This window comes from Vibrio sp. 10N.222.52.B7 (assembly GCF_041474275.1).
Classification (GTDB): domain Bacteria; phylum Pseudomonadota; class Gammaproteobacteria; order Enterobacterales; family Vibrionaceae; genus Vibrio; species Vibrio crassostreae_C.
Window position 1 is genome coordinate 57,672 of record NZ_JBFRTU010000022.1, and the last position, 40,520, is coordinate 98,191.

A 40,520-nucleotide genomic window follows, 5' to 3' on the forward strand; every position below is an offset into this window, starting at 1 on the left:
AAGGCGAGAACGCACGCCTTGGCTCACTCGCAACCATGGCTTACCTAGTTCAACCGCACATTAAAGATAGCGAACTTCAAGAGCGCTTAATCCAGCTTTCACAAAATAGCCTTGATTGGATCTTGGGCCTCAACCCATACCACATGTGCATGCTCGATGGTCATGGCCATAACAACCCAGACTACCTACCTCTGCTTGGGTTCTTCAATGCGAAAGGCGGTATCTGTAATGGCATCACAGCTGGTTTTGAAGATGAACAAGACATTGCGTTCAATCCACCAGCACAAAAAGATGACATGCTTCAAAACTGGCGCTGGGGTGAGCAATGGATCCCTCATGGTGCGTGGTTCTTATTAGCAACCGCTGCACAGTTCAACTTCTTAGCTCAGCGTAAGGAGCAATAATAATGACTCTTTACTACGTCGGTATTGATGGTGGTGGTACTTCTTGTCGTGCTCGTATTCGTGACGCTCAAGGCAAACTGATTGGTGAAGCGAAAAGTGGCAGTGGCAACATCCTTTTGGGTGTTGATGTTGCGATGAGCTCAATTATTGATGCCATCACAAAAGCGGCACAACAAGGGCAACTCAACTCAGACCATTTTTCAAATATGCATGTTGGCCTAGCGCTGGCTGGCGCTGAGCAAAAATCAGCATGGTTCGACTTCATGGCTCAACCACACCCTTTCGCAAGCATGACACTAAATACCGACGCTTATGGCGCTTGCATTGGTGCTCACAATGGCCAAGACGGCGCAATCATGATCGGTGGTACGGGTTCTTGCGGTATCTTCCTAAAAGACGGTGAGCAATATGTGGTTGGCGGTCGTGAATTTCCGATTTCAGATCAAGGCGGCGGCGCAGTCATGGGCTTACGTTTGATTCAACAAGTCTTGCTTGCAGAAGACGGTATTCGCAACAAAACCCCGCTGACTCTACATGTGATGAATCACTTTAATAATGATGTGGATGCCATTGTCGAATGGTCAAAAGGTGCTATTCCAAAGGATTACGGTCAATTCTCACCAGTTATTTTTCAACTCGCTAACGAAGGTGACGAACTGGCTATCGAGATGCTCAAGCAAACCGCCGCTGATATCGAAATGTTTGTACTAGCACTGCATCACAAAGGTGCGGACAAGGTATGCCTGATGGGAAGTATCGCAGAGCGAATTCTCAACTGGCTATCACCACCAGTACAGCAATGGATCGTTAAACCTCAATTCGACGCTATTGAAGGCGCATTGATGTTTGCCGGAAAACCACAACACAACTTGTATCAACAGGCTTAGCAGGGAAGTTATATGAATTATCGCATCGACTTAGCTGTTCTTTCTGAACAAAAAAATAACTGCCGATTTGGCCTTACGGTACATAACTTAAGTGACCTCGACGTAAAAGATTGGTCTCTGCACTTTGCATTTGATCGTTTCATCCTTCCAGAGAGTTTATCGCAAGGAGAGCTGACTCAAGTTGGCAGCTTTTGCTCATTCACACCAAGTTCGTCAGTGTTAAAGGCCAACAACCATTACTACCTTGAATTCAGTATTCAAAGCGCACCATTCCGCTTCTATTCTGATGGCCTTAACGATGCCTTTATCCAGTCACATAATGATGGAGAAACATCGGTACTGCCTGTCGCGATATCACCCATAGTACTGGCTTCGCCATACCGTGAACGCAATCAAATACCTGAAGTTAACGCTGCTGAGATTGCATTGATTCCTCAGCCTAATCAGATCGAATTTCAGCAAGGTAGTTTCGCGCTAAATAACTTCGCGCTAAATAACGACTGCAGAATTGAGGTTCAATCTCATCTTGCTGATAAGGCAGTCTCTTGGTTCCAGCAAGAGTTGCTCTCGACCTTTGAGCTGTCTCTTTCGACCGCGCTTTCAGCTGAACTTTCAAAAGACGAAAGCGGCAACATTCTATTTCGCAGCAACCCGACGTTAGATGAAGCCGAATACAAACTGACCATCACTGCACAACAGATTATTGCTGAATCAGGCAGCCAGTCGGGCTTTACACACGCTGTGGCAAGCTTGATTCAACTAGTTCAACAACTGGACGCAGAGAACTTCTCTCTACCATGTTGCAAGATAGCCGACCAACCGCGCTTTAAGTACCGCGGCATGATGTTGGACTGCGCTCGTCACTTCCACTCAGTAGAGCAAGTGAAGCGTTTAATCAATCAACTGGCGCACTACAAGTTCAACGTATTTCATTGGCACCTAACTGACGATGAAGGTTGGAGAATTGAGATAAAGAGCCTGCCACAGCTAACAGAAATTGGCGCTTGGCGTGGCCCTGATCATGCACTAGAGCCGCAATATACCCACATTGCGGAAAACTACGGCGGCTTCTACACGCAACAACAAATTCGTGAAGTCATTGAATATGCAGAGCAACGCAGCATCACGGTGATCCCAGAGATCGATATTCCGGGACACTGCCGTGCCGCAATCAAATCACTGCCTGACATGTTGGTAGAGCAAGCTGACACTACTCAATACAAAAGCATTCAGCACTACAACGACAACGTCCTAAACCCAGGTTTACCAGGCACTTACCAATTTCTAGATGCAGTTATTGAAGAAGTCGCAGAGCTGTTCCCGAGCGAATTAATTCACATGGGTGCAGACGAAGTGCCACCGGGAGTGTGGAGCAACAGCCCTGCTGCTCAAGCGTTGATGAAAGAACACCAGTACCAAGACAGCAAAGACCTACAAGGTCACCTATTCCGCTATGCCGAAAACAAGCTTAAGCAACTCGGCAAACGCATGGTCGGCTGGGAAGAAGCACAGCACGGCGACAAAGTGAGTAAAGAGACCATCATCTACTCATGGCTCAGTGAAGAAGCGGCTGTCAATTGCGCTCGCCAAGGCTTTGATGTGGTGTTGCAACCTGCACAGTTTACCTATCTCGACATGACCCAAGATTATGCACCGGAAGAACCGGGCGTAGATTGGGCTGCCGTTATCCCATTAGAACAAGCTTATACCTACGAAGCACTTGCTGAGATATCCGACACCGACCCAATTCGTAAGCGGATCCGCGGAATTCAGTGTGCTCTATGGTGTGAGATCGTCACCAACCAAAAGCGTATGGATTACATGGTATTCCCAAGAATTAGCGCTTTAGCTGAAGGATGTTGGACACATAAAAACAACCGAAACTGGCTAGATTACCTATCTCGCCTAAAGGGGCATCTGCCATTACTCGACAAACTCAATGTTGATTATCGCAACCCTTGGAAAGCTCAATAAAACAAACCAAAGCGACACTCATATCGAGTGGTTGCTGACTCAAATTAAGGTGCTCAGTTAGATACGACTCAGCATCACTATTTAAAAATTAGCTGCATAGATGCAGTTTGTTAAAAAGGAAATGACAATGAAATACGGCTATTTCGATAACGACAATCGCGAATACGTCATCACTCGCCCTGATGTACCAGCACCTTGGACAAACTACCTAGGTACTGAAAAGTTTTGTACCGTGATTTCGCACAATGCGGGCGGTTACTCGTTCTACAATTCTCCGGAATACAACCGTGTTACTAAGTTCCGTCCAAACGGCACCTTTGACCGCCCAGGACACTATGTTTACCTGCGTGATGATGAGACGGGTGATTACTGGTCTATCTCTTGGCAACCAGTGGCAAAGAGCCTAGATGAAGCGAACTACGAAGTTCGTCACGGCCTGTCATACTCAAAATTCAAATGTGAATACAGCGGCATTACCGCAACCAAGACGCTATTCGTACCTAAGGGTGAAGATGCAGAAGTTTGGGACGTTGTATTAAAGAACAACACTGACAAGCCACGTACTATCAGCACTTTCTCGTTTGTTGAGTTCTCTTTCAGCCATATTCAATCAGACAATCAAAACCATCAGATGTCTTTGTACTCTGCGGGCACGTCTTACCAAGAAGGTGTTCTGGAATACGACCTGTACTACAACACTAACGACTTTGAAGGCTTCTACTACCTAGCTTCAACTTTCTCACCAGACAGCTACGATGGCCAACGTGACAACTTCCTTGGTATGTACCGTGATGAAGCAAATCCAATTGCGGTTGAAAACGGTAAGTGTTCTAACAGCGCTCAAACTTGTTACAACCATTGTGGTTCTCTGCACAAGCAATTTACGATTCAACCCGGTGAAGAAGTTCGCTTTGCGTATGTACTCGGTATCGGTAAAGGCAACGGTGAACGCCTACGTGAGAAGTACCAAGACACAGCAAACGTAGACGCCGCTTTCCAAGGCATCAAAGATCACTGGGACGAGCGTTGCAACAAATTCCAAGTTAAGTCGCCAAACGAAGGCTTAGACACAATGATCAACACGTGGACGCTATACCAAGCGGAAACCTGTGTGGTTTGGTCACGCTTTGCATCATTCATCGAAGTTGGCGGTCGTACTGGTCTTGGTTACCGTGATACGGCTCAAGATGCTATTTCAGTACCCCATGCCAACCCACAAATGACCAAGAAACGTATTATCGACCTGCTTCGCGGCCAAGTGAAAGCGGGCTACGGTCTACACTTGTTCGATCCTGACTGGTTCGATCCAGAGAAAGCCGACGTTGAGCCATCAAAATCACCAACAGTTGTTCCAACACCGTCAGATGACGACAAGATCCACGGCATTGACGATACCTGTTCTGATGACCACCTATGGATCGTTCCGACCATTATCAAATACGTAATGGAAACCGGTGAGCACGACTTCTTTGATGAAGTGATCCCATACGCAGACGGTGGCGACGCGACAGTTTACGAACACATGAAAGCGGCACTGAACTTCTCTGCTGAATACGTGGGTCAAACGGGTATTTGTAAAGGCCTTCGTGCTGACTGGAATGACTGTTTGAACCTAGGTGGCGGTGAATCATCAATGGTTTCATTCCTACACTTCTGGGCGCTACAAGAATTCCTAGATCTTGCTAAGTTCCGTAATAACGATGCTGACGTTGCGAAATACACTGAAATGGCTGCTAACGTTCGCGAAGCATGTGAAACGCATCTTTGGGATGACGAAGGTGGCTGGTACATCCGTGGTCTGACTAAAAATGGCGACAAGATCGGTACAGCACAACAAGCTGAAGGTCGTGTGCACCTTGAGTCAAACACGCTCGCGGTTCTATCTGGTGCGGTATCTCAAGAACGCGGTGAGAAAGCGATGGACGCAGTCGATGAGAACCTATTCTCTGAATACGGCCTACACCTAAACTCTCCATCATTTGCAACACCAAACGATGATATCGGCTTCGTAACTCGCGTTTACCAAGGCGTAAAAGAGAACGGCGCAATCTTCTCTCACCCTAACCCATGGGCCTGGGTGGCAGAAGCGAAGCTAGGCCGTGGTGACCGTGCGATGAAATTCTACGACGCACTAAACCCATACAACCAAAATGACATGATTGAAACACGCTACGCAGAACCATACTCGTACGTGCAGTTCATCATGGGTAAAGATCACCAAGACCACGGCCGTGCAAACCACCCTTGGTTAACCGGTACCTCTGGTTGGGCTTACTTCGCGGTAACCAACTTCATTCTTGGTGTTCGTACCGGCTTTGAAGGCTTAACGGTTGATCCTTGTATCCCGACTGATTGGCCAGAATTCGAGGTTACTCGTCAATGGCGTGGCGCGACTTATAACATCACAGTGCAAAACCCGAATGCAGTAAGCAAAGGCGTTGCCTCTATCACTATCAATGGTGAATCAGTTGAAGGCGCTATCCCAGTACAAGCAGAAGGCAGCGTGAACGATGTTGTCGTTGTTCTAGGCTAGTCACGCAATTTAACGAACAGCTCTTGTCTCAAGTCTTTACAGGCTTGAGACAATGAGACTAAAAGGATTTTCTAATGATTAAATTTGGTACAGGTGGCTGGCGCGCTTTCATTGGTGAGGAGTTCACTAGAGAAAACGTCCGTTTGGTAGCGCAAGCACTCGCTAACATCATCAACAACGAAGATGCAGCCAAGAATGGGTTTGTGATCGGCTATGACCGTCGTTTCCTTTCCGATAAAGCCGCATGTTGGTTTGCAGAAGTACTTGCGGCGAACAACATCAAAGTAAGCTTCATCGATAAGTTTGTTCCAACACCTATCGTGATGTTCCAAGCAAAAGAGATGGGATGCACCTACTCGGCGTGTATTACCGCCTCTCACAACCCAGCCGATTACAATGGCATCAAGGTATTCATTGAAGGTGGCCGTGATGCTGATGAGATCATCACAGAGAAGATCGAACAGCAAATCGCAACACTGACCAACGAAGATATTATTCGTGTCGATTTCGAGCAAGCATTAAACGACAAAGAAATCGAAATCATCAACCCGATGAACGCCTTTGTTGATTCCATCATTAATGCCATCGATATTGAATCGATTAAGAAAGCGAATCTACGCGTGCTGATCGACCCAATGTTTGGTGTGGCGAAAAACGCTCTGCAAACGGTTCTTATCAACGGTCGTTGTGATGTCGACGTAATCAACGATGGTAAAAACCCAGACTTCGGTGGCCTAATGCCTTCTCCTAGCGCAGCAACGCTCTATCGCTTGAAGCACTTAGTTGCAGCAGAAGGCTATGACATTGGTATTGGTACTGATGGCGATGCCGACCGTTTGGGAATCATCGATGAGAAAGGTCACTTCATTCACCCTAACGAAGTACTACTCCTACTTTACTACTACTTGCTGGAATACAAAGGTTGGAAGGGCTCTGTCGTTCGTAACATCGCAACCACACATCTACTGGATAAAGTCGCGGCAGATCATGGTGAGAAGAGCTTTGAGGTTCCTGTAGGCTTTAAGCATATCAGCTCACAAATGGAGGCCGATGACTCTCTGATTGGTGGCGAAAGTTCAGGTGGTTTAACCATTCGTGGTCACATCAAAGGTAAGGATGGCGTATTTGCTTCAAGCTTACTGGTTGAGATGATCAGTGTGACAGGCAAGAAGTTGTCTGAATTACTTGATGAGATTTACTCTAAATATGGCTATGCCTACACCGCAGAAGGCGATTGTAAGTTTAAACCTTCAGAGAAAGAAGCGCTTTACACTAAGATCTACGTCGAGAAGCAACTGCCTGAATTTGAATACGAAATTGAAAAAGTAAGCTATGAAGATGGTGCCAAGGTGTACTTCAAGAATGGCGGCTGGGTGATTGCTCGCTTCTCAGGAACAGAGCCGTTACTACGAATCTTCGCAGAAATGGAAGATAAAGACACTGCAGAACGTGTTCTTCAAAAAGTGAAAGACTTCCTCTCTCTATAGGCTTATAGAGTGCAGCAGTTTTGTATGGGACTTAACAAATCACTGCCTTGTTAAAGCCTATAAGTGAAGAACTCTTGCCCAGTACTTTGATTAAAGTGCTGGGCTTTTTTATCGCGATTCTTGTAACGATTAGTATCGCGTTATATCTCTTTAAAAAGCCAATACGCCTTTGGTATCGACTTTTACGTTGACCGGCATACCCACTTCAAGTGCTTCTGACGAGGTTGCTAATAACTTCTGACCATGCGCTTCGATTACATAACGACAGTGATCACCCATAAATTGCTGTTCTAGCACCGAAATAGCACTATCTTGCTCGTAACTTGCTTGGATATGCTGGGGCCTTAGCAGAAGCTCACATGTATTGCCGAACTCAATCTCCGTTTGCGGTTTGGCTTCAACCATACCCAAACTGGTTTCAAATTCATGCTCCGAAATACGCTGTGCATTGAGGTAGCTACCGCCACCCAAAAAGTCTGCAACAAACTTACTTGAAGGATGGAAATACAACTCAGATGCCGAACCATACTGCTCAATCACACCATGGTTCATTACTGCCATTTTATCTGCAAATGCGAACGCTTCTTCACGGCTGTGAGTTACGAAGATAGCTGTAACACCCTGCTTCTTAAAAATCTTGCGAATCTGAGAAATCAGCTCATGACGAACCTGAGTATCGATGTTTGAGAATGGTTCATCTAACAGTAGCAAGTCTGGCTTGTACGCCAAAGAACGAGCAATAGCGACACGCTGTTGTTGACCACCTGAAAGTTGGTGTGGGTAGCGGTCACCGTACTCATCTAAGTGAACCAACTCCAGCATCTCTTGAACTTTGTCTTTCTTTTGCTGCTCAGAAAGGTCTTTCAAGCCAAAGCCGACATTCTGGTTTACCGTCAGGTGCGGAAACAGGGCGTAATCTTGGAAAATCATACCAATGTTACGCTGCTCTGGTGGCAACCAATTCTCGCCATCATCAATGGTTTGACAGTTCAAACTCATTACGCCACTACTCAATGGAAGCAGGCCTGCAATCGCCTTAAGTAAGGTGGTTTTCCCGCAACCACTTGCACCAAGAAGACAAACAATTTCACCATGCTCAACTTCTAACGAGAGCGCTTCCAAGATGGTTTGCGACTCATACTTACAAGTCAGATCTTTAATTGATAATGCACAACTCATTAGTGTTTCTGCTCCAAAGAACGGTTTACGATGATCAGAGGAATTAAACCTACTAACACCAGTAATACAGCAGGCATCGCCGCCAATTCGAGGTGCTCATCTGAGGCATAGTTATAAACATAGGTCGCTAATGTTTCGAAGTTGAAAGGACGCAGCAGCAATGCCGCATTTAGCTCTTTCATTGATTCGATAAACACCAGTAAACCGGCGATCAGCGCGCCGCGTTTAATCAAAGGTAAATGAACACGACGTAACATCTGGTTGGTATTGCAACCCATGGTTTTAGAAGCCATATCCAATGAAGGAGATACTTTACTCAAGCTACTTTCAATACTGCCAATCGCCACTGCAGAAAAACGTACCACCATTGCAAAGATAAGCGCAAACATGGAACCAGAGAAAATCAGCCCCGGACGTCCCCACTCCATCACTTTGGCAATATCATTGACTAAGTGATCCATGAACAACACAGGCACCATCACACCAATCGCCAACACAGTGCCTGGAACAGCATAGCCCATCGAAGCAATACGCATGTAAGCCTGATTTTTCTTACTCGGGCTGACACGTTGATTAAAGTTCACAATCATCGCAATTATAACGCCAATAATCGCCGCGATTACTGACACATAAAGACTGTTAACAGCATACTCTCTGAATTCAGGCGTCCAACTTTGTGCAAAGTATTTGTAGGCATAGATCATCAACTGACCCAGAGGGAATAAGAACGCAACGCACACTAATCCCCAGCACCAAAACAGTGCCAACCACTTCTTCCAACCGGATAGGTCGTAACGAAAGTCTTCACGACTGCTGAATTGATTCTGGAACAGTTTCTGTTTACGACGACTGTAGCGCTCTGAACTCAACAGCAAGATCACGATAACTAGCATAATTGCCGATATTTTCGCAGCAGCCGTTAAACTTGAATAACCTAACCAGGTATCGTAAACCGCTGTCGTTAAAGTGTTGACTGCAAAGTAACTCACGGTACCAAAATCACCGATAGTTTCCATCGCAACAAGCGATAGACCTACCGCCATTGATGGGCGAACAAGTGGCAACGAGATACGACGAAAGCTTTCCCAAGGTGAGCATTTTAGCAACCGAGCGGATTGCAGTAAGGAGACGTTTTGCTCCATAAATGCGGCGCGGCACAGCAAGTAAACATAAGGATAGAGAACGAGAGACAGAACAATAATAGCACCAGATAAGGTTCTAATATCCGGGAACCAATACTCACCGGGTCCCCACTCAGTAAGATCTCGCAGTAGAACTTGAACAGGCCCAGCAAAGTCGAACCAATCGGTAAAGATATAGCCAACAATATAGCCTGGCATTGCTAATGGCAGTACTAGCGCCCATTGCAAAACCCGCTCTCCCGGAACACGGCACATTGCCATAATCCAAGCAGACGGAATACCAAAAACCAAAGACAGGAATAAGGTTCCCATGACTAAAACCACCGTATTGTAAGCATAGGTGGGCATTACTGTGGACATCAGATGAGAAAATAGCTCATCTGTTTCTCCAACAGCCGTCGTAAAAATCGCTAAGATCGGTAAAACCAGTAATACAGCAATAATGCCGCTACTGGTGTTCCATAAATAATTCTTTTCTTTCATCGCCTAACTACAAAGAGGCTTAATGAAACACAAATGCATTTGCAAATACATCTCATGTCCTTTTAATGGTGGGGTTATTTATACCCATATACTGTAATGACTTCAAGGTGAGATGCTAATAACTCAAGGGATCGACGGCGAGCTTTGTATCAAAAAGTGATTTTCCAAAACAAACAACCCCAAGTGACCGAAAATGGCGACTTGAGGTTGTCATTTTACTTGGGCCGAAGCCTACAGTAATAAATTAAAGATCGAACTTAACTTCGTCTAATAGTTTAATTGCTGCTGCGTGGTGGTCAGCAATTTGGTCTAGAGAAATTGTATCTGCTTTGAATTCACCCCATGAAGCAACAAGCTCAGAAGGTTTAACATCAGCTTTCACTGGGTATTCATAGTTCACTTCTGCATACATGCTTTGTGCTGTGTTACCCGATAGGAATTCCATTAGCTTAACGGCATTCTCTTCGTTTGGAGAGTATTTAGCCATTGCCATACCAGAGATATTCACGTGAGTACCCGTTGTCTCTTGGTTAGGGAAGTTAATGTAAACAGCTTCAGCCCAAGCTTTTTGCTCTTTATCGTTAACCATCTTGCCTAGGTAGTAGCTGTTACCAAGAGCAACATCACATAGGCCTTCTTTAATCGCTTTAACTTGTGCACGATCGTTACCTTGAGGCTTGCGTGCTAGGTTAGCTTTTACGCCTTCTAGCCACTCTTTCGTTTCAGCTTCACCTTTGTGAGCGATCATCGAAGATACTAGAGAAACATTGTATGGGTGCTTACCGCTACGCGTACAGATCTTACCTTTAAATTCAGGCTTAGTTAGATCTTCGTAAGTAAACTCCTCACCTAGACGACCAACACGGTCACGAGAAGAGTAAACGCTACGTGTACGTGTTGTTAGAGCGAACCACTCATTGTTTGTATCTTGGTATTGAGCAGGAATATTCTTTTCAAGAACTTCGCTTTCAACAGACTGAACTAAACCTTGTTTAGTTAGCTCAGATAGACGACTGATGTCTACAGTTAACACTACGTCTGCAGGGCTGTATTCGCCTTCTTGAGCTAACTTTTCTGCTAAACCTTTTTTAGCAAACTTAACGTTTACTTTAATGCCAGTCTCTTTTGTGAATTCCTTGAACATTGGTTCAACTAGGAAAGGTTGACGGTAAGAGTATACGTTTACTTCTTCCGCAGCCATTGCTGTCGGGGCAATTACACCACACGCTAGAGCTGAAAGTGTTAGCAGTTTCTTCATTGTAAAATCCTTTATATCGAAATGATAATGTCTATCAGTTGCGTTATTATATTCATCATTAACATAATTACAATGACGACCAACAAAAAATCCGTCTACTCAGACCATTCAAACTCTCACTTTTGTAACAAACCATTTCAACTTTGTGTCTTGTCGTTCCTCTTAAACAATGAGCCTAACTTCAACGTTCGTGTTTATATATTGTGCAACCGTAAATACAACAAAGCCCCGCAACAAGAGTTGCGGGGCTTTCTTTGTCCAACCTAACCCATTCAGATTAGGCGACGACTGTTGATTATTTTACTGATACAAACTCAGGGTAAGCGCCGACACCACAATCGTGCATGTCCATACCTTCAAGTTCTTCATCTTCCGTTACTCGGATACCGATTGTTGCTTTAAGCACCGCCCATACTGCTAGGCTAGCACCGAATACCCATGCAAAGATGACTGCTGCACCCATTAGCTGAGCACCAAACGTTGCATCAGCGTTGCTTAGTGGCACAGCCATTAGACCGAAGAAACCACATACACCGTGTACAGAGATAGCACCTACTGGATCATCAATCTTAGCTTTGTCTAGAGCGATGATGCTGAATACAACCAATGCACCAGATACCGAACCAATCGCTACAGCAAATAGAGGTGATGGTGATAGAGGGTCTGCAGTGATTGCTACTAGGCCAGCTAACGCGCCGTTAAGAATCATTGTTAGGTCTGCTTTACCCCAAGTTGTTTTACATACTAGTAGTGCTGCAATTGCGCCTGCTGCTGCTGCTGCGTTGGTGTTAAGGAAGATTTGACCTACTGCTGTTGCGTTCTCAAAATCCGAAACCATCAGTTGAGAACCGCCGTTGAAACCGAACCAACCGAACCAAAGGATAAATGTACCTAGCGTTGCAAGTGGCATGTTTGAACCAGGAATCGGGTAGATTTCACCGTTCTTACCGTATTTACCTTTACGAGCACCGAGTAGTAGAACACCAGCTAACGCTGCTGCTGCACCAGCCATGTGTACGATACCTGAACCTGCGAAGTCACTGAAACCCGCTTCTGATAGGAAACCACCGCCCCAAGTCCAATAACCTTCAACAGGGTAAATGAACGCTGTTAGTACTACAGAGAAGATTAGGAATGACCAAAGCTTCATACGCTCAGCAACCGCACCAGATACTACAGACATTGCTGTTGCAACGAATACTACCTGAAAGAAGAAGTCTGATTCTAGAGAGTGGTCTGCGCCTTCACCTTGTGTACCAATTAGAGTACCAAATGATGGCAACCAACCGCCTTCACCGTTGTCGACATACATGATGTTGTAACCAACCACTAAGAAAGCAGTACAAGCAATTGCGTACAAACAGATGTTCTTAGTTAAAATTTCTGTGGTGTTCTTTGAACGAACTAGGCCAGCTTCTAACATCGCGAAGCCTGCTGCCATCCACATTACCAACGCACCTGAAATGAGGAAGAAAAAAGTGTCTAGTGCGTAACGTAGTTCCGTTACTGTTGTTGTAAGTTCCATATTAAAGTCTCCAGTCCTTGTAATTCTTTAAAGTGCTTCAGCATCCATTTCACCAGTACGAATTCGTACGGCTTGGCTTAGGTCATACACAAAAATTTTGCCGTCGCCGATTTTTCCGGTGTGTGCCGCTTGGCTAATCGCTTCAACAACTCGGTCAACATTCTCAGCTTGGGTAGCAATCTCTAGCTTCACCTTTGGTAGGAAATCCACTTGGTACTCTGCACCACGATACAATTCAGTGTGTCCCTTCTGACGACCAAAGCCTTTCACTTCAGAAACAGTCATACCTTCAATACCCACATCAGAGAGCGCTTCGCGTACATCGTCTAATTTGAATGGCTTAACAATGGCATTTATTAATTTCATATTCGTTCCTTAAATTCTTACTTAATCCGTTAATTCTCTTATTACAATCCAAGTAGCGTGCCAAAAAGTTAAGTGCCTGATTTTAAACAAGATGAAGATAATAAGGTCGTAATAACGAAAAAGGCCGCACCAACATGGTGCAGCCTTTTCACTATCTTAATGCGCGATGCTCTTATTGCTCCAGTTTTGGGCAACGGAGCCTTCAAAGCTCTGAATGACTAACAAATAGGTCTTAGGACTAGTAACCTAAAAAATCCATCCAGCGTTCGATGAGCAGTTCGAAATCGTCGATTCCACAGCTTGCTTGGCTTTCACAGTTATAGAAGTCGAACTCACTGCCCTCTTCCATCTCTTGCTCATGCGCTAACACGTTTTCTTGAATCGTTACTTCGTCTTCATTAATCGCAAGGCTAATCTCTTTGCCAAGCAACGTCACTTCATTGCTCAAGTCCTGTCGAGATTGCTCAATCAACGCCATCACATGATCTAATTTTTGCTTATCTTTACCGATCTCTTCTTGAAGCCAACGGCCAACAATCTCATGGCCCATGCTGCATTTCACATAGTATTCACCCATTAGAGTGTTTCTAGTAAATTCAAACTCCATAACTCAACCTATACTGCATTAATACTCAAGCGATACTATTTCTGAGTATACCATTGTCTTGTCAGAAACGAGCGTATTGACGAATTTATCGTTACGATCCAACCTACACAGTCAATGAAGAGGAGGGCTCTATGCAGTTGAACGAAATGATTGCCAAACAAATTGTCGAACGAACCATGAAGATCATCCCACACTCGATTAATGTGATGGATAATAAAGGTCGCATTATTGGATCCAGTGATCCTACTCGCTTATACCAAAAACATGAAGGAGCGGTACTTGCCATCACCGAATCACGAGTCGTTAATATTGACGAAGCCACTGCCGAACACCTAAAAGGGGTTAAGCCTGGAGTTAATTTACCGATTCTATTTCAGGATAATGTCATTGGGGTGATTGGGGTTTCTGGGACACTGCAGCAAGTTCATCATTTTGGTGAGCTGGTGAAGATGACCGCTGAGCTTATTGTTGAACAAGCTGTACTTATGTCTCAAGTAGAATGGAATAAGAGGCATCGTGAAGAATTGGTATTGCAATTAATCCGAGGTAGCACGCTTAATGACATGCAACTGCAATCCATCGCACAGCGTCTGGATCTCGACCTTGCACAACCGCGGATTGCCGCCATCGTCAAGGTGTTACCGATAGGAGACACTGCGCCTTCATTGGAAAACTTACAGCAATTAGTACATTTACTTGAATATCCCGAGCGCGATAATTTAGTCGGTATCTTGTCTGTTTCACAAAACGAAGTGGTGGTACTCAAGCCTATAACCCTGATAGGGAACAGCTGGTCCAAGGATGCAGAAGCCAAGCGCGTGAAATTGCTACTCAAAAGAATAAAGAAAGAAGCTAAGTTTCAAATCAAGATTGCGCTTGGGGATTACTTTACCGGACTTTCTGGTTTAGCACGCTCATATGATACCGCTGAGCTCACTATGCGCAGTGTCGGTAACCGCCCCGGAGACATGTTTTTCTATCAAGACTATCGACTGCCGGCCATTATGAGTAGCCTGTTACAAGATCCATGGATTCGTGAGCAACTGGAGCAGTCTTACCTACATCTTCAACAACAGGACAGTAAAGGGATACTGATCAAAACTTTGAAGACATATTTAAAGCAGAACTGTGATTCAGCTCTCACCTGTAACGAACTACATATCCATCGCAATACGCTACGCTACGCTATCGAACAGACAAGATAAACCAAATAACATCATTAAATATCAACAATATAGACGATCTATTTCAACTCTACATTGCAATAAATCTATTCCACTGGTCGAGCTAAAAAATGTGCAACTGCACAATTTAAAAGGACCGATTTGAGCACTTATTTGTAGAGAATGACAAAGACTTACCAACCCTATATCTTTATATTTGCCGAAAATGACACATCGTTATCTGGGAAATAGAACATGATTGAAGTTTCAACTCTTGGCGCACTTTCAGCATTGATTGTTGCTATCGCGCTCATTCTTAAAAAAGTGCCACCCACCTACGGCATGATCATCGGTGCTTTGGTTGGCGGCGTGGTTGGCGGCGTTTCTCTCACCGAAACCGTTGAGTTAATGATAGGTGGTGCCCAAGGGATCGTCACTTCAGTGATGCGAATTCTCGCCGCTGGTGTGTTGGCCGGCGTACTAATTGAATCAGGGGCGGCTACCTCGATTGCAGAATCCATCATCAAAAAAGTAGGCGAAACTCGCACCTTACTTGCTCTTGCCATTGCGACCATGATTTTAACCGCTGTTGGCGTTTTCGTTGATGTGGCCGTTATCACGGTTTCTCCTATTGCACTGGCTATTGCTCGCCGCGCAGACCTTTCTAAAACCGCGATCCTTTTGGCGATGGTGGGCGGCGGTAAAGCAGGTAATGTCATGTCGCCTAACCCAAATGCCATTGCGGCGGCTGATGCGTTCAATGTTCCGTTAACCTCTGTGATGGCTGCAGGCGTGATTCCGGGTCTATTTGGGCTGCTTTTCGCCTACTTCTTGGCAAAGCGCCTCGTCAATAAAGGTTCAAAAGTAGCGGAAAGTGAAGTGGTCAAAGCGGATCAAAGTTCACTGCCAAGCTTTTCTTCTTCAATCGTTGCACCGTTAGTGGCTATTGCCCTACTCGCGCTGCGACCACTCGCTGATATCAATGTTGATCCTCTAATTGCATTACCCTTGGGTGGATTGCTGGGTGCACTGGCTATGGGTCGCTTCAAACAAGCCAATAGCTTTGCGGTTTCAGGCTTGTCACGTATGGCACCGGTTGCTGTAATGCTACTGGGCACAGGAACCATTGCAGGCATCATTGCTAACTCAGGACTAAAAGCTGATCTGATTGAAGTGCTGACGATGTCTGGGCTGCCTTCTTACTTACTTGCTCCGTTTTCTGGCGCACTGATGGCACTATCAACCGCATCGACAACTGCCGGAACAGTAGTGGCATCGAATGTATTTGCCAACACCATTCTTGAGCTAGGTGTTCCAGCTCTCGCAGGCGCAGCAATGATCCACTCTGGTGCGACAGTACTTGACCATATGCCACATGGTAGCTTCTTCCATGCCACGGGTGGTGCGGTACATATGAGTATTCATGAACGTCTAAAACTCATCCCTTATGAGTCAGCGGTCGGTCTTGTTATCGCCTTCGTCTCAGTAATGATCTTCGGTGTATTTGGTCTGTTTGTTTAAGTTTAAAGGTATCAAAATGAAAATTGTAATTGCTCCTGACTCATATAAAGAAAGCCTATCAGCAATGGGCGTTGCTCAAGCGATTGAAGATGGCTTTAAACAGCTAATACCAAACGCCGAATACGTAAAATTACCAATGGCTGATGGTGGTGAAGGCACAGTACAATCTCTGGTGGATGCGACCAATGGCTCTATCATCCAACATCCAGTGATTGGTCCATTAGGTGAAATTGTCGAAGGCTTCTACGGTATGTTCGGTGACGGTAAAACTGCCATTATTGAAATGGCGGCCGCTTCCGGCCTAGATTTAGTCTCTCCAGAACAACGTAATCCACTAAAAACCACTACCTATGGTACGGGTGAGTTGATCAAAGCCGTATTAGATAAAGGTGTTGAGCATATTATTATTGGCATTGGTGGTAGTGCGACCAATGATGGTGGCTTAGGAATGGCTCAAGCGCTAGGCATTCGTATGCTAGATGCAGAGGGTCACGAGCTGGTGTTTGGTGGTGGTGAACTGTCAAAACTGACAACCATTGATCTCACCAACCTCGACCCACGCCTACAAAACGTACGCTTAGAGGTCGCTTGTGATGTCGATAATCCATTATGCGGACCAAAAGGGGCATCACAGGTATTCGGTCCGCAAAAAGGCGCAACACCAGACATGGTTGAGCTGTTAGATGCTAACCTTGCTCATTATGCCAGTATCATGAAAAACCAGTTAGGCGTCGATGTCATTGATCTCCCTGGTGCTGGCGCGGCAGGCGGTCTAGGCGCGGCACTTGTTGGCCTGTTAAATGCGGAGCTTCGCCCTGGTATTAACATCGTAATGGACGCCGTCAATTTAGATGAAATAGTCTCAGATGCTGATCTTGTGATTACAGGAGAGGGGCGCATTGATAGCCAAACCATTCATGGCAAAACACCGATTGGTGTCGCTCGCACAGCCAAAAAACATAAACTGCCTGTCATCGGTATTGCCGGCTGTCTAGCCAGTGATTGTGGTGTGGTTCATGAGCATGGTATCGACGCGGTATTTGCGGTAGTGAACCGTTCAGTAGACTTGCCGACAGCTTTGGCTGAAGCGGCTGAAAATATTGAACTTACTGCTCGCAATGTTGCAGCAATGTATACGATTAAGCACTAATCGAGCTCTCTGTAAGCTAAAAGCAATTTTCGCTGTATGCTAAAAGCAATTAAGGCCGCTATTCACAGCGGCCTTAATTATATTTACAACAAAATCAGACGTTACGCAGGCTCTTGGAAGATAACCGTGTCTGCTTTTTCCGTGTACTGACCCATTTTATGGAAGTTCAGGTAACGGTATGTATCAGCAGCCGTTGCATTAATCTTCTCAGCGTACTCTAAGTACTCTTCTTTCGTTGGGATGCGACCTAGAATCGCGCCAACAGCAGAAAGCTCAGCAGAAGCCAGATAAACGTTCGCGCCATTACCTAAGCGGTTCGGGAAATTACGCGTTGACGTCGACATAACCGTCGAAGCATCAGCAACACGAGCTTGGTTACCCATACATAGTGAACAGCCAGGAGTTTCGATACGTACCCCAGCACGACCGAAGATGCCGTAGTAGCCTTCTTCTGTCAGTTGGTCTTTATCCATCTTCGTTGGCGGAGCCACCCATAGGCGAGTATTTAGCGAGCCGTTAAACTCTTCTAGCATCTTACCTGCAGCACGGAAGTGACCGATGTTCGTCATACAAGAACCGATGAACACTTCTTGAATCTCAGTACCTTGAACGTCCGAAAGAAGACGAGCATCATCTGGATCGTTTGGTGCACATAGGATTGGTTGATCGATGTCAGCAAGATCAATCTCGATAACGTGCGCGTATTCCGCATCTGAATCAGCAGATAGCAACTCAGGGTTCTCTAGCCACTCTTCCATTGCTGTAATACGACGCTCAATCGTACGAACATCACCGTAACCTTCAGCGATCATCCACTTCAGCATCACTATGTTCGAGTTCAAGTACTCAGAGATAGACTCTTCAGAAAGCTTAACGGTACAACCTGCAGCAGAACGCTCAGCAGATGCATCAGAAAGCTCAAATGCTTGCTCAACAGATAAGTGCTCAACACCTTCAATTTCTAGTACACGACCAGAGAATTCGTTGATCTTACCGGCTTTCTCTACCGTTAGTAGGCCTTGCTTGATGCCGTAAAGAGGAATGGCATGTACTAGGTCACGTAGCGTGATACCCGGTTGCATTTCACCTTTAAAGCGAACCAAGATAGATTCAGGCATATCAAGAGGCATAACGCCTGTTGCTGCAGCAAATGCTACCAAGCCAGAACCCGCAGGGAATGAAATACCTAGAGGGAAACGAGTATGCGAGTCACCACCTGTACCTACAGTATCAGGAAGAAGCATACGGTTTAGCCATGAGTGGATAACGCCATCACCCGGACGAAGTGAAACACCCGCACGATTCATGATGAAATCAGGTAGCGTATGGTGAGTGTTTACATCGACTGGTTTAGGGTATGCCGATGTGTGACAGAAAGACTGCATTACAAGGTCTGCAGAGAAACCAAGACACGCCAGATCTTTAAGCTCATCACGAGTCATAGGACCGGTCGTATCTTGAGAACCGACTGTCGTCATTTTAGGTTCACAGTACTGACCAGCACGAACACCTTCAACGCCACATGCTTTACCAACCATCTTCTGAGCTAGCGTGTAGCCTTTATCAGATGCAGATGGATCGATTGGTTTAGCAAACAGATCCGTTTCAGCTAGACCTAGAGCGTCACGAGCACGACCCGTTAGACCACGACCGATGATCAGTGGAATACGGCCACCAGCACGCACTTCATCAAGAAGTACTTTGCTTAGCTCAAAGTTTGAAATCACAGAACCGTTCTTGTGAACAACACCTTCGTACGGGTAGATATCAATGATATCGCCCATGTTCATGTCTTGTACGTTCAGTTCAATGGGTAGTGCGCCTGAATCTTCCATTGTGTTGTAGAAGATTGGTGCAATTTTACCACCAAGACAAACACCGCCAGTACGCTTGTTTGGTACGAATGGGATATCTTCACCCATGAACCAAAGTACTGAGTTTGTTGCCGATTTACGTGAAGAACCTGTACCAACAACATCACCAACGTAAGCCAGTGGAATGCCATCTTTTTGCATTTCTTCAATTTGTTTGATTGGACCAACGCTACCCTGTTCATCAGGAGTAATGCCATCACGTTCCATCTTCAGCATCGCTTTCGCGTGTACTGGGATGTCAGGACGTGACCATGCATCAGGCGCTGGAGATAGGTCATCGGTGTTCGTTTCACCAGTGACTTTAAATACTTTTACTGTGATTTTTTCTGCTACTTTATCTTTCGCTGTAAACCATTCAGCATCAGCCCAAGATTGAAGTACTTGTTGTGCAGCAGCATTGCCAGCTTTCGCTTTCTCTTCTACGTCATAGAACGCATCGAACATCAGTAGAGTATGAGATAGCGCTTTAACAGCGATTGGAGCAAGCTCAGCATCGTCTAGTAGAGATACTAGAGATTCGATGTTGTAACCGCCTTGCATGGTACCAAGCAGTTCTGCAGCTTTTGCTTTGCTTACTAGTGGCGAAGCTACTTCACCTTTAGTGATAGCCGTAAGGAAGCCAGCTTTTACGTAAGCAGCTTCATCTACACCCGGTGGAATGCGATTTTCTAGTAGGTCAAGAATGATTTCTTCTTCACCTTGAGGTGGATTCTTCAGAAGTTCAACTAGGCCAGCTACCTGCTCAGCATCTAGTGGTTTTGGAACAACTCCTTCGGCAGCACGTTCTTCGACGTGTTTACGGTAGGCTTCAAGCACGACTTTTTTCCTCTCATTGCGGTTCACTTCTTCCCTTCATAATTGTTAGTAAAATAAAGAAGTGAACATCCTTGGAAACTTGGCTCTCCATTGCCATTTTTGTCATTCAATTTGTATTGATGAGCGGCGTCATAGAGGCCAAACTGTGGGCGGTAGAATAGCAAATTTAACGTTAAATTAAAATCTTATCATTTTGACCAACATAGCAAGTTAAGACGAAAGTCCCACTATTTTTGCCTAATTACGCACTTAAATGGCGACTCTGCGCATGATTATTTGTAGGACGTACCTACAATCAGATACACCGAATCGAAATTATCTTCGGTTCGGCCATAAGCTAAAATGATCGGCCCGATTGGAGAATCAACACCCGCGAAAACAGAACCCGCGGTGTACATTGGCGCTTCATCAATACTCAAATCATTGTTCGACCAAACACCACCATGCTCAATGGATGCGCCCACGTAGAATGGTGATTTAAAAAGGCCGAAGTCATTTTCAAACCACTTATAACGATAAATAAGGCTGGTGTAAGCCAAGTTCTGACCAATCATACTATTCCTTGGAATACCTGACAGGTTTAAGAAGCCACCAAGCTCTTTGGGATCAATAGGGAAAATCGAATTTTTGCTCTCTACAATACCGTAATCCAGCTTTGCGACTAAAGTATGCTTCTCAATACTCTTTGCTGCCATGAAATTGGCCGAAAACTCATAAACCGTATCACTCTCAGACGTTAAATCCGATTCACCAAGAGAGCTGTCATTATCAAAATCATCATGAGAAACGAGGTACTCTAAATCGACAAAGTAACCCTTGGTCGGTAAGCTGAAATTATCCAAAGTATCCAGTCGGTAACCCATGAAGCCACCAATACGCTTGTAGCCACCACTGCCCAATGAAGGTAACGAAGAAACCTCAACATCCCCATCTGTATAACGAACACCAAATGTCAGCTCCTGCCACAAGGTTGGTTGATAGCCTAATGCCAATTCACCGACATATTCACTATACGTCATAGGGAGATAATCTTTCGTTACGTCCAGTGTCGGTTCTTCAATATCATCAATATCTGCGGGTAGGTTTCTGTTCTCTTTGCTGTAAACAACCGATGCCGAAGTAAACAGCTTTTGACTCGAAAAGAATGGCGAGTATAGTTCCGCTTCAATTCGCTTGTCCGTTCCCATCTCGATATTGGTTCTTAGCTCTGCACCATGCTTATTAATATCAGTAAAGTTGGCTGAGACACCGAGCGAGTATTGGCTTGTAGTAGAGAAATCATCTTCAAGAAAGAATCGAAAGTTGAGGTAGTTTGGCCCCCAAGATTTTTCGTTCACATCGACCAGCAGTTGCTCCTCGCCATCTACAGTGTCAAATTCATAAGTCACCAACTCGAATCTATCTAGCGCATAGAGGTCTTGTACTTTAGATTCAATTTCACTGGTCTTCAGAATCTCACCTGAATCAAGGTTTAAACGGTTTTCGATCAGCTTATCGGAATAGTGGGTATTGTTATTGATAACAACTCGGTCAACGACGGTCTTATCGCCGTGTTTTAGCTGTCTGCGCGCTTTTTGTTTGTCCTCGATATAATGCTGATAATCGGCATTTGAGAGCGATAGCTTAGAAAGTTCATCAGTATGCTGCTTAGCAGCTTCATAGCCCGCGAGGAAAGCCGATGGCATTTTATCAAATTCTGTCGTCTCCATTTCCCCAACATCTGGGCGCAGGAAGACATCATCGTCTGTTAAAGTTTCAGCTTGCTCTTGGGTGCTGCGTTGAACAAGATAATTAGAGAGTTGGTCAGCTGCGGCTAGAAAATTCGTGAAATCATCTTTGCCTTTGTAGTTGGTACTGATATCCACCGCAATGACAATGTCCGCGCCCATCGCTCTGGCAACGTCGACTGGCATGTTATTGGTGACACCACCATCAACCAGCATTCGACCATCTAAGGAATAAGGGGGAAGCGCGCCGGGTACTGACATACTCGCCATCATGGCATCAACAAGGTGGCCATGATCGATGACCACCTCTTCAAGTTCGATAATGTCAGTTGCGACTGAACGGTATGGGATAGCAAGATGGTCGAAAGAATCGAATGAGGATAGATTACCCGTGGTCTCACGCAGAATACGCAACATATTCTGGCCTTGCACCACCCCTTTCCTTGCTTTGATTTCGCCCCAACCTAAGCCGAGATCGGTGTTCAGTTGGTAGCGGTCTTCATATTCTTTGTCACGTACGCGGCGATCACTACGGTTAACGCGATCACGATAACCGCGATTCCAATCAACCGTATAAATAAAGCTCTCGATCTCGTCTGCGCTCATCCCTGTCGCATAAAGACCACCAACGTATGAGCCCATACTGGTACCGGTAATGTAATCAACCGGGATTTGCATCTCTTCTAGAGCTTTAAGCACACCAATGTGAGCTGCACCTTTTGCCCCGCCACCAGCAAGAACGACAGCAACGGTTGGTCTTTTATGAGCTTGTTCAGCCTGCTGAGATTGATCAACCTGTGTCGCGGTGGATGCAAACAGCTGAAAACTGATCACAGTACCGACAATGCCTAAGCCACTCACTAACCAACGAGAAATCATTATTTTAACTGTCCTTGTCATTCTTTCTTGTTACGACTTTACCACTGAAAAAGCTTCTTTAGCCACTGTTTTGGTTGACTTTCACAACCCTTTTTAATGTTTCCATCCTCATCCCAAACTGGCAGTTTGACTGCGCCATCACAATCAAACTCTAAAGCCCCTTCAGAAGTTCGAGTAAAGTTAGCGGTGACAATTCCTGTCGGCCAAGGCAGTAATAACTGCTCGGGTGTTCTCTGTTTGAGATAATCGGCATAAACACGTAACGCACCACTCGAACCAGTAAGCTTAGTCGGCTTATTATCATCACGTCCTAGCCAGATGGTCGTCACTTCACGGCCATCTACGCCCACGAACCAACTGTCTCGGCTGTCATTACTAGTGCCAGTTTTACCAGCTAACCCTGCCCATGCAAACTGACCTTGTAGGAAACGGCCCGTGCCTTCCGACACGCCACGTTTCATTGCATAGGTTGTAAGCCAAGCGGCTTGCTGGTCAACGCTTTGTGATACACGAGGGATCGACTGATACAGAACCTCGCCATCGTTATCAACAACTGAGCGAAGCGCAGACAAAGGTGCTATACGCCCAGAATTGGTAATGGTTTGATACATCTGCGCAACTTGGAACGGAGTCAGTGAGAACGAACCCAAAAACATCGACGGCACTGGGCGAATCTCATTTTTATCGACCCCCAGTTTTCCAATCGTATCCGAGACACTATCAATGCCTAATTGCATGCCTAAACGAACAGTAGGTACGTTGTAAGACTTAGAAAGCGCCACATACAAAGGCACATCGCCACGGAACTTACGATCGAAGTTTCTCGGGCTCCACACGCTACCTTTACTGCCTTTCAAGCTCAGTGGCGTGTCTTTCAATGTTGTCGCCAACGTGTACTTCTGAGGCTGCTCTAGTGCGGTTAAGTAAATTGCAGGCTTGACCAAAGAACCAATTGGGCGACTCGCGTTCAAGGCACGGTTAAAGCCATCGTAGCCAGTACGCTTACCACCGACCATCGCCCGGATTTCACCGGTATTTCTATCCACGGCAATAGCTGCTGCTTCCAGCTTATTACCTGCGGTTTTCGATAAATCAGGCACCTTACGAGCAATCGACTTCTCTAACTTGTCTTGAGATACCGGATCCAGAGAGGTAAAGACTCGAATCCCTTTTTTCGCCTCAAATCGATCGCCGACATACTTCTTAAGCTCAATGTTTACTTGTTGGAAATAAGCGGGCTGACGGCTAGCAATGCGTGGGTTGTCTTGAATATCCAAATCACGACTCGCCGCCTCTTCGTATTGTCGCGGAGTTAAGATGTCTTGTTGCATCAATAAGCGAAGAACCAGATCGCGTCGAGTCTTAGCACGCTCAGGATAGCGAACCGGATTGTAATACGACGGTCCTTTCACCATACCCACCAGCAGTGCTAGCTGATCGATGCGCAGCTCTTGAATAGGTTGACCAAAATACAAACGAGACGCTAAACCGAAGCCATGAATCGCTTGCCCACCATTCTGTCCAAGATAAACCTCATTTAAGTAAGCCTCTAGGATACGGTCTTTGCTGTAACGATGGTCTAAGATAAGTGCAATGTAGGCTTCACGAACCTTACGCCACAATGTACGTTCACTGGACAGGAACAGGTTTTTTGCCAACTGTTGTGTCAGCGTACTACCACCTTGTACCGTTCGCCCAGCTTTGACGTTAACGACCATTGCACGAGCGATGGCCAGTGGCGACACACCATCGTGTTGATAGAAGTTTCGGTCTTCGGTTGCCAGTAAGGCATCAACCATCACTTCTGGGAACTGATTGCGTTTTAAGAACAGGCGCTGCTCATCGTTACTTTTCTCAAGCATGCCAAGCATTTTCGGTTCAACACGCAGGTAGCCCATGTCGCCTTTCTTCTCCAGCGACTGAATGCGAGTTAATTCGTTACCATTGAAGTGCAGCATCACATGACGATCCGCTTCCGGTCCATCAACAAACTCGAACGGACGACGAATCATTTCAATCTTGGTCGAAGAAGAAGAGTATTCGCCTGGGTGACGAGGCGCGTTCACCTTACGGTAATTAAGTACATCGAGCTCATTCTTAACCTGAACCAAACTCACCGGAGTTCCCGGAGACAGGTCTAGCACTCGCGCATAAACCACGGTTGGCAAATCAAACAGCTGACCTTCAAAGCGCTGTTTGACCACAGAATCAAGATAAATACCGACGAACAACAGCAATGCCGCAAGCGCTAAGCCCGCTTTCCAAGAAATGCCCCATAGGATCTTCAACCAACCTCTTTTGCCAGATTTCTTAGCCTTAGGTTTGGTCTTTTTCGCAGCCGCTCTTGGTTTTCTTGGCTTGGCTTTGGTCGCTGGTGACTTCTTTGCTGGCGCTTTTTTAGGTGGTGCCTTTTTTGGCGTTAACATTTTGGTCATCATCGATTCAACTGTCGTTTGGTTTTAGTGGTTGCTACATGGTTAGCAGGGTCATCCGGCCAAGGATGTTTTGGGTAACGGCCCTTCATCTCTTTTTGTACTTCTTTGTACGCGCCAGCCCAAAAGCCAGCTAAATCTTGAGTAATTTGTAGTGGTCGCTGTGCTGGAGAAAGTAGCTCAAGCACTACTTTTTTACGCCCTTGCGCGATCAATGGCGAGTCTTGTTCGCCAAAGACTTCCTGCATTCGCACTGAGATCACTGGTTCAGATTGATATTGATAACGAATGGCCTTCTTGCTGCCTGTTGGCATCAGATAGTGTGTTGGCAGCCATTGGTCGATTTCTTGATTCAAAGGCCAGCCAAGATAAGCCGACAATGCTTGCTCAATCGAAACACTAGCCAGCCCTTTTGCCGACTTAATGCCATTCAGATAGGGAGATAGCCACTCATCAAGGTGTTCAATCAAACTCGCATCGTCCATCGCTGGCCAATCATGCTCAGGCATCCAAAGTGCTGCACAGCGCACACGCTCAACCAACTGCTTAGCCGAAGCTGTCCAATTTAAGCGATCCAGCCCGCATCGAGCGACATAATTGAGCAGCGCTTGGCTCGCCTGATTCGCATCGGGATCAGGTAAAGCTTTGGTGCTGATAATCAACTTGCCCAGAGATACACGCTGCTCAGCAACTAAACGGCCACGTTTCTCATCCCAATCGGCGTAATCGGAACGCACAAACAGTTTTGGAAATTCAGCTTCTAACTGTGCGATATCAACCGCGGTGGCTAAGAAAATCTGACTGGCTCGCCCTGTGCTGCGCATCAAATCAATCACTACGATATAGTTATTGTTCGCCAGTGGATCATCATCACGAACCTCAGCACCGTGGCCATTCGCCAAAAGGAAAGCACTGCTGGTCGCGCTTCTCACTTGTGCAATCCGGTCTGGGAAGGCAAAACAAAGCACTAATGGTAGCAATGATTCGTCAGCTTGTGACAAATCTAAGTGATGATTGAGTTTGCTCGCGAGACTTTTCGCTCGCTGCATCACAACGCTATTTTTGGAATGTTTTCTTTGCTTAAGTCGATGCAAAGAGTGTTGAATATCCGTCACATTGCGCTCCGGCTCTTCCAGCAAAGCAGCAGCAACAATCGCGACATTCAACAGAGCAGGACTACCTTGCTGCGCTTTAACCAACATGCTGGCAATACGAGGCTCTAGACCTAAACGTTGGACCTGTTTTCCTAATGCCGTAAATTGACCATTATCGTCTAACAATTCAAGAGTCTGTAAGAGTTGCTTGGCTTGCCCGATAGAAGCTTTGGGTGGAACGTCTAACCATTGCAGTTCATCAGCACTCGCAGCGCCCCATTGCGTCAATTCAGACACCAGCGAAGACAAATCAGAATGAAGAATTTCAGGTTCTGGTATAGCTGGTTGCTGCATCAGCTGCGTTTCGCTGTACAAACGAACGCACAAGCCCTCTTCAATTCGTCCCGCACGGCCCGCTCGTTGTTCAGCTGAAGATTGCGAGATTTTCACTTGCTCAAGCTTAGTAATACCGGTTTTCAGATCGAACTTCGCCACACGTTCAAGCCCAGAATCAACCACCAATCGAATACCTTCAATCGTCAAAGAAGTCTCAGCAATATTGGTCGCTAACACCACCTTTCGACGCCCTTTCTCTGATGGCGCGATCGCTTTCTGCTGTTGAGAAAAGCTGAGTTGCCCATACAGAGGACACACATCGATATCATTGGCGAATTGTTCTAGTTGAGATTCCACCTGCTTAATCGCAGAAACGCCCGGCAAAAAGGCCAGAAGTGAGCCTGACTCTTTCTCCATCAGAGAGCGAATCACGTTAGCCATTTTAGGGGCTAGATATTCATTTGCGTTAAGAGGCTGATAACGGAAATCGACCGGAAAGGTGCGACCTTGTGATTCAACGTATTTGGCATTCGGCAGCAAAGTTTGCAGAGCTTGTTGATCTAAAGTTGCCGACATCACTACCACTTTCAGATCGTCACGCAACGCCTCTTGGATCTCTAAGCTAAACGCCAATGCGGTATCGGCGTGAATACTGCGCTCGTGAAATTCATCAAAGATCACCATATCAACCCCTGTCAATTCAGGGTCGGTTTGGATCATTCTTGTCATGATCCCTTCAGTAACAATCTCTAAGCGAGTCGTACTGCTGCTTTTAGATTCACCACGAACTCTAAAGCCAATGCTCTCTCCCACCTTTTCTCCCAATTGGCTCGCTAAGTAAGTAGCAATATTCCTTGCAGCCAAACGCCTCGGTTCAAGCATGATGATTTTGCCTTGAACGGCGTTGGTCTTAACTAACTGTAAAGGGAAGAATGTTGACTTACCCGCACCGGGAGCGGCCTTTAGAATAAGTTGAGTGTGTGTTTCTACGCCAGCGAGCAGATCTGGCATCACAGCTTCTATGGGCAGTTGTGGCAATGGGAGAACCTTGTGGTGTAATGTTGGCAACATTGTACATAAAAACCTACCTGTCTAAATAAGTAATATGCACTTCAATCCGCCATTAGAGCCTGCGACTCTTATTAAACGCTATAAACGTTTCCTCACTGACATCCAACTTCCTGACGGTAGCGAGCGTACTATTCACTGCGCTAACACTGGAGCGATGACAGGATGTGCGACTCCTGGCAATACGGTGTGGTACTCAACCTCCGATAATGCAAAGAGAAAGTACCCAAACAGCTGGGAGATCTCAGAAACAGACAAAGGTCATCGTATTTGTGTAAATACTGCGCGGGCAAACCAGCTAGCAGTGGAAGCAATTGAAAATGGGACTATAGTTGAACTCTTAGGTTATAACGCGTTACGAACCGAAGTGAAATATGGCAGTGAGAATAGTCGCATTGATATTCTGCTTGAAGATAACGAAAAGCCGCCTTGCTATATCGAAGTGAAAAGCGTCACTTTGCTCGACGAGCTAGAAACGTCAACTAAAGGGCAAGGTTTTTTCCCTGATGCGGTCACAACCAGAGGCCAAAAACATCTGCGTGAACTCACAGAAATGGTCGAATCTGGAAATAGAGCCGTACTTTTATTCACTGTTTTACATTCAGGTATTGAAAAAGTGTCTGCGGCACACCATATAGACGCCAAATATTCGTTATTACTAAAACAAGCACAAGACGCTGGAGTTCAAGTGCTTTGCTATAAAGCAGAGCTCAGCAGTACTCAAATACAACTAAAACAAGCTGTTGAATTTATCAATAGCTAGGCAAAGATGCTGAACTAATCACATTGATTGCAAGTTTGAATAAGAGTATTTGCCACCATTCGTTCTTTCTGCTATAGATACCCGCCTTAAAATTAGCTGCTTTGCAGTTGACTAGGTGTAAATAGGAGATGCTGTATGCCAGAATCTAAGAAAAAAGCGCTAGGCATCCTAGCCATCGCAGGTGTTGAACCGTACCAAGAGAAGCCAGGTGAAGAGTACATGTCACCTGAGCAAACGGAACATTTTACAAAAATTTTAGCAGCTTGGCGCAACCAGCTCAGGGAAGAAGTTGATCGTACTGTGCACCACATGCAGGACGAAGCAGCGAATTTCCCAGACCCAGTTGACCGTGCTTCTCAAGAAGAAGAATTCAGCCTAGAGTTACGTAACCGTGACCGTGAGCGTCGTCTTATCAAAAAAATTGAGAAGACATTAGACAAGATCGAAGAAGACGATTTCGGCTTCTGTGATTCTTGCGGTATCGAGATTGGCATTCGTCGCCTTGAAGCTCGTCCAACTGCTGATCTTTGTATTGACTGTAAAACACTTGCAGAGATCAAAGAAAAACAGATGCAAGGTTAATTCTTGCAGATGTAAAGAAAGGGAGCCTTGGCTCCCTTTTTTGTTTGTTATCCAAGCGAAGTATTTCACACGCTTGATAGTAAATAGCAGCTTTAAGCCTTAGTTCTATACATCAAACCTTGTTCTATAGATTGAAGCTTAGTTCTAGGCATTAAAGCTCTTGTCAAACGTCTTAAGAATCGGCTACTGCGGTACCATTTAGATTAGGTTGTTCACTCATGAATTATATCGGGCGCTTTGCACCATCACCGTCAGGTCCTCTTCATTTTGGCTCACTTGTTGCTGCTCTTGGTAGCTACTTTCAAGCGAAATCTAACCAAGGAAAATGGTTAGTTCGTATGGAAGACCTCGACCCGCCAAGAGAAATGGCCGGCGCTGCAGACCTCATTCTTAAGACGCTTGAGGCTTACCATCTATTCTGGGATGGTGAAGTCGTTTATCAAAGTCAGCGTCATGGCTTGTATCAAGCTCAAATCGATCAATGGGTCGCTGACAATCAAGCCTACTACTGCCAATGCACCCGCAAGCAGATAAAGGCTTTGGGTGGTTTTTACAATGGTCATTGTCGAGATGCAGGCTTAATCGATTCAGGCGAACAGGCGGTGCGCTTGTGCATGGACTTTCCAGTGGAGTCCTTTGATGATGTTCGCCACGGCACCATTCAAATCCCTAAAGCACTAGCTGTAGAAGATTTTATTATTAAACGCAGAGATGGATTGTTTGCCTATAACTTGGCCGTTGTTCTTGATGACATCGACCAAGGAGTAACAGAAGTCGTAAGAGGCGCAGACCTGATAGAACCAACAGGTCGACAAATCAGTTTGTATAAGACGCTCAAGCAAAAAACAGTGAGCTACTTGCACTTACCATTGGCAACCGATGGCTTGGGGAATAAACTGTCAAAACAGAACCATGCCACCGCGATAGATCTAGACAACCCAAAACCAACGTTACTCAACGCGATGCGATTCTTAGGTTTTGATATCCCGACGGCCCTTTATGAGGCTTCAATGGATGAGATTTTATTGTGGGGCTGCCAACAATGGAACGTCAGTCAGTTACCTGATAGTTTACAAAAAGAGCACTGTAATTAGCTCGAAACTCACGGCAAATAGCAAAAACGACACATAAAAATGCCATAACCAACCACTGTGGTTAAGCAGACGATGTTCTCAAATGGCTCGCGCTAAGCTATTATTAGCCGCAATTAAACTCTGCACTACCACTTTGGACTAAGAGAAAAACAAAGTTGGCGATACCTACTTTGTTCTAAACTAATGAATACAAACGACAATACCCCAAGCGAACAACGCGGATTCCACGAATTAGCTCTGAATATTTATACTCGTCAAGAGCACAATATTTCACGCAAGCAGATCAGCGACAACGCACTAAAAGTGCTATATCGCCTGAATGGTGCGGGTTTTGACGCATTTCTAGTCGGTGGTGGTGTGCGCGATATCTTATTAGGCTCTCAGCCAAAAGATTTTGATATTGCGACCAACGCAACGCCAGAGCAAATCAAACACCTCTTCAGAAACTGTCGTCTTATCGGTCGCCGTTTCCGCTTGGCACATATCATGTTTGGTCGCGACATCATTGAAGTGGCAACTTTCCGTGGTCACCACCAAGAACCATCGAAGAACGTTTCTGCACAATCGAAAGAAGGCATGCTACTTCGCGATAACGTGTACGGCAGTGTTGATGAAGATGCAGAGCGTCGTGATTTCACAATCAACGCGATGTACTACAACATTGCAGACTACAGCATCCACGATTACGCGGGTGGTGTAGAAGATTTAGAAGATAAACTGATCCGCCTGATTGGCGATCCAGAAACGCGTTACCGCGAAGACCCAGTGCGTATGCTACGTGCAATGCGCTTCGCCGCTAAACTGGATTTCGACATCGAAGAAGACACGGCTGACCCGATTGAAGAGTTAGCTCACCTTCTAAGAGATATCCCAGCAGCGCGCCTTTACGAAGAGTCTCTGAAATTACTGCAATCAGGTCACGGTTTAGAAACCTACCACCTGATGCGCGAGTACAATCTATTCCAACAGATGTTCCCAGCGGTAGCTGAGCACTTCACCGAAGATTACGACTCTCACACAGAGCAGATGCTTGATTTGGTTCTCGATTCAACCGACCTTCGCATCGAAGATGGTAAGCGAGTAAACCCAGCATTCATGTTCGCAGCGATGCTTTGGTACCCAATGAACAAGCTGGCAGACAAACTTGTCGCTGAACAGGGTATGGCACACTACGATGCGATCATGGAAGCGAGTAACATCATTCTTGATCAGCAAGTAAAATCTATTGCGATTCCTCGTCGTCACACCGCCACCATTCGCGAAGTTTGGCAACTGCAACTTCGACTGCCTCGCCGTAACGGTAAACGCGCTGTTCGTCTAATGGAGCTCAACAAGTTCCGTGCAGGCTACGATTTCCTAGAAATGCGTGGTGAGATTGAAGGTGGCGAAACCAAAGAGTTAGCAAAATGGTGGGAGCGTTATCAGACTGCGGGTCGCAACATGCGTCAAGCAATGGCTAACGACGTTGCAGCACCATCAAAGTCAGGCCATCGTCGCCGTAAGACTTACCGAAACAAAAAGAGTAAGCAATCAGAATGATAACTGCTTACATTGCGGTCGGCAGCAACCTTGCCGACCCAGTTAGCCAAGCAAATTTGGCTATCGAAACGCTAAAAAGCCTACCGCGATCAACGTTTATTGCGACCTCTCAGCTATATAGTAGCACTCCAATGGGACCGCAAAATCAACCAGACTACATCAACGCGGTAGTCGCTATCCAAACCGAATTAACGCCAATTGAACTGCTTGATTGCACTCAAAAGATCGAACTAGAGCAAGGGCGCGTCCGTAAAGACGAACGTTGGGGACCAAGAACCTTGGATCTCGACATTGTGCTATACGGCAATGAGGTGATCGATTCAGAGCGCTTAATCGTTCCTCATTATGGAATGAAAGAACGAGAGTTTGTACTCTACCCGCTTGCTGAAATCGCACCAAGTTTACAACTCCCTGATGGGACTGAGCTGACAGAACTACTGAAAATAGTAGATAAGAACGGGCTCAATGTTTGGCAACAATAGCCAAGCGCATTAAGGAAAACCAATGAAAAAAGTAACCATTAACGACCTGATCAAATGCAAACGTGAAGGCCGTAAATTTGCGACTTCGACAGCTTATGATGCGAGCTTTGCTCAATTATTCGAAAGCCAAGAAATGCCAGTTCTGCTTGTCGGTGATTCACTGGGTATGGTTTTACAAGGCCATAACGATACATTACCAGTAACCGTTGAAGACATTGCTTACCATACTCGCTCAGTGCGCGCTGGTAGCCCAAATTGTCTTCTTATGGCTGACATGCCTTTCATGAGCTACGCGACGCCAGAACAAGCTTGTGAGAGCGCAGCGACTTTGATGCGTGCTGGTGCGAACATGGTAAAAATCGAAGGCGGAAGCTGGTTGGTTGATACTGTGAAGATGCTAACAGAACGTGCAGTACCAGTATGTGCACACTTAGGCTTGACGCCCCAGTCTGTGAACATTTTTGGTGGTTACAAGATTCAAGGTCGTGACGACGAGCAAGCCGACAAAATGGTTGCTGACGCGTTAGCACTGCAAAACGCAGGCGCTCAAATCGTTCTACTTGAATGTGTGCCAGCTTCATTGGCAAAACGAATTACAGAAGCTTGTGACGTACCGGTTATCGGTATCGGCGCAGGTAATGTTACCGATGGTCAGATCTTGGTTATGCATGACATGTTCGGTATTTCTGCGAACTACATGCCGAAGTTCTCTAAGAACTTCCTAGCAGAAACAGGTGATATGCGTAAGGCAGTAGCTCTATACAAAGAAGAAGTAGAGAGCGCGCGCTTCCCTGATGAAGCTCATACAATCGCTTAGGAGTAAGTATGCAAACTTTTGCTGAAATAGCGGCTCTTCGTGAGCAGATTAAACAGTTTAAGCGTGATGGACGTACGGTTGCTTTTGTACCGACAATGGGAAACCTGCATGAAGGCCACCTGACTCTGGTAAAGAAAGCTCGTGAACTGGCCGACATCGTTGTGGTAAGCATCTTTGTAAACCCAATGCAGTTTGACCGTGCAGACGACCTAAACAACTACCCTCGAACGTTAGAAGCAGATTTAAGCAAACTAACAGGTGAAGGGGTTGAGCTAGTATTTACACCAACGCCAGAGGTGATGTACCCAGATGGATTAGACAAGCAGACGTTTGTTGAGGTCCCTGGCATATCTCACATGCTTGAAGGTGCCTCTCGTCCAGGTCACTTCCGTGGTGTATCAACCATTGTCACTAAACTGTTTAATATCGTTCAGCCAGACTTTGCATGCTTCGGCGAGAAAGACTTTCAGCAACTTGCTGTTATTCGCCAGATGACCACTGATTTAGCATTAGACATTGAAGTTGTCGGCGTTGCGACCGTTCGTGAAATGGATGGTTTGGCAATGAGCTCTCGCAATAGCAACCTAACGATTGACGAGCGCCAACGAGCGCCCGTTTTAGCGCGTACTATGCGCTGGATCAGCAGCGCTATTCGTGGTGGTCGCGATGATTACGCATCAGTGATTGAAGATGCTACTGACCAGCTACGCGCTGCAGATCTTCAACCTGACGAAATCTTCATTTGTGATGCTAAAACTCTGCAAGCGATCACTTCAGAATCAACTCAAGCAGTGATTCTAATGTCGGCTTTCCTAGGTAAGACGCGTCTTATCGATAACCAAGTTCTCGATTTGGTAACGGAAACCAAAGAAGAAGTGAAAGAAGAAACGACTGAATAGTCGGCTTCTGCTCTTAACGCAAAACAAAAAAAGGTCGATGTTATATCGACCTTTTTCTTTACCTGTTACTTAGATGAACCAAAGGTTAGCTACGTAAGCCAATACCCTTTGTCACTAGGTAGTGTGCAATGCCATACAACAGCACGATAAACACACCTAGTACGCCAAACGACGTCACGATCCCCACATCAGACACACCCAAGAAGCCATATCTGAACGCGTTAACCATGTACACGATAGGGTTCAACTTCGATACACCTTGCCAGAATTCAGGCAATAGACTGATCGAGTAGAACACACCACCAAGGTACGTCAGCGGCGTTAAGATAAAGGTTGGGATAATAGAGATATCATCAAACGTGCGTGCGAATACCGCGTTAATCAAGCCACCCAAAGCGAATACTACCGACGTTAAAAATACCGTCGCAATGATCACGCCCCAATGGTCAACTTGTAAGTCGACAAAGAACAACGACACGAAGGTTACTATGGTACCCACTAACAAGCCACGAACCACACCACCCATTACGAAGCCGGCGATAATCACGTAGTTAGGAACAGGCGCTACAAGCAGCTCTTCAATGTTCTTCTGGAACTTGGCACTAAAGAACGATGAAGCAACGTTGGAATATGAGTTGGTGATCACCGACATCATGATCAGACCGGGAACAATGTATTCCATGTAGCTAAAGCCGTTCATTTCACCAATACGCGCACCAATCAGGTTACCGAAGATGATGAAGTAAAGCGTCATGGTAATCGCTGGCGGCACCAGAGTCTGCACCCAGATACGAGTAAAGCGATTGATCTCTTTGGTCAACAAACTGCAGAAAGCGGTCCAATATAGGCTGTACATATTATTTACTCCCCTCACGGACGATACTCACAAATAGCTCTTCTAGACGGTTTGCTTTGTTACGCATAGAGAGGACTTTAACCTGTTGCTCGCTCAATTGAGCAAAGATGGTATTCAAACCTAGGTTCTTGTCGATTTCGATTTCTAGCGAGCCATTGACCATCACTTGGCTATTCACGCCTTCAAGCTTAGGTTCAGTCGTGCCCTCTTCCAGATCCAGAATAAAGGTCTCAGCACTCAATTTGCCCAACAGCGCTTTCATTGTTGTGTTCTCAATCAGCTCACCGCGATTGATGATACCAATGTTGCGACACAGCATTTCTGCTTCTTCTAGGTAGTGCGTGGTCAAGATAATGGTAATGCCCTGCTTCTCATTGATCTCTTTTAGGAATTCCCACATTGAACGACGTAGTTCAATATCAACGCCTGCTGTCGGTTCATCAAGGATCAACAAATGAGGTTCATGCATCAATGCACGCGCGATCATCAAACGACGCTTCATACCACCAGACAAGTTACGCGCGCGTTCGCCACGCTTTTCCCACAGATCGAGTTGAGATAGGTACTTTTTCGCTCGCTCTTTCGCTAATGCTTTTGGCACGCCGTAATAACCCGCTTGTTGCAGCACGATCTGTTCAACGGTTTCAAACGGGTTAAAGTTAAACTCTTGAGGCACAAGGCCTAAGTTCTGCTTCGCCAATTCCAGATCGGTATCAATGTCGTAGCCGAACACTTTAACCTTGCCTGACGTTTTATTTACCAGTGAAGAGATAACACCAATGGTGGTTGATTTACCCGCACCATTGGGACCAAGTAGTGCGTAAAAGTCGCCTTTTTCTACTTGTAAACTAACGCCCTTAAGAGCCTCGAAGCCCCCAGCATAAGTTTTTCTTAATTGCTCAATTTCTAATGCATACATAGAGATAGACTGCCATTTGCTATAGATAAGATGTAGACGACCGAGCTTGAGGAAGAGAGTAATGCTTAAAACGAGCTAGCAGAAAACTAACCCAAACTTGTTAACTCGGCCATTTTGCAAACAAGTTTATCGTTGATTGACGATTAATACAAATATCGTGTGAGAGTTTCTTTCGAAAACAAATAAGCGTCTTGGCTACGTGAAGACTAAATCAACGTTCAATAAATATAAAAATGCCGCTAAGTGATTCACTTAACGGCATTAATGATCAGTCTTGAAGTGAGCGTCTATAGCTTATTCATATTAGATTATTCATATCAGGTCATTAATATCAGCTTATTACTGAAAAATTAAACTGACTCAAATTGATGCTCATCTCTGTCGACATAGCTTGTTGCTGCCGTCAGGGCTTCATATCTGAATCGATAAGTGTTGGATTCAGGTACTAGGTCAATCACGTGGAACTTCTCTAGTTGTTGACGAGTATTCTCATTAGGACACAGCAGATACACCTCACACTGCGCATCCAATGCATCTTTAATCGCATTCTCTAGCGCTAGGCCAACTGTGACATCAATCATAGGTACATCTGTCAGGTCTAGAATCATCGCTTCATAGTCAGAGATACTTGAGTGCTGACGTGAAATCGCCTTTGAAACGCTGAATATCATCGGCCCTGATAGGTAGAAGAATAGCACCTTACCATTGGCACTATCGAGTAACTGACGTTCGCTATCAGTCAATGGGATATCGTCTTCATCATCACCATCACTGATCGCCTTAACTTGTCTGGCTTGCTCTCGGCTTAATCTTTCAATAATCAGAATATTCGAGATAAACACACCCAGTCCAACGGCAATAATCAAGTCAACAAACACAGTCAATAGCATCACGCCGTACATCACGCCCATGCCGGCATAGCTAACCTTGTGCGCGCGCTGGATAAAGCTCCAATCTAGGATATTGAAACCAACATACATCGCGATACCAGCCAGCACTGCCATAGGAATCGGTTCTGTTAAACCACCTGCAACCAATACCACGAGCGCAAGTACTAAAGCTCGAATAACACCTGAAAGCGGAGAACGCGCTCCCACCTGAATATTGGTTACAGTCCCCATAGTAGCACCCGCGCCAGGTAGTGCACCAAACAGGCCAGAGATCATATTGGCAATGCCTTGGCCACGAAGCTCTTTGTCTGAGTCATGCTCTTTACGAGTCAATGAATCTCCGATAACCGCGGTCAAAAGCGTATCAATACAACCTAATGTACCAAGCACCAAGGCATCGATAACCATAGTAGTAAACTGTTCAGCGCTGATCGTAGGGATAACGAGGGAAGGTAAACCAGCTGGGATTTCACCAATACGGCGAATAGAGTCGGTATCAAAAATAATGACGGACAAGAGCGTTACAGCCACTAACGCGACCAGTTGAGCAGGCACATACTTACGATACTTAGCGGGGAAGCCAAAAAGAATACCGAGTGTCAGAGCACCTAGAAATAGCTCACTCACTTTTAAGTTTGCTAGCGTATCAGGTAAAGCAGAGAGCGTGCCCATTACACCACCGGATGGAGCGGCATGCCCTAACAATGGAGACAGCTGCAAGATAATCAGAATAACGCCAATGCCCGACATGAATCCGGAGATCACGCTATATGGCATCAAAGTGACGTATTTTCCTAGCTTTAACGTACCAAGTAATATCTGGAATGCACCGGCCATCATCACAACAGTAAAGGTCATTGCCATACCCGTTTCAGGATATTTAGCAACCATACTCGTCATTACGGCAGTCATGATCACCGTCATCGGGCCGGTAGGTTCAGAAATCAAACTACTCGAACCGCCAAACAATGCTGCAAATAGGCCAACCATAATGGCGCCCCACAAGCCAGCTTCAGCTCCCGCGCCAGAAGCAACACCAAATGCCAATGCTAAAGGTAACGAGATGATGGCTGTAGTTACACCGCCAAACATATCCCCTTTGAGATTGATATCCGTAAAACGACTTCCAAACAAAACACACCTTCCTGATGATGAAATGACAAACCTTATCACTTTAGCAAATGTATCAAGTGTTCAGAAAGTGTTAATTCAATCACATTATTCATGTCTTATAACCGGATTATTGATAGTGGGCTAAGTTTATGATTTTCCGTACTAGAACACGTCAGATGAGTACATTTTGACGCAGTTTTTACGAGATTGAATTTGTAACATTGTGTATAGTTAAGCATCTTAATTGAGGGATGTAAGAAGCAAGATGCCAGAAATAAAACAGCTTTTTGAGAACAATTCCAAATGGTCTGAAGAAATTCGCTCTGGAAGACCTGAGTATTTTACAACGCTTGAAGAGGGTCAAAGCCCTGGTTTTCTATGGATAGGTTGTTCAGATAGCCGAGTTCCAGCCGAGCGCCTGACTGGCTTATATTCTGGAGAACTGTTTGTTCACCGAAACGTGGCCAACCAAGTGGTTCATACAGACCTAAACTGTCTATCTGTTGTTCAGTACGCAGTAGATGTGCTTAAAGTGAAACACATTATTGTCTGTGGTCACTACGGTTGTGGCGGTGTTAACGCGGCGATTGATAACCCTAAACTTGGTCTTATCAACAACTGGTTACTGCACATCCGTGACAATTACCTAAAATACCGCAAGCAAATCGAGGGGCTTCCTCGTGAGCAATGGGGTGACAAGTTATGCGAAATTAACGTCGCAGAACAGGTTTATAACCTAGGTAACTCAACCATTATGCAAAATGCGTGGGAGCGTGGCCAAGACGTTGAAATCCATGGTGTGGTTTATGGTATTGGCGATGGCAAGCTACAGGACCTTGGCGTACGTTGCTCAAGTAACGATACTTTAGAGAACAGTCACTTAGATGCATTAAACAAGATCTTAACGACGCCTCTTCTTAGTCAACAAAGCTAACCCATTCCGTCATATATACAAAAAGCCCGCATCAAGCGGGCTTTTTAATGACTTCTAAACCACAAGCGTAATGATTACTCTTGAGGTACTACCTTACCGATGTACGGTAGGTGACGATATTTTTGTGCGTAGTCGATACCAACACCAACAACAAACTCGTCTGGGATCTCAAAACCAATCCATTTTGTATCGACAGTCACTTCACGGCGAGAAGGCTTGTCTAGTAGCGTACAAATTTCGATAGACTTAGGACCACGTAGGCTCAGAATCTCTTTTACTTTAGTCAGCGTGTTACCTGTATCGATAATATCTTCTACAAGTAGAACGTCTTTACCTTGGATATCATCATCAAGGTCTTTCAAAATACGAACATCACGTGAGCTTTCCATGCCGTTGCCATAGCTAGACGCGGTCATGAAATCAACTTGGTGAGTTAAATCGATAGCACGAGCAAGATCTGCCATAAAGACAAAAGATCCACGCAATAAGCCAACTAAAACTAGATCTTCACTACCGTTGTAGTGTTCCGTGATCTGTTTGCCTAGTTCGTTCACTCGATCCTGAACTTCTTGCTCAGAGATCATGACTTCAACTGTATGCTTCATACTGCTCTCATTCTATTTGGTGATTGCGACGAATGTTGACAGTTTCGTCAGTTGTGTCGCTCAATTTTGTGCGTAAGTCTAGCACTGCTCAAATACCCACACCACCTTATGGTTCGAATTTACTGTCAGATTCTCAACGAAATGTGCGCTGGTGCCTTATCCAATACTCGTCTCCTTTCACATCAATGCTGATCACGCTTTATGTATCAAGTTTGATGTAACTGTCTATAAAACAAGCTGAAAGGATTGACCATTCGCATATGCACCATTACACTCATCTTGGCTTAAATAATAATAAAATCATTAATATAAAAATTTCGTTGGCAAGGAAAATAAAATGGACTCAATATCTAAGAGACCTAGAACTAGGCTTTCACCTTTAAAAAGAAAACTTCAATTGATGGAAATCGCTCTTGAGGTATTCTCTCGCCGCGGTATCGGTCGTGGTGGACACGCTGATATTGCAGACATCGCTCAGGTGTCTGTCGCAACTGTATTTAACTACTTCCCTACCCGTGAAGATCTGGTTGATGAAGTACTAAATCACGTTGTACGCCAATTCTCTAACTTCCTTTCAGACAATATCGATCTGGATATTCACGCAAAACAAAACCTACATAATATTGCGACTGAAATGGTGACGTTAGTGGCTCAAGATAGCCATTGGTTAAATGTGTGGTTCGAATGGAGCGCTTCGACTCGTGATGAAGTATGGCCGCTATTCGTAACAACGAACCGCACTAACCAAATGTTAGTACAAAACATGTTTAGCAAAGCGATTGAACGTGGCGAAGTTTGTGACGATCACGATCCTAAACATCTAGCCAATCTATTCCACGGCATTTGCTACTCGCTATTCATCCAAGCGAAACGTGTAGAAACGCCAGAAGAGCTTTCAAGCTTAACGGATAGCTATTTGAACATGCTGTGCATTTATAAATAGATTTGAAATTCGGTCTTCGAAAAAAACTTAGGGATTGGCGTATTGCGTCAATCCTTTTTTGTTTTTAGCACTCGCTCTTCGTATCCCGGAGCGCAGCGTACTCGCATCTCGGAGTGAAACGTTCCTGCGACTTACTTCAGACATAAAAAAGCCGCTGACAAATGAACTGACCCCCAATA

Annotated in this window: 30 protein-coding genes and 1 pseudogene (1 of these 31 only partly in view); 17 read left to right on the top strand and 14 right to left on the bottom strand. The window is 45.4% G+C overall.

Annotated elements, in window-relative coordinates:
- The 5 genes from AB4512_RS08785 to AB4512_RS08805 all read left to right on the top strand — a co-directional run.
- Positions 1-404, top strand: partial view of a glycoside hydrolase family 9 protein gene (locus AB4512_RS08785; protein WP_372174766.1) — the end only. It extends 1,318 nt beyond the left edge of the window; 404 of the gene's 1,722 nt are visible here — the last part of the coding sequence; its start codon lies beyond the left edge, outside the window; its stop codon occupies positions 402-404.
- A gap of 2 nt (positions 405-406) precedes the next feature.
- Positions 407-1,291 (top strand): BadF/BadG/BcrA/BcrD ATPase family protein, encoded by an 885-nt coding sequence (locus AB4512_RS08790; RefSeq protein ID WP_372174767.1) that lies wholly within the window; start codon positions 407-409, stop codon positions 1,289-1,291.
- Positions 1,292-1,303: 12 nt separating this feature from the next.
- Positions 1,304-3,265 (top strand): beta-N-acetylhexosaminidase, encoded by a 1,962-nt coding sequence (locus AB4512_RS08795; protein WP_372174768.1) that lies wholly within the window; start codon positions 1,304-1,306, stop codon positions 3,263-3,265.
- Positions 3,266-3,392: 127 nt separating this feature from the next.
- A complete protein-coding gene (locus AB4512_RS08800) occupies positions 3,393-5,798 on the top strand; it encodes a GH36-type glycosyl hydrolase domain-containing protein (RefSeq protein ID WP_102319895.1) in 2,406 nt (801 codons plus the stop codon).
- 74 nt (positions 5,799-5,872) lie between these two features.
- Positions 5,873-7,285 (top strand): phosphoglucomutase/phosphomannomutase family protein, encoded by a 1,413-nt coding sequence (locus tag AB4512_RS08805; protein ID WP_371724358.1) that lies wholly within the window; start codon positions 5,873-5,875, stop codon positions 7,283-7,285.
- 150 nt (positions 7,286-7,435) lie between these two features.
- Here AB4512_RS08805 and AB4512_RS08810 read toward each other — a convergent pair whose 3' ends face one another.
- The 6 genes from AB4512_RS08810 to AB4512_RS08835 all read right to left on the bottom strand — a co-directional run bounded on the left by AB4512_RS08810 (position 7,436) and on the right by AB4512_RS08835 (position 13,845).
- Positions 7,436-8,464, bottom strand: coding sequence for an ABC transporter ATP-binding protein (locus AB4512_RS08810; RefSeq protein WP_017059417.1), 1,029 nt, complete (start codon positions 8,462-8,464; stop codon positions 7,436-7,438).
- Positions 8,464-10,089 carry an ABC transporter permease gene (locus AB4512_RS08815; RefSeq protein ID WP_372174769.1) on the bottom strand — a complete coding sequence of 542 codons (1,626 nt, stop codon included), beginning with the start codon at positions 10,087-10,089 and terminating at the stop codon, positions 8,464-8,466. Before AB4512_RS08815 ends, AB4512_RS08810 begins: the two co-directional genes overlap by 1 nt.
- 244 nt (positions 10,090-10,333) lie before the next feature.
- Positions 10,334-11,347, bottom strand: a complete 1,014-nt coding sequence (locus tag AB4512_RS08820; RefSeq protein WP_372174770.1) for a Fe(3+) ABC transporter substrate-binding protein — start codon at positions 11,345-11,347, stop codon at positions 10,334-10,336.
- Between the two features lie 295 nt (positions 11,348-11,642).
- Entirely contained in the window at positions 11,643-12,872 is a 1,230-nt protein-coding gene (locus AB4512_RS08825) for an ammonium transporter (protein ID WP_017059420.1), read from the bottom strand.
- Positions 12,873-12,899: 27 nt separating this feature from the next.
- Positions 12,900-13,238: a P-II family nitrogen regulator gene (gene glnK, locus AB4512_RS08830; RefSeq protein WP_004738200.1), complete on the bottom strand. Its 339-nt coding sequence runs from the start codon at positions 13,236-13,238 to the stop codon at positions 12,900-12,902.
- 238 nt (positions 13,239-13,476) lie between these two features.
- Entirely contained in the window at positions 13,477-13,845 is a 369-nt protein-coding gene (locus AB4512_RS08835) for a YacL family protein (protein WP_019824378.1), read from the bottom strand.
- 131 nt (positions 13,846-13,976) lie between these two features.
- On the opposite strand from AB4512_RS08835, the pseudogene AB4512_RS08840 reads away from it, so the two are divergent.
- From AB4512_RS08840 to AB4512_RS08850, 3 genes and pseudogenes are all read left to right on the top strand, one after another.
- A pseudogene (locus AB4512_RS08840) lies at positions 13,977-15,136 on the top strand (sugar diacid recognition domain-containing protein).
- A gap of 127 nt (positions 15,137-15,263) precedes the next feature.
- The gene (locus AB4512_RS08845) at positions 15,264-16,529 is read left to right on the top strand and encodes a GntP family permease (protein ID WP_372174771.1); all 1,266 of its coding nucleotides are present in this window, start codon (positions 15,264-15,266) and stop codon (positions 16,527-16,529) included.
- Between the two features lie 16 nt (positions 16,530-16,545).
- On the top strand, positions 16,546-17,679 hold the full coding sequence (locus tag AB4512_RS08850) for a glycerate kinase (RefSeq protein WP_372174772.1): 1,134 nt from the start codon (positions 16,546-16,548) through the stop codon (positions 17,677-17,679).
- A 101-nt stretch (positions 17,680-17,780) separates the two neighbouring features.
- On the opposite strand, the gene acnB is transcribed toward AB4512_RS08850, so the two are convergent.
- From acnB to hrpB, 4 genes are all read right to left on the bottom strand, one after another.
- A complete protein-coding gene (gene acnB, locus AB4512_RS08855; protein WP_017072021.1) occupies positions 17,781-20,369 on the bottom strand; it encodes a bifunctional aconitate hydratase 2/2-methylisocitrate dehydratase in 2,589 nt (862 codons plus the stop codon).
- 272 nt (positions 20,370-20,641) lie between these two features.
- The gene (locus AB4512_RS08860) at positions 20,642-22,975 is read right to left on the bottom strand and encodes a patatin-like phospholipase family protein (RefSeq protein ID WP_372174773.1); all 2,334 of its coding nucleotides are present in this window, start codon (positions 22,973-22,975) and stop codon (positions 20,642-20,644) included.
- 38 nt (positions 22,976-23,013) lie between these two features.
- The gene (mrcB, locus tag AB4512_RS08865; protein ID WP_102478385.1) at positions 23,014-25,413 is read right to left on the bottom strand and encodes a penicillin-binding protein 1B; all 2,400 of its coding nucleotides are present in this window, start codon (positions 25,411-25,413) and stop codon (positions 23,014-23,016) included.
- The gene (hrpB, locus tag AB4512_RS08870) at positions 25,410-27,908 is read right to left on the bottom strand and encodes an ATP-dependent helicase HrpB (protein WP_372174774.1); all 2,499 of its coding nucleotides are present in this window, start codon (positions 27,906-27,908) and stop codon (positions 25,410-25,412) included. The genes mrcB and hrpB overlap by 4 nt, the downstream gene beginning before the upstream one ends.
- A gap of 34 nt (positions 27,909-27,942) precedes the next feature.
- On the opposite strand from hrpB, the gene sfsA reads away from it, so the two are divergent.
- From sfsA to panC, 7 genes are all read left to right on the top strand, one after another.
- Entirely contained in the window at positions 27,943-28,668 is a 726-nt protein-coding gene (gene sfsA, locus AB4512_RS08875) for a DNA/RNA nuclease SfsA (protein ID WP_102394608.1), read from the top strand.
- Between the two features lie 135 nt (positions 28,669-28,803).
- Positions 28,804-29,250, top strand: coding sequence for an RNA polymerase-binding protein DksA (gene dksA, locus AB4512_RS08880; protein ID WP_004738189.1), 447 nt, complete (start codon positions 28,804-28,806; stop codon positions 29,248-29,250).
- 218 nt (positions 29,251-29,468) lie between these two features.
- A complete protein-coding gene (gene gluQRS, locus AB4512_RS08885) occupies positions 29,469-30,344 on the top strand; it encodes a tRNA glutamyl-Q(34) synthetase GluQRS (protein WP_372174775.1) in 876 nt (291 codons plus the stop codon).
- 183 nt (positions 30,345-30,527) lie between these two features.
- Entirely contained in the window at positions 30,528-31,883 is a 1,356-nt protein-coding gene (pcnB, locus tag AB4512_RS08890) for a polynucleotide adenylyltransferase PcnB (RefSeq protein ID WP_017059432.1), read from the top strand.
- Positions 31,880-32,365: a 2-amino-4-hydroxy-6-hydroxymethyldihydropteridine diphosphokinase gene (gene folK / locus AB4512_RS08895; protein ID WP_004735459.1), complete on the top strand. Its 486-nt coding sequence runs from the start codon at positions 31,880-31,882 to the stop codon at positions 32,363-32,365. Before pcnB ends, folK begins: the two co-directional genes overlap by 4 nt.
- Before the next feature lie 22 nt (positions 32,366-32,387).
- Complete coding sequence (panB, locus tag AB4512_RS08900; RefSeq protein WP_017059433.1) at positions 32,388-33,182, top strand: 3-methyl-2-oxobutanoate hydroxymethyltransferase; 795 nt, start codon at positions 32,388-32,390, stop codon at positions 33,180-33,182.
- Between the two features lie 8 nt (positions 33,183-33,190).
- Positions 33,191-34,081, top strand: a complete 891-nt coding sequence (gene panC, locus AB4512_RS08905) for a pantoate--beta-alanine ligase (RefSeq protein WP_017059434.1) — start codon at positions 33,191-33,193, stop codon at positions 34,079-34,081.
- 85 nt (positions 34,082-34,166) lie between these two features.
- On the opposite strand, the gene AB4512_RS08910 is transcribed toward panC, so the two are convergent.
- The 3 genes from AB4512_RS08910 to AB4512_RS08920 all read right to left on the bottom strand — a co-directional run bounded on the left by AB4512_RS08910 (position 34,167) and on the right by AB4512_RS08920 (position 37,838).
- Positions 34,167-34,937 (bottom strand): ABC transporter permease, encoded by a 771-nt coding sequence (locus tag AB4512_RS08910; RefSeq protein ID WP_010435987.1) that lies wholly within the window; start codon positions 34,935-34,937, stop codon positions 34,167-34,169.
- 1 nt (position 34,938) lies between these two features.
- Positions 34,939-35,856: an ABC transporter ATP-binding protein gene (locus tag AB4512_RS08915; protein WP_017059435.1), complete on the bottom strand. Its 918-nt coding sequence runs from the start codon at positions 35,854-35,856 to the stop codon at positions 34,939-34,941.
- Between the two features lie 350 nt (positions 35,857-36,206).
- Positions 36,207-37,838 (bottom strand): SulP family inorganic anion transporter, encoded by a 1,632-nt coding sequence (locus AB4512_RS08920; RefSeq protein ID WP_017063247.1) that lies wholly within the window; start codon positions 37,836-37,838, stop codon positions 36,207-36,209.
- A 286-nt stretch (positions 37,839-38,124) separates the two neighbouring features.
- On the opposite strand from AB4512_RS08920, the gene can reads away from it, so the two are divergent.
- Entirely contained in the window at positions 38,125-38,793 is a 669-nt protein-coding gene (can, locus tag AB4512_RS08925) for a carbonate dehydratase (RefSeq protein ID WP_372174776.1), read from the top strand.
- A 74-nt stretch (positions 38,794-38,867) separates the two neighbouring features.
- Here can and hpt read toward each other — a convergent pair whose 3' ends face one another.
- Positions 38,868-39,398, bottom strand: coding sequence for a hypoxanthine phosphoribosyltransferase (gene hpt / locus AB4512_RS08930; RefSeq protein WP_017059438.1), 531 nt, complete (start codon positions 39,396-39,398; stop codon positions 38,868-38,870).
- Between the two features lie 337 nt (positions 39,399-39,735).
- On the opposite strand from hpt, the gene AB4512_RS08935 reads away from it, so the two are divergent.
- Complete coding sequence (locus AB4512_RS08935) at positions 39,736-40,341, top strand: LuxR/HapR/OpaR family quorum-sensing transcriptional regulator (RefSeq protein ID WP_019824386.1); 606 nt, start codon at positions 39,736-39,738, stop codon at positions 40,339-40,341.
- Positions 40,342-40,520 lie beyond the last annotated feature (179 nt).

Excerpts from the sequence above, each read along its gene's own strand:
- AB4512_RS08790 (WP_372174767.1), top strand. The coding sequence starts at position 407 with ATGACTCTTTACTACGTCGGTATTGATGGTGGTGGTACTTCTTGTCGT.
- AB4512_RS08795 (WP_372174768.1), top strand. The coding sequence starts at position 1,304 with ATGAATTATCGCATCGACTTAGCTGTTCTTTCTGAACAAAAAAATAAC.
- AB4512_RS08800 (WP_102319895.1), top strand. The coding sequence starts at position 3,393 with ATGAAATACGGCTATTTCGATAACGACAATCGCGAATACGTCATCACT.
- AB4512_RS08805 (WP_371724358.1), top strand. The coding sequence starts at position 5,873 with ATGATTAAATTTGGTACAGGTGGCTGGCGCGCTTTCATTGGTGAGGAG.
- AB4512_RS08810 (WP_017059417.1), bottom strand. The coding sequence starts at position 8,464 with ATGAGTTGTGCATTATCAATTAAAGATCTGACTTGTAAGTATGAGTCG.
- AB4512_RS08815 (WP_372174769.1), bottom strand. The coding sequence starts at position 10,089 with ATGAAAGAAAAGAATTATTTATGGAACACCAGTAGCGGCATTATTGCT.
- AB4512_RS08820 (WP_372174770.1), bottom strand. The coding sequence starts at position 11,347 with ATGAAGAAACTGCTAACACTTTCAGCTCTAGCGTGTGGTGTAATTGCC.
- AB4512_RS08825 (WP_017059420.1), bottom strand. The coding sequence starts at position 12,872 with ATGGAACTTACAACAACAGTAACGGAACTACGTTACGCACTAGACACT.
- glnK (WP_004738200.1), bottom strand. The coding sequence starts at position 13,238 with ATGAAATTAATAAATGCCATTGTTAAGCCATTCAAATTAGACGATGTA.
- AB4512_RS08835 (WP_019824378.1), bottom strand. The coding sequence starts at position 13,845 with ATGGAGTTTGAATTTACTAGAAACACTCTAATGGGTGAATACTATGTG.
- AB4512_RS08845 (WP_372174771.1), top strand. The coding sequence starts at position 15,264 with ATGATTGAAGTTTCAACTCTTGGCGCACTTTCAGCATTGATTGTTGCT.
- AB4512_RS08850 (WP_372174772.1), top strand. The coding sequence starts at position 16,546 with ATGAAAATTGTAATTGCTCCTGACTCATATAAAGAAAGCCTATCAGCA.
- AB4512_RS08860 (WP_372174773.1), bottom strand. The coding sequence starts at position 22,975 with ATGATTTCTCGTTGGTTAGTGAGTGGCTTAGGCATTGTCGGTACTGTG.
- mrcB (WP_102478385.1), bottom strand. The coding sequence starts at position 25,413 with ATGATGACCAAAATGTTAACGCCAAAAAAGGCACCACCTAAAAAAGCG.
- hrpB (WP_372174774.1), bottom strand. The coding sequence starts at position 27,908 with ATGTTGCCAACATTACACCACAAGGTTCTCCCATTGCCACAACTGCCC.
- sfsA (WP_102394608.1), top strand. The coding sequence starts at position 27,943 with ATGCACTTCAATCCGCCATTAGAGCCTGCGACTCTTATTAAACGCTAT.
- dksA (WP_004738189.1), top strand. The coding sequence starts at position 28,804 with ATGCCAGAATCTAAGAAAAAAGCGCTAGGCATCCTAGCCATCGCAGGT.
- gluQRS (WP_372174775.1), top strand. The coding sequence starts at position 29,469 with ATGAATTATATCGGGCGCTTTGCACCATCACCGTCAGGTCCTCTTCAT.
- pcnB (WP_017059432.1), top strand. The coding sequence starts at position 30,528 with ATGAATACAAACGACAATACCCCAAGCGAACAACGCGGATTCCACGAA.
- folK (WP_004735459.1), top strand. The coding sequence starts at position 31,880 with ATGATAACTGCTTACATTGCGGTCGGCAGCAACCTTGCCGACCCAGTT.
- panB (WP_017059433.1), top strand. The coding sequence starts at position 32,388 with ATGAAAAAAGTAACCATTAACGACCTGATCAAATGCAAACGTGAAGGC.
- panC (WP_017059434.1), top strand. The coding sequence starts at position 33,191 with ATGCAAACTTTTGCTGAAATAGCGGCTCTTCGTGAGCAGATTAAACAG.
- AB4512_RS08910 (WP_010435987.1), bottom strand. The coding sequence starts at position 34,937 with ATGTACAGCCTATATTGGACCGCTTTCTGCAGTTTGTTGACCAAAGAG.
- AB4512_RS08915 (WP_017059435.1), bottom strand. The coding sequence starts at position 35,856 with ATGTATGCATTAGAAATTGAGCAATTAAGAAAAACTTATGCTGGGGGC.
- AB4512_RS08920 (WP_017063247.1), bottom strand. The coding sequence starts at position 37,838 with ATGTTTGGCGGTGTAACTACAGCCATCATCTCGTTACCTTTAGCATTG.
- can (WP_372174776.1), top strand. The coding sequence starts at position 38,125 with ATGCCAGAAATAAAACAGCTTTTTGAGAACAATTCCAAATGGTCTGAA.
- hpt (WP_017059438.1), bottom strand. The coding sequence starts at position 39,398 with ATGAAGCATACAGTTGAAGTCATGATCTCTGAGCAAGAAGTTCAGGAT.
- AB4512_RS08935 (WP_019824386.1), top strand. The coding sequence starts at position 39,736 with ATGGACTCAATATCTAAGAGACCTAGAACTAGGCTTTCACCTTTAAAA.